A 56,475-nucleotide genomic window follows, 5' to 3' on the forward strand; every position below is an offset into this window, starting at 1 on the left:
TCGCTCACCCTGTTGCTGGGGTTGCTGCCGACGGCCTTCCTGCTGCCCCGTTCGACCTCGGGGCCGCTGGTGTGGGTGGCCCTCGGCCTGGTGGTGTACCCGGTGATGTGGCTCGTGGCCCGCTGGTACGTGAACCGGGCGGAGCGCAACGAGGCCGACTTCACCGGTCTGGTGACCGACCCGGCCGACGGGCCCGACGGACCCGACGGGCCCGACGCACCCGATGCGCCCGGCCCGACGGCGCCCGCGGGCCGGTAGCCCGCGTGGCCCCGCTCGGCCCCGGTGACCCCCGTGACCCTCTGGGTCGCGGAGCCTCAGAACAGGTGCATCGCCAGGTGCCCCAGCGGCAGGCCGAGTTGCCAGGCCGGGGTCCAGACGCGCGCGTTCTCGTCCACACCGGGCGGGGTGACCCCGTGGCCCTGCCGGCCCGGGTCGAGGTTCGTCGCGAACAGCTCGGTGTGGTCCAGCCACCGCCAGGCGGCGCGGGCCAGTTCGAGGTCCGGGTCCTCGCCCCGGCCGCGTTCGCGGGCCTCCTCGCCCAGGGCGAGGAAGCGGGTGTGGACCCAGTCGCGCCAGGGGTGTCCGTACGCCGTCAGGGACAGCCACTCGTCGAGCTGCGACACCACCCGGATCCCGGAGAGCTCGCCGGCCGAGTCCGAGAGGTAGATCGTCAGCGCGAGCGTGTCGCGCCCGGCCCGGAACTCCACCGTGCCGGCCGGGATCAGCCGGCCGGTGCGCAGCAGCTCGTCCGCGATGTACTCCGCGTAGAGCCATGCCATGGGCACGGCAAGTCCACCGTCGCTGGTGCCGTACGAACCCTCGGGCTGCACCGCTGCCACCTTCTCCCGCGTGTCGAGCTTCCCGTCGTCACCCCGAGCCTTCACCGAGCGCCTCGCGGAGCGGGGGATGTTTACTCAAGTTGCACGCTCTGATGCCGATATCGATGCGTTCTGTGTCCGATTCCTGTGCATCCAGGGCGTTTCTTGAGCGGTCCTCCAGTGATACCGGAGCGGCGTCGACGCGCGGCGGCCGTCGGTCAGGCTCCGAGCCCGTACCCCTGGAGGCCCTTGCGGAGCGCGCGCAGGGCGTAGTACGTGCGGGACTTGACCGTACCCGCCGGGATGCCCAGCTCGGCCGCCGCCTCGGCAACCGAACGGTCCTGGAAGTAGACCTGGACGAGCACGTCCCGGTGTTCGCGGCCCAGGCTGCCCATGGCCCGGCGGACGTCGATCGCGGTGACCGATCCCGCCACCGCGTCCCGGGGCGCGGGCGCCTGCTCCAACCCGTCCGGGTCGACCTCCTGGGGGCGTGACAGGCGGGCCCTGCGGGCGTCGATCGCGAGCCGCCGCGCGACGGTGAACAGCCAGGGCCGCATCGACTCGTGCCCGCTCGACAGCACCTCGGGGTGCTGCCAGACCCGTACCAGGGTCTCCTGCACCAGGTCCTCGGCGCGCTGCGCGTCGCCCGCCGTGAGGCCGAGGAGGAATCCGAACAGGGCTCGCCCGTGTTCGCGCTGGAGTTCGGCGAGCGCCTCGGGTTCCGCGCGCCGGCGGGTGGGGGAGAGCGGCACGAGTGGCTCCTTCCGGGGTCCGCTTGGGGGGTTCGGGGGCCGCTGGGGGCCCGACGCACTCACCCTGACCTGCGGGGAGCCGCCCCGGGAACCGTTCGAGGCCGCCGTTGCGCCCAAGCACCCGCGTCGTCCGGTGGGCGGGCGCGAGGGGCGACGAACGGTCGAACGGCGCGGCGAACGGCCCCTCGGCGCGCCCCGTCGCCCCGGCGTCCGCCGTGGGCCATCGCGGTGAGCGGGGGCCGGACGCGCGGCCCGGTTCCTTGACGAACGACCCCTTCTCCTATGGATTTCAAGTGATCCGATAGTCATATGAAGGGGAGCCGGGAAAGATGGCCCACCGCACCCACCGCACCCACCGCACCGGCCGCGCCCCGCGCACCCGGCGCGCCCTCGCCCTGCTGTCGGCCACCCTCCTGGCCGCGACGGCCGCCGCCTGCTCCGCCCACGGCGACCGGTCGCCCGCCCGGCTCGGCTCCAGCGCGGCCGGGGCGCCGGCAGGCACCCCCGGCGTCGGCACGGCGCCGCCCGCCCGGGGCTTCACCCTGGTCGCGAGCGGCGACGTCCTGCCGCACGACTCGGTCATCGCACGCGCGGCCCGCGACGCGGACGGCGACGGGCACGACTTCCGCCCCATGTTCTCCGGCGTCAAGCCCGTGGTCTCGGCGGCCGACCTGGCCCTGTGCCACATGGAGACCATCTACGGCGAGGACGACGGCCCGTTCAGCGGCTACCCGGCCTTCGTCTCCCCGCCCGCGATCGCCGACGCCCTCAAGGACACCGGCTACGACGGCTGCTCGACGGCCTCCAACCACACCCTCGACGACGGCGCGGACGGCATCGACCGCACCCTCGGCCGCTTCGACAAGGTCGGCCTGGGCCACGCCGGCTCCGCGCGGACCGCGGCCGAGGCGGCCCGCCCCGCCCTCTACACGGCCGGCTCGGCCAAGGTGGCCCACCTCGCCTACACCTACGGCACCAACGGCTACCCGATGCCCGAGGGCCGCCCCTGGGCGGTCAACCTGACCCGGCAGGAGAAGATCGTCGCCGACGCCCGGGCCGCCCGGAAGGCCGGGGCCGACGTGGTGCTCGTCAGCCTGCACTGGGGCACCGAGTGGCAGACCGAACCGGACGGGACCCAACTCGAACTCGGCCGGGCCCTGACCGCCTCGCGCAGCGGGGACCGCCCGGACGTCGACATGATCCTCGGCACGCACGCCCACGTCCCCCAGGCCTACGAGAAGGTCAACGGCACCTGGATCGTCTACGGAATGGGCGACCAGGTCGCCGGGGAGATGTTCGACCACTCCGGCGCCCGCGACCCGAGGGGCAACCACGGATCCCTCGGCCGGTTCACCTTCGAGCCGCCCGCCGCGCCGGGACAGCGCTGGCGGGTCACCAAGGCCGAGTTCGTCCCGCAGATGATGGACCTCGACATCGGCAGGGTGATCAACCTCCCCGCCGCACTGGACGCCGACCCCGACAACGCCGAGTACGAGAGCGCCCGCGACGGCGTCGCGGAGGCCGTCCTCGGCCGCGGCGCCGCCGGGGACGGCCTGACCATGGGCCGCTGAACGCCGCGCGGACCGGCTACGGGACGACCGTGACCGGCCAGCGCCCCGCCTTCACCAGCCGCACCGCCACCGACCCGACGATCCGGTGCCCCGCCTGCTCGGAGGCACCGACCACCACCGCGTCCGCCCGCAGTTCCTCGGCGGCGCTCACCAGGCCCGCGTAAGGGTCGCCGCGGAAGGTGTGGAACTGCCAGCGGACCTCGAAGACGCCCTTGAGTCGCTCCGCCGCCTCCCGGATCTCCCGGACGATCCCCTCCGCGATCTCCCCGGTGGTGTCGCCGACCGGCGCGCCGAGCGAGGCCCCGGCCGCCAGGACCGGTTGGACGTACACCAGCGCCAGCAGGGCGTTCTGGCGCCGGGCGAGCCCCGCCGCGTAGGCGGCGGCCCGCAGTGAGGACTGCGATCCGTCAACCCCGGCGAGGATCACCTTGGGGCCGTCCGTACCGCGCTCGAATCCCGTGTTCACGTGCTCAGTCACGGGTCCGAGGCTAGTCGGCTCGCCGCGCGGACCGGCGCCGCCCTCCCTACAGTGCCAAGCATGAGTGTCACCGTGGAGGAGACCCGAGGGACCCGCAACCGGTTCCTCAACCGCGTCCCGGACGCCTTCGGCGCGTTCTTCGGAGCGCTCGGTCTGCTGTGCGCGCTGCTGGCGCTCTCCCCGACACTGCGCAGGTTGCTGCGCCCCGTGGTGCGCTTCCTCGACGCCGTCGTGGTGCCGGTCAGCGAGAACCTCGCCTACGCCGTGTTCCTCTTCCTGCTGGCCGCCGCCCTCGGCATGCGCAAGAAGATCGCCTGGTGGATCGTCGTCACCTATCTGGCCCTGCTGATCCTCGTCGACGTCCTGATCCTCGCCGACGGGGACTTCTGGATCGGCGGCCCCTCGCTGGTCATCTCGGTGGTGGCCCTCGGGGTGCTCGTCGCCGCCCGCGCGGAGTTCTACGCCGCCTCCCGCCCCGGCGCCGTGTGGCGCGCCATGCTGGTCCTCGGGCTCGGCCTGCTCGCCGCGGTCTTCCTCGGCTGGGGACTCGTCGCCCTGTTCCCCGGGTCCCTGCCCAAGGGGCAGTGGCTCGACTGGGCCGCCAAGCAGGTCTTCGGCGGCCTCTTCTCCGCGCGCCAGTTCGACGGCCACCCGCCGCGCCCCCTGTACTTCCTGCTCGGCCTCTTCGGGGCCCTCGCCCTGCTGAACGCCGCCGCCACCCTCTTCCGCTCCCAGCGCCTGACGGCCGCCCTGCACGGCGACGAGGAACCCCGCATCAGGGCGCTGCTCGGCGCCTACGGCCGCAACGACTCCCTCGGCTACTTCGCCACCCGACGGGACAAGGCCGTCGTCTTCGCCCCCAACGGCAAGGCCGCCGTCACCTACCGCGTCGAGGCCGGCGTCTGCCTGGCCAGCGGCGATCCCGTGGGCGACCCGGCCGCCTGGAGCCCCGCCGTCGACGCCTGGCTCGCCGTGGCCCGCCGCCACGGCTGGCAGCCGGCCGTCATGGGCGCCTCCGAGGACGGGGCGACGGCGTACGCCCGCTCGGGCCTGAGCGCCCTCCAGCTCGGTGACGAGGCCATCCTGCACGTGGCCCACTTCGACCTCGACGGCCGGGACATGCGCGTCACCCGGCAGGCCGTCAACCGGGTCCGGCGCGCGGGCGCCACCACCCTCATCCGCCGCCACTCGGCCCTGTCCGAGGACGAGATGCAGACCATCGTGGACCGGGCCGACCGCTGGCGCGACACCGAGACCGAACGCGGCTTCTCCATGGCCCTGGACCGGCTCGGCGACCGCGCCGACGGCGACTGCCTGCTGGTCGAGGCCTTCGACGCGGACGGCGAACTGATCGCGCTGCTCTCCTTCGTCCCCTGGGGCAAGGACGGCATCTCCCTCGACCTCATGCGCCGCGACCGCGCCGCCCCCAACGGGGTCATGGAGTTCATGGTCGCCGAACTGTGCGCCGCCGCCCCCGGCCTGGGCGTACGCCGGATCTCCCTCAACTTCGCCGTGTTCCGTTCGGCCTTCGAGGAGGGCGGCCGGATCGGCGCCGGCCCGGTGCTGAAGATGTGGCGCAGGCTGCTGCTGTTCTTCTCCCGCTGGTGGCAACTGGAGGCGCTGTACCGGTCCAACGTGAAGTACGGCCCCGAGTGGTACCCGCGGTTCCTCTGCTACCAGGACGCCGGCTCCCTCGCCCGCGTCAGTCTCGCCTCGGGCATCGCGGAGGGCTTCGTCTCCGTCCCGAGCCTGCGCACCCTGTGGGGCAACGGCCACCCCAAGGGCCTGACCGCCCCCGCCAACACCGCCGGGCTCCCCTCCATCGACTCCCTGGGGCTGGACCTCGTGGGCGACGACGGGGCCCCCGGCCCGACGGCCGAACGGCTCCCCGAACAGGTACGGGTGCGCCACGCGAAGCTGGACCGGATCCGGGCCTCCGGCACCGACCCCTACCCCGTCGGCATCCGACAGCGCACCCACACCGCGGCCCGGTTGAAGGCCGAGCACCCCGGATACCCGCCCGGCACCCGTACCGGGGAGCAGGTCACCCTCGCCGGACGGGTGATGGTCGTGCGCGACCTCGGGGGCGTGGTCTTCGCCGTGCTCCGGGACTGGACCGGCGACGCCCAGCTGATGTTCACCCGCGACGAGAGCGGCGCCGACGTCCTGGACGCGTTCACCACCCAGGTCGACTTCGGCGACCACGTCGTGGCGAGCGGAGAGGTCGGCAGCAGCCGCACCGGCGCCCTGTCGGTCCTCGTCGACTCCTGGCAGCTCACCGGCAAGTGCCTGCGCCCCCTGCCCGACAAGCGCAAGGGCCTCGCCGACCCCGAGGCCCGGGTCCGGCGCCGCTACCTCGACCTCGTCGCCAGCCCCGAGGCGCGGGACGTCGTACGGGCCCGGTCGAGCGCCATCCAGGCCCTGCGCCAGGGCCTGCTCGACCGGGGCTACCTGGAGGTCGAGACCCCGATGCTCCAGCAGATCCACGGCGGGGCCAACGCCCGGCCCTTCCGCACCCACATCAACGCCTACGACCTCGACCTCTACCTGCGCATCGCCCCCGAGCTGTACCTCAAGCGGCTGTGCGTCGGCGGGATGGAGAAGGTCTTCGAGATGGGCCGCACCTTCCGCAACGAGGGCGTCTCCTACAAGCACAATCCCGAGTTCACGATGCTGGAGGCCTACCAGGCGTTCGCCGACTACGACGTGATGCTCGACCTCACCCGCGAACTCATCCAGAGCGCCGCCACCGCCGCCTTCGGCTCGCCGATCGCGCACAAGGCCGGCCCCGACGGCAGGCTCGTCGTCCACGACATCTCCGGACCCTGGCCCGTCAAGACCATGTACGGGGCCATCAGCGAGGCCCTCGGCGAGGTCGTCGACGCCGACACCGAGGAGCACGTGCTGCGCGCGCTGTGCGACCGCGCCGGTGTCCCGCACGCCCCCGAGGACACCCGGGGCGACGTGGCCCTGGAGATGTACGAGCGCCTCGTCGAGGAGCGCACGAAACTGCCCACCTTCTACAAGGACTTCCCGACCGACGTCTCCCCGCTCACCCGCCAGCACCGCAAGGACCCGCGGCTGGCCGAACGCTGGGACCTGGTGGCCTTCGGCACCGAACTCGGCACCGCCTACTCGGAACTGACCGACCCCGTGGAGCAGCGCCGCCGGCTGACGGCCCAGTCCCTCCTGGCGGCCGGCGGCGACCCCGAGGCGATGGAGCTGGACAACGACTTCCTGGACGCCCTGGAGTACGCCATGCCCCCCACGGGCGGACTGGGCATCGGCGTCGACCGCCTCGTCATGTTCCTCACGGGTCTGACGATCCGCGAGACGCTGCCGTTCCCGCTGGTGCGGCGGGGCTGAGCGGCGGGGCCGAGCCCCGGGGCCGATCGGCGCGGCCGCTGATCGGTGGGGCCGCTGATCGGTGGGGCCGTTGGCCCGTCCGGGTGGGGGGAGCGGGGAGCGTCCGCGCCTCTCGACATCTTCGACGATGTCGTTGATACGTAGTAATAATGACAAATGACGAGCAGACAGTAGGGCGACGCATGCTCCTGCGTACCGCCGTCTTCCTCGGAATCGCCACCGCCTCCGCCCTCGTCTCCGGCGGCGAGGCCGGCACGCCCGCCGGGACCGGCGCCCCGGGCGCACCGGGATCCGTCGGCGCCGGCGGAGCGCCCGGGCTGCGCCCCGCCGGACCGCCGGAGAAGTCCTACCGCCTGCGCCCCATGACCGCCGAGGCCCCCGCGCGACCGCCCACCGTCAAGCCCGCGGTCCGCAACCGCCCCATCCTGGAACTGCCGGCCGACGCCGCCCACGCCTCCGCGATGGTGCTCACCTTCGACGACGGCCCCGACCCGCGCTACACCCCCGCCATCCTGGACACCCTCGCCCGCCACGGGGTCCGCGCGATGTTCTTCGTCTGCGGGGAGATGGCCACCGAGAACCGTGACCTGCTGCGCCGCATGGTCGCCGAGGGCCACGTCATCGGCAACCACACCTGGACGCACCCGCTCATCCCCACCCTGGGCCGGTCCGCCCTCGAAGCCGAGATCGGCCGCACCAGCGAGGTCGTCCGACAGAGCGTGGGGGAGGCCCCGCTGTGGTTCCGGGCCCCCTACGGGGCGTGGAACCGCGCCGCGTTCGAGATCGGGGCCGACCTCGGTATGGAACCCCTGGCGTGGACCGTGGACACCCTCGACTGGAAGGAGCCGGGGACCACGACCATCGTCTCCCGGGTCATGGCCGGCGCCGGCCCCGGGGTGATCGTGCTGAACCACGACGCGGGCGGCGACCGGACGCAGAGCGTCCACGCGCTGGCCACCTACCTTCCCCAACTCCTGGCCCGCGGCTACCGCATGACGCTCCCCACCCTCCCGCCCCGCTGAAACCGCCCCCCTCCTCCGTCTCCCCCGCCCCGCGGCGGTGCCGGGGGAGGGGAACGGGGGAAGGGGGCGAGGGGGCGAGGGTCAGCGGGCCGCGACCATGCGGGCGAAGACCACCACGTTGCCGTCGTAGCCCTTGGCCTTCGAGTAGCCGCCGCCGCAGGTGATCACGCGCAGTTCGGCGTGGCCCGTGTCCCCGTACACGCGGGAGCCCGGGAAGGACTCCTTGGAGAACACCTCCACCCCGTACACCTCGAACACCGCCGTGCGCCCGTCGTAGCGCTCCACCTCGATGCGGTGACCCGGCTTGAGCGATCCGAGGCCGTAGAAGACCGCCGGGCCCTGCGCGTTGTCCACGTGCCCGACGATCACCGACGATCCCCGCTGGCCCGGCGAGATGCCGTTCAGGTACCAGCCCGCCAGGTTCCTCTCCTCGGGCGGTGGCGCGTCGATCCAACCCTGCGCGTCCAGCCCGACCGTCATCACCGGCGCGTCCACGTTGATCGTCGGAATCCGGACGCGCTGCACCGACGAGTGGTCCAGCACCTCCATGTCCGCCGCCGGCGTGGGTGGATTGGCCGGCAGCTGGTCCGCGCGCACGGCGACGGCCGCCGCGGCCGTCGGCTGCGGCGGCCCGTCCTCGGCATCGGCCCCGTTCCGCATCATGGCGAGGCCGGTGAGCATGACCATCGCGAGTACGCCCCAGGGGGAGCGTCTCCTCGGTCGCTGCTCACACTCGTCCTCGGTCATGGCTCTCCCTTCCCGACGCGGGGGTCCCGACCCGCGTTCCAGTCCCTCCCCGGTACGCCCTTCTCCCCGCACGCTAAGGCCGCTCGCGCGGGACGGCGATCGGGGAAGGGCGAACGGGTGGTGGAGGGCCGGCGGGCGGGCGGTGCGGCCGTAAGGGATGCACCCATCCAGGTAATCGTCACATAAATGCCTGACGGCTCGTGACCTGCGGATCCGTCAGATGATCAGTCCGCGCGTCGGCGTGTCGCTCAACCGGGCGGCCCAAAGGTGGACATGCGCCGGATGCGCGGCGCCCCGAGGGTTCGTGATGGGAGGCGTTCTCGTCGATCTGCCCGGGCCACCGCTCCGGGGCGCTTCCCGCTGGAGGTTCCACCATGCGTGCTTTCCGCGCTCTCACCGTGACCGCGGCCGCCTGCGCCGCGATCGGGCTCAGTGCCACGTTCGCCGCCGCGAACCCCCCGCAGGGCGGCGGGAACGGGCCCAGCAACGTCACGGTCAATCCCTACTCCGTGCACCAGGGCGCCAGGATGCAGGTCAGCGCCGCGGGCTGCGGCCACGGCGGCGTCGTCTGGTCGCACGGAAACTTCCCGCAGACGAACCTGTCGGCCGGCTCCATCGGTTTCGCGAGCGTGCGGATCTTCAACCACGCCTCGCCCGGCCACCACACCCTGTCGGTCAAGTGCAACGACAACAACCTGGTCGCCACCCACCGCTTCACGATCCTGCACGGCAACGGCGCGCAGGGCGGCATCGGCGGCTCGTTCGGTCCCTCCACGGCGGAGACGGCCATCGGTTCCGGCCTGGTCGGCGCCGCGGCCCTGGGCGCGGGCGTGCACGTGATCCGCCGTCGCCGCACGGTGGGCAGCCGGGTCTGACGGGGTGCGGCCACGCGGTCTCGCACCGCGTCGCCGTTCCGCGTCCGAGGGTCGCCGCGCGCCCGCCGGCGCGCGCTCCCGTTGCCCCGCCCGTTCACCCGCCCGCCCGTTTCGGCCGCCGGTTCGCCCGCCCGCCCGGGCGCTCGGCACCGCTCGACGGCCTCGCCTTCCTCCTCTCCCGACTCCGATTCCTCCCGTCCTTCGACCCTCCGCCCCCGCGTTCGTGGTGCGCCCGGCACTCGTGTCCCGCCGTACGTTCCTCCCGGCCCCGGCCGGTCGCCTTCCGCTCCGGATCCCGCTGGGGACCCGGAGCGGACGGCGGTCGCCGGGGGCTCGCCGCGGGGGGAGTCGGTCAGTGGCCGCGGGCCGAGCCGCGCCGGCGCAGGGCGAAGGCGGTCGCGCCGGCGGCGGTGAGGAAGAGGCCCGCTCCCGCACCCAGTTCCACGGGGTCCATGCCCGCGACGCTGCCCCCGAGTCCGCCGCGCACCCCGAGGGTCGCGCGCGGGGACGTGCCGGCGGTGGTGCCGGTGGTGGTGGTGCCGGTGACGGTGCCGGTGGTGCTGCGGGGGGCCGTGCCGGTGGTCGTCCCCGTGCCGGTCCCGGTGCCCGTTCCCGTGCTTGTTCCCGCGCTCGTGGTGCCGGTGGTGCTTCGGGGGGTGGCGGGGGCGGTCGTCCGGGCCCTGGCGCCGGTCGTGGAACTGGTGCTGGGCAGCGACGCGGTGCCGCCCGCCACGGTGAGGTCGGCGGATCCGTTCTCCCCGTCGCAGGTGAAGGTGACGGAGTACTGGGCGCCGCGCCGCGCGTCGCGGTCCACGGTGACCCGTGCGGTCTGCCCCCGCGCGATGCTCACGGTGTCGAAGACCCCGGAGGAGGCGGTGGCGAAGGCGGCGTCGCAACCGGTCACCGACAGCACGGCCTGGCCGCCGGGAGCCACCGTCGAGGGGGTGATGGCGAAGCCGAAGGAGGTGACGGGCGCCGCGTCGGCCGCGCCGGCGGAGGGCATGGCGAAGGCGCCGAGCGCGAGGGCGATGGCCGTGGCGCCGGCGACCGGCAGGGCTGTGGCGGAGCTGCGTATCGCACCCATGGTCGGTTCTCCGGATCCCCGAGGAGCAATCGCGCAGCGTTTCCGCACGTGGGGGGAGTGCGCCTCGATGTCCGTCACGCTAGGCGCGGGTGCGGTGACCCGCGATCAGGAACGGGCGAATGGGGCACGGGCGTAGGCCGAACCGGGGACGGGAGGCCCGTCCCCGGTTTGCCGGGCCGGCGGGTGGGGCGTGGCTCAGTCGTCCAGTCCCAGGTGCCCGAACTGGGCGAGGAAGGGTTCGGCGGTCGCAGAGATGCCCCGTCCGAAGGGGGCGTCGAAGTCCCAGATCAGGAACAGCAGGAAGGCGATCAGCGCGCTGAAGAGGCCCGCGAGGAGCATCTCGCGGAACGAACGGCGGATCTGCAGGGTGAAGATCAGACCCACCGTCACCAGGGCGCCGGCGATCAGCCCGAACCACACCACCCCGGGCATCGTGGCGCCGGCGCTCTGGCCGCGCGCGTTGCGGGCGTCGTCGACGAGCGCGACCTGGTCGACCAGCGGTTGGTAGGCCTGGCCCTCGTGGTCGGTCTGCGGTTCGTAGTCGGTCACGTCACGGCGGATACGTTCCAGCAGCTCCGCGCTGCGGTCCGTCAGCGTCCCCTCGTCCGCCATCTGCCGCCACTCGGTGTCGACGACGTGGGTCACGTAGGCGTCGACGTCGGCGCGGATCTTCTTGCGGACCTCGGCCGGGTAGACCTCGGAGCGGACGCTGATCTCGTGCAGGGCCTGCGCCTCCTGGCGCACGTACTCCTGGGCGGCGCCGCGGCCCTCCCAGACGCCCGCGATCGCCAGACCCAGCACGATCGCGTAGATCACCCCGATCATCATCGTCATGTACTCGATGACGTCCGGGGTCTCGTTCGGATCGTCGTCCTCGCCGATCCTGCGGTGGTTGAAGAAGGCGATGGACAGCACCACGGCGCACGCCGCGGCCATCGCGAGGGACAGGACGAGCCATTCCGACAAGATGACTCCCATATGTAGACAAGTGATCAGAAGGTGCGGGGGAAGGGGGCGGCCCGCGGTCGAGGGCCGGCCATCAGGGGTCCGCGGTCAGGGGTCCGCGGTCAGGGGTCGCTGGTCAGGGGGCGCGCTCAGCGCGGGCGCAGCGCGACGATCGCGAGCACGGCGGGGGCCGCCGTCATGAGCGTGAACGTGACCGGCGAGATGTGGTGCTCCTGAGGCTTGCGGGTCGCCGCGTGGTACGCGGGACGAGCGACGGGCTTCATCTTCACCGGCGGGGGCGCCGGTGGAGGAGGGGTGGTCGAGGGCGCGGGGGGCTCGGGCGCCGGCGGTGGAGGCGGGGCCGGGACCGCCTTGAGGACCGGTCGCGCGGGCGGTGGGGGTGGAGTCGGCGTCGGCTTGGGCGGGGCCGGGGTCGGTCGGGGGGCCGGCGGCGGTGGTGGAGGAGGCGGTGGCGGGGTCGGCTTCGGTGGTGGCGGGGTCGGCTTCGGTGGTGGCGGTGTGGGGGTCGGCGTCGGCGTCGGTGTCGGCGTGGGGGTGGGGGTGGGCTTGGGCGGGGTGGGCTTGGGGGGACACGGCGGGGGAGGGGGCGGCGGGCAGTGATGGCCGTGGCCGTGGCCGTGGCCATGCCCGTGCCCGTGACCATGGCCGTTCCCGTGGCCCTTCCCCTTGCCCCCTCCGTGATGTCCGCCACCCCGACCGGCGACGGAGTGGGCGCCTCCGGCGGTCGCGAAGGCCTGGAGGAGGGGTGTGCCGTCCTCGGTGTCGATCGTCGCGTAGGCGCGGCTATCGGCCATGGCCGGTGTGGCGGCCAGGGCCGCCCACAGCAGGACAGGGACCACCAGCAGGCGCCTGGCACAGGGTCTGTTCACCCGGGGAGCATGGGGTCGCGCGCGCCCGCGCACGTGAGGGCCGGGCAGGGTTCGCCTGATCGGGCGGAGTTGGGACCCTAGAGGTTTGAGCCATGTTTTGGTCGGATCGGATCGCCCGGAGGGCAATTCTCAAAAGGTATTTGTCGGTTTCTCGCCCCTGGGTGGCCGGACCCGCACCTGCCTTTGGTGTGTGACCAAGAACGGACCGCCAATTTCCGCTTTTGCTCGCCCTGTTGGGCAATGATCAGTACATTCGGCTCGGACAGCAGTCCGAGCCCCGTCCCACCTCCTGGACGGACGGCGAAGGACCACGGTACGACCAAGGCTTGGAGACCCCGATGGAGCGCCCCGCCTGGGCCCCGCCAGGCATCGACATATCGGTGCCGAGCGTGTCCCGCATCTACGATTACTACCTGGGCGGCTCGCACAATTTCGAGGTCGACCGACAGGCGGCCCGCCGGGCCATGGAATTCATGCCGGGACTCCCCAAGATCATGCAGGCGAACCGGGCGTTCATGCGCCGGGCCGTCCGCCACGCCGTCGCCGAGGGCGTCACCCAGTTCCTCGACATCGGCTCCGGCATCCCCACCTTCGGCAACGTCCACGAGATCGCGCACGCCGCGAGCCCCGACGCGCGCGTGGTCTACGTGGACCACGACCCGGTGGCGGTGGCCCACAGCCAGGCCGTCCTGGCCGGCGACGACCGCACCGACGTGATCGCCGCGGACCTGCGCAAGCCGCAGGAGATCCTCGATGCCCCCGCCCTCACGCGCCTGCTGGACCTCGACCGGCCGGTCGCCCTGCTGCTGGTCGCCGTCCTGCACTTCCTGGAGGACTCCGACGACCCGTACGCGGCCGTCGCCGCCCTGCGCGACGCCCTGGCCCCCGGCAGCATGCTGATCCTCACGCACGCCTCCTACGAGGGCATCCCGCTCAGCGAAGAGGTCGCGAGCGGCACCGTCGGCGTCTACCGGGACATCCGCAACCCGCTCGTCATGCGCAGCGGCGAGGAGATCAAGGGCTTCTTCGACGGGTTCGAGCTGCTGGAGCCGGGCGTCGTCTCCATGCCGGACTGGAGACCCGACCGCACCGGGCCGCTCGCCGAGGGCGAGACCCCCGAGGATCCGTACGCCTTCTCGGGCTTCGCCGGAGTGGGACGCAAGGCGTGAGACTCCCCGCTCCCACCCCGCCCCCGGCCACCCCCGGCCAGGCCCCCGGGGAACCGGACCCCTCCCCCCGACGGGAGTCGCGCCCGGCCCCCGGGGCCGCCGGGTCGACCACCGCCCGGACCGGAAGGCAGCCGGCGACCCCCCGCAAGGGCCCCCGCGCGGGCGCGCGGGCGGGTGCGGAGGCAGGAACCGGGCCCGACGGGGCGGGAGCCCCCGGCCGGGCGCCGCTGCGCGAGCTGCGCAGCGGTCTGGAGGACCGGATCGCGCGGTTCGCCACGATCTGGGGGCGGGCCATCTTCCCCGTCACGGCGACCTCGCTCACCCGACCCGAGTTCGAACAGCACCTCGTCCCGCTCACCCGCACCCTCACCGAGGCCCTGCACGCCCGCCCCTTCGACGCCGGCGTCGCCCAGCGCGTGGGCGCCGAACTCGTGGCCGTGCACTGCACCGACCCCGAGGCCCTCGCGGGCACCCTCGGCGTGGTCGAGTCCTATCTCGTCCTGTACTGCGGACCCGACGGCTCCGGGACCGAGGGCACCGAGGAGTACCGCTCGCGCTGCGCCCGACTCCAGCACGGCATCGCCGCCGGCTTCGCCCGGGCCCTGCGCGAGCGGACCCTCAAGGAGCAGGAGGCCATCGCGCGCTCCGCGCTGACCGCGCGCAGCGACGCCCAGCAGGCCCTGCACGCGAGCGAGGAACGCTTCCGGGCGGTCTTCGAGGGCGCCGCCATCGGCATCGGCATCGCCGACCTCCAGGGCAACGTCCTGGAGGTCAACGACACCCTGCTCCAGATGTTCGGCGGCCTGGAGGGGCACGTGCGGGGCCGCAACGTCAGCGAGTGGGGCCACCCCGACGACACCCCCCACGTGTGGCGGATGTACGGCGAGCTGGTCCGCGGCGAGCGTGAGCACTACCGCGTGGAGAAGCCGTACTACCGGCACGACGGCACCGTGTTGTGGACCAACCTGACGGTGTCGCTGCTGCGCGACGCGGACGGCGTCCCGCAGTACCAGCTGGCGCTGATGGAGGACACCACCGAACGCCGGCTGCTCAACCTGCGGCTGCGCTACGAGGCCACCCACGACGCGCTGACCGGCCTCCCCAACCGGACGCTGTTCTTCGAACGGCTGGAGAAGGCCCTGGGCGGCCCGGCCGGCAACCGCTTCGGCCTGTGCTACCTGGACCTCGACGGGTTCAAGACGGTCAACGACAGCCTCGGCCACTCGGCCGGGGACCGGCTGCTCGTGGAGGTCGCCGACCGGCTCCAGAGCTGCGCCACCGGCCCGGGCGAGGTGGTGGCCCGCCTCGGCGGCGACGAGTTCGTGGCCCTGACCACCGGACCGGCCGCCGACACCGAGGAGAAGATCACCGACCTGGCGGTGCGCATCCTCTCGGCCCTGTCCACCCCGATCCGGCTGGAGGGCCGGGAACTGACGGTGCGGGGCAGCATCGGCATCGTCGAGGGCCGGGCCGGCGAACGCACCCCGGCGGAGGTGCTGCGCAGCGCCGACATCACCATGTACCGGGCCAAGGCGGCCGGCGGCAACCGCTTCGAGTTCGCCGACGCCGAGGCCGACGCCCGCGCCATCACCCGGCACGGCCTGACCAACGCCCTGCCCGCCGCCCTGGAGCGCGGCGAGTTCTTCATCGAGTACCAGCCCCTGGTGCACATGAACGACGGCAGCGTGCGCGGCGCGGAGGCGCTGGTGCGCTGGTCGCACCCGCAGTACGGGGTGCTCGGCCCGGACCGGTTCATCCCGCTCGCCGAGCGGACCGGGCTGATCGTGCCGCTCGGCCGGTGGGTGCTGGAGGAATCGGTGCGCCAGGCCCGCAACTGGCAGCGCGAACACGGCGGCACCCCGCTGCGCGTCAACGTCAACCTCTCGCCGACCCAGTTGCACCACCCCGGGCTGGTCGCCGACACCCTGCGGGTGTTGGAGAGCTCCGGGCTGGCTCCCGGCGCGCTCTGCCTGGAGGTCACCGAGTCCGCCCTGATCGGGGCCGACGACGAGCTCCTGGAGCCGCTGCGGCGGCTCGCGGCCATGGGCGTGGACATCGCGCTGGACGACTTCGGCACCGGCTACTCGAACCTGGCCAACCTGCGCCGCCTGCCGGTCAGCGTCCTGAAACTGGACCGCTCCTTCACCCGGGGGATGCAGCAGCAGCCCGCCGATCCCGTGGACGTCAAGATCGTGGAGGGCATCGTCGCCCTGGCCCACAGCCTCGAACTGGCCGTGACGGTCGAGGGCGTGGAGACCGGGGCGCAGGCCGCCCAGCTGCGAGCCCTCGGCTGCGACACCGCACAGGGCTGGTACTACGCCCGGCCGGGTGCCCCGGACCGGATCCACGCCCTGTCCCTGTCGGACGCCGTCCCCACCCCCTGACCCGCCCGGCCGGCGGCGGACCCCGGGGCGGGGGCGCGGGGCGCCGCGGGGCCGGATCGGGTCAGGCCCGGTCGGGTCGGTCGAGCCCGGCCTCCGTCCCCCGACCCGGCTCGCGCACGGCGGCCAGGACCCGCTCGTGCCGCTCGACGGTGTCGGCCAGCAGGGCCGCCGCGGCCGGCAGCCGCTCGGACTCGTAGGCGTCGAGCCCGGCCCCCGCCGCGATCGTCCCCGCCGCGATACCCTCCGGAGGCCCGGCGAGGACGCCGGCCAGGGTCCGCCCGAGGGCGGCGGCGTCCTGGATGCCGGTGTTCATGCCGAGCCCGCCGGCTATCGGATGGACGTGCGCGGCGTCACCGGCGAGGAAGACCCGGCCCTCGCGCATCCGCGCGGCCCTGCGCACGTTGACCCGCCAGGTGGAGAGCCAGGTGACGTCGCGCAGCCGGATCCCCTCCATGCGGGCGTGCCGGTCGAAGAGCCGTTGGATTCCCTCCGGGCCGGGCGGCAGCGCCCGTCCCCGGTCGTCGGTCTCCGGCGAGGCCTGGAGCTGGAAGGCGTCCGTCCCCGGCATCGGGCAGAGCATGATCCCGCCGCCCTCCGAGGTGAACCACTGGTGCCAGAACTCCCGGCTCAACCCGGGGGCCCGCACGTCCGCGATCACCATCGTGGGGTTCTCCTCGGTGTACCCCTCGAAGGGGATCCCGAGGAGGCCGCGGATCGTGCTGCGGCCGCCGTCGCAGCCGGCCGCGTACGCGGCGCGGACGACGCGGCCGTCGGCCTGCCGCGCGGTGACGCCGCTCCCGTCCTGGTCGAGTGCGGTGACCTCGGCCCCGTACTCGACGCGCGTGCCCAGGTCCGCGAGCCGCTCGCGCAGCGCCTCCTCCACCTGCCACTGGCAGATCAGCAGCCCGCCGGAGGTCGGCGTGTCCGTGACGGGCGCGCCGTCGAAGTACTTGCGCAACGTCAGGTCCCGGGTGCCGAGAGCCGACAGCCGCTCCGCGACGCCGAGCCGCTCGAAGACCTCCAGGCTGCTCTGGTGCAGGCCCTTGCCGCGCGACTCGCGGTGCGGGCCGTCGCGCCGGTCCAGGACGCGGACGCAGACGCCCCGCAGGGCCAGGTCACAGGCCAGGGTGAGCCCGGTGGGGCCGGCCCCCACGATCAGTACCTCGACCGCCCCGTCCGCCGTGCCCCCGGTCGAGTCGCCCGTGCCCTCCAGGCCGCCCGTGCCACCCATGCCGTTCGCACCGCTCACGCCGCCCATGCCGCTCTTGTCCCCGCTGTTCGTCATCGGACCGCCCCTCTCGTCGTCGCCCTGTGCTCGCCGAATCGCTCGCTGAATCAAGAGAAGCGCCCGAAGAAGAAAAAAGCAACCCGGTCACAAAATTAACCGGGTCATTTTTTCGTGCTACGCTGTGCGTCATGGAGAACACGACGGGTCTGCGCGAGAGCAAGAAGTTGCGTACGCGCCGCCGACTGGCGGCCACGGCGCTGGAGCTGTTCCTGGAGAGAGGGTTCGACGCCGTCTCGGTCGCCGACGTGGCCGCGGCGGCCGAGGTCTCCAAACCCACCCTGTTCCGGTACTTCCCCACCAAGGAGGACCTGGTGCTCGACCGGTTCGCCGACCATCAGGACGAGGTGGCGCGCGTCGTCCGCGAGCGCGCCGCGGGCCTCGGCCCGGTGGCGGCGGTCCACGGGCACTTCCTGACGGCCCTCGCCGAGCGGGATCCCATCACCGGGCTCTGCGACCACCCGAACGTGCTCGCCTTCCAGGGGCTGCTGTACTCCACCGAGGGCCTGGGGGCGCGGCTGGCGCGCTACACCGCGCGTGAGGTGGAACTGCTCGCCGAGGCCCTGGAGGCCGAATCCGCCGAGCCGCTGCCCGCCAGGCTCGCGGCGCTGCACCTGGTGACGGTCCGGCACGAGCTGGGCCGGGAGAACTGGCGGCGGATCGCGGCCGGACGCAGCGCGGACGAGGTCCATCCGGGCGCCGTCGCCGACGCGGACCGGGCCTTCGCCATGCTGGCCGAGGGGTTCGACCGGGGATGGCCCAGACCCGCGGCCTGACATCCCCGCCGGCCGGTCAGGAGCCCACGAGCATCCGCTTCAGTTCGCGGGCCGCGCGCGGCGGAGCCACGTCCGTGCGGTGCGCGAGGGCGATCGTGCGCCGCAGCGGCGAGCCCGCCAGACCGGTGGCGCGCAGTCCCGGCCCGCCGTCGCCGACGACCATGGCGGGGACGACCGCCAGACCGAGGCCCGCGCGCACGAAGCCCAGCACCGCGTCCATCTCCCCGCCCTCCACCGTGAAGGAGGGTTCGAAGCCCGCCGCCCGACAGGCCGCCACCGTCAGGTCCCGCAGGTCGTAGCCGTGCCGGAACATCACCATCGGCTCGTCGCGCAGATCGGCGATGGTGAGCTCCCCGCCGCCCCCGGGCGGCGGGAGACCGGCCGAGGAGACCACCACCAGGTCCTCGGTCAGCAGCTCCACCGTGGTCAGCGCCGGAGCCGACGGCGGCAGCGGCAGCGCGATCAGCGCCAGGTCCAGCACCCCGCGCGCGAGTTCCCGTACGAGGTCGAGCGAACCGCTCTCCTCGATCAGCAGCTCGATCCCCGGATGCGCCGCGTGGAAGTCGCGCAGCACGGCCGGCAGCAGGCCCGTGCACACACTGGGCGTGGCCCCCAGCCGGACCCGTCCCCGCCGCAGCTGCGCCAGCTCCTGCACCTCCAGCCGCGCCGTGTCGGCGTCCGCGAGGATCCGCCGCGCCAACGGCAGCAGGGCCTCGCCCGCGTCGGTGAGCGTGATGTTCCCGCGGACCCGGCTGAACAGTTCGGCGCCCAACTCCCGCTCCAGGGACTTGATCTGCTGCGACAGCGACGGCTGGGCCACGTGCTCCCGCTCGGCGGCGCGGGTGAAGTGGCGGGTCTCGGCCACGGCCACGAAGTAGACCAGCTGCTGGAACTGCATGCCCCCACGCTAACCCGCGACGATAGGCACCGCCTATCGCGATCAGCTCCACGATGTCTTGGACCTTTCGGGACCTTGGTCCTTACCGTCGATGACATGGCTCTGGCAACGCGGACGGATCGACGGCCGTCCATCACGCGCACGCTCTGGGAATCCACCGTCGGCAAGAAGTCCGTGATGGCCGTGTCCGGCCTGATCATGCTCGGCTACCTCGTCGTGCACATGCTCGGCAACCTCAAGATCTTCTTCGGGGCGGACGAGTTCAACGGATACGCCCACTGGCTGCGCACCCTCGGTTCCCCCTTCCTGCACTACGAGTGGGCCCTGTGGATCGTCCGCGTGGTCCTCGTCGCGGCCGTCGTCGCGCACGCCGTCTGCGCCTACCAGCTCAGCCGCCGCGACATCAGGGCCCGCCCGGTGAAGTACGCCCACAAGCGCCGCCGCGCGAGCTACGCCACCCGCACCATGCGCTGGGGCGGGATCATCCTCGCCCTCTTCATCGTCTGGCACCTGCTCGACCTGACCACCCTCACGGTCAACGAGCGCGCCTGGGCCGGCCACCCCTACGAGAACGTCCTCGCCACCTTCTCCACCTGGTACGGCAACACGATCTACCTCGTCGCGATGGCCGCCGTCGGCCTGCACGTCCGCCACGGGTTCTGGAGCGCCGCCCAGACCCTCGGCGCCGGCAACGCCCGGCGCGAGCGGACGCTGAAGTTCCTGGCCAACGCCCTGGCCCTCGTCCTCTTCGCGGGCTTCGTGTCCGTGCCCGTCGCCGTCATGACCGGAGTGGTGAGCTGACATGAGTCCCGCCCCCGCCCACACCGCCTCCCACGACCCCTCCCACGACTACGCCGACTACACCACCGGCGAACCGATCGCCGACACCAAGGCGCCCGCCGGCCCGATCGCCGAGCGCTGGGACCGCCGCCGTTTCGAGGCCAGGCTCGTCAACCCGGCCAACCGCCGCAAGCACCGCGTCATCGTCGTCGGCACCGGCCTCGCCGGCGGATCGGCCGGCGCCACCCTCGCCGAGCAGGGCTACCACGTCGTCCAGTTCTGCTTCTCCGACTCCCCGCGCCGCGCGCACTCCATCGCGGCCCAGGGCGGGATCAACGCCGCCAAGAACTACCGCAACGACGGCGACTCCGTACACCGCCTCTTCTACGACACCGTCAAGGGCGGCGATTTCCGCGCCCGCGAGTCCAACGTGCACCGCCTCGCCCAGATCTCCGTCGAGATCATCGACCAGTGCGTGGCCCAGGGCGTCCCCTTCGCCCGCGAGTACGGCGGCCTCCTCGACACCCGGTCCTTCGGCGGCGTGCAGGTCTCCCGCACCTTCTACGCCCGCGGTCAGACGGGCCAGCAACTGCTGCTCGGCGCCTACCAGGCCCTGTCCCGACAGATCGCCGCCGGCAACGTCGAGATGCACGCCCGCACCGAGATGCTCGATCTCGTCACCGTCGACGGCGTCGCCCGCGGCATCGTCGCCCGCGACCTGATCACCGGCGAGATCTCCACCCACTACGCGGACGCCGTGGTCCTCGCCACCGGCGGCTACGGCAACGTCTTCTACCTCTCCACCAACGCGATGAACTCCAACGCCACCGCCGTGTGGCGGGCCCACCGGCGCGGCGCGTACTTCGCCAACCCCTGCTTCACCCAGATCCACCCCACCTGCATCCCGCGCACCGGGGACCACCAGTCCAAGCTCACCCTCATGAGCGAGTCCCTGCGCAACGACGGCCGGATCTGGGTCCCCAAGGCCCAGGGCGACACCCGCCCCGCCGCCGACATCCCCGAGGACGAGCGCGACTACTACCTGGAGCGGATCTACCCCTCCTTCGGCAACCTCGTCCCCCGCGACATCGCCTCCCGCGCCGCCAAGAACGTCTGCGACGAGGGCCGCGGCGTGGGCCCCGGCGGCCAGGGCGTCTACCTCGACTTCGCCGACGCCATCCGCCGCATGGGTCGGGACAAGGTCGCCGAGAAGTACGGCAACCTCTTCGAGATGTACGAGCGGATCACGGCGGAGGACCCGTACGAGGTCCCCATGCGGATCTACCCCGCCGTCCACTACACGATGGGCGGGCTGTGGGTCGACTACGACCTCCAGACCACCGTCCCCGGACTCTTCGCGATCGGCGAGGCGAACTTCTCCGACCACGGAGCCAACCGCCTCGGAGCCTCCGCGCTCATGCAGGGCCTCGGCGACGGCTACTTCGTCCTCCCCTCCACCATCAACGACTACCTCGCCCGCCACCCGCACCGCGAGGAGATCGACGACAGCCACCCCGAAGCCGCCGCGGCCGTCCGCGAGACCCGCGACTGCCTCGCCAAACTCCTCGCCGTCGACGGTGACCGCACCCCCGACTCCTTCCACCGCGAGATCGGTGAACTCATGTGGGAGTACTGCGGCATGGCCCGCACCGAACAGGGCCTGCGCAAGGCCCTGGCCCGCATCCCCGAGATCCGCGCGGAGTTCTGGACGCGGATCAAGGTCCCCGGCAGCGGCGACGAGTTCAACCAGTCGCTGGAGAAGGCCAACCGCGTCGTCGACTACCTCGAACTCGCCGAGCTGATGTGCCTCGACGCCCTCCACCGCGCCGAATCCTGCGGCGGCCACTTCCGCGAGGAATCCCAGACCCCCGACGGCGAAGCGGCCCGCCGCGACGAGGAGTTCGGCTACGCCGCCGCCTGGGAGTACCGGGGAACCGGCTCCGCACCCGTCCTGCACAAGGAAGACCTCGTCTTCGAGTACGTCCACCCCACCCAGCGGAGCTACGCATGAAGCTCACCCTGCGCGTCTGGCGCCAGCGAAACGCCGACGCCCCCGGCGCCATGGCCTCCTACGAGGTCGACGGCATCTCGAAGGACATGTCCTTCCTGGAGATGCTCGACACCCTCAACGAGGAACTCATCCTGCGCGGCGAGGACCCGGTCGCCTTCGACCACGACTGCCGCGAAGGCATCTGCGGCGCGTGCAGCCTCGTCATCAACGGCGACGCCCACGGCCCCGAGCGCACCACCACCTGCCAGCTCCACATGCGCTCCTTCGACGACGGCGACACCATCGACGTCGAGCCCTGGCGGGCCTCGGCCTTCCCCGTCGTCAAGGACCTCGTCGTCGACCGCGGCGCCTTCGACCGGATCATCCAGGCCGGCGGCTACATCACGGCCCCCACCGGATCCGCCCCCGAGGCGCACGCCACGGCCGTCCCCAAGCCCGACGCCGACTCGGCGTTCGAACACGCCGAGTGCATCGGCTGCGGCGCCTGCGTCGCCGCCTGCCCCAACGGCTCCGCGATGCTCTTCACCTCGGCCAAGATCAACCACCTCAACGTGCTCCCGCAAGGCTCCCCCGAACGCGAGACACGGGTCCTCGACATGGTGGCCCGCATGGACGAGGAGGGATTCGGCGGCTGCACCCTCACCGGCGAATGCGCCACGGCCTGCCCCAAGGGCATACCGCTGCCCTCCATCGCCGCCATGAACAAGGAGTGGCTGCGGGCCCTGCGCAAGCGCTGACCTCCGACACCCGCCGACCCCCGTACGGGCGCGCCGCGGCCCCCGCGGCCTGGGCCGACCGGCTGATCCGATCCGCCGACCGGGCGCTCGTACGGGCCGTACGCCGCGCCGCGCGGCGGCCCTCCACCGGGCGTGGGGTTCAGTGGACCCCATGCCACACACCGCCGCCGCTTCGGGACCGGGCCGCCGTACCGTACTGGCCGCCGCCCTCGCCGCCGTGGCGGCGGCGGGCTGCACGCAGCGGGAGGAGCCGGCCCGCCCGGCCGCCGGCCCCGGCGCGGTCCCCAAGGACGCCCTCGTGATGGTGATCCGGCACGCCGAGCAGCCCTACGCGGGCGCCCCCGGCGAGGACGACGACGGCAACGACGACCCCGGCTCCCTCGCCGGGCGGGGCCGCCGCCGCGCCCACGAGCTGCCCCGGCTCTTCGTCCCGGCCCCCGCCGCCCGACTGCCCCGGCCCGCCGCGCTGTTCGCGACCGGCGGCCCGGCGACCTCCCCCGCCCGGTGCCGGCAGACCCTGGCGCCCCTGGCCACCGCCCTGAAGACCCCCGTACGCGCCGAGTTCGCCCTCGGCGCGGAAACGGCCCTGGCCCGCGCCGTCCTGGCCGGCCACACCCCCGCCCTGGTCTGCTGGGAACACACCGGCATCCCCCGCCTCGTACGGGCCCTCGGAGCCGCGGACGTCCTCGGGATCCCGGCGGCCTGGCCCGACCGCCACGACCTGCTGTGGAGCCTCACCCGCACCCAGGGCACCTGGACCTTCCGGGAGTTCCCGCAGGCCCTCCTCTCCGCGGACGCCCGCCCCGCCGGCTGATCGGCGCCGGCCCGGACGCCTCCCACCTGCCCGTCCCGTACGGACTCGGTGCGCCGGCCGGATTGCCGCTACTCTGCTGCCTCCCGCGTCGAAACGAGTACGGGGGCAACGTGGCACAGAGCAACCAATCGGGGAAACGACTACCGGGCGGCCGTTACCGCCTGGTGAGCGTCCTGGGGGCCGGCGGCTTCGGCCGGGTCTGGCGGGCACGCGACGAGACACTCCAGACCGACGTCGCGGTCAAGGAGTTGCTGCTGCCGGACGGACTGGGCACGGCCGAACGCGACGAGCGACTGCGCCGGGCCGAACGCGAGGCGCGCAACGCGGCGAAACTGCGCGACCACCCGCACATCGTCAGCGTCCACGACGTCGTCCTCGTGGACGGGGCCCCGTGGATCGTGATGCAACTGGTCCGGGGCGGCACCCTCCAGGAACTCCTGCGGACCAGGCGGCGCCTGACCGTCCCCACCGCGACCAGACTCGCCCGGGCCATGCTGGAGGCGCTCGACGCGGCTCACCGGCAGGGGATCGTCCACCGGGACGTGAAGCCCGCCAACGTCATGCACATCGCGCAGAGCCACTTCCTGCTCACGGACTTCGGGATCGCGGTCAACGAGAGCGACCCGGGGTTGACCGTCTCCGGACAGGTCATCGGCTCACCCGCCTACCTCGCGCCGGAACGGGCCCACGGCCGGCGGGCGGTCGCCGCCAGCGACCTCTTCTCCCTCGGCGCCACCCTGTACGAGGCGCTGGAGGGCGCCGGTCCCTTCCACCGGGACAGCCCGGCGGCGTCCCTGCACGCGCTGACCCACGACGAGCCCTCGCCCATGCGCCACGCGGCAGCGCTGGAACCGCTGGTCACCGCCCTGCTGGCGAAGGAGCCCGGCAGCCGGCCGACCATCCCCGAGGCCCTGCGGATGCTCACCGCCGGGAGGGGACAGCCACCACGACCGCAGCGCCGCACCCCGCCACCGGCCGGGCCCGCCCCGGCGCAGCGCCCGGCCCAGAGCGCGCGACCGGCCCAGGCACCCCGCCCCGCCCCGAGCGCCCGCCCCGCCCCCTCCCCGCGGCCCGCCCGAAGCGCCCGCCCGTCACCGACCCCGCGCCGCGACCCGACCCCGCGCCGCGACTCCGGCGCGCGTCACGACCAGCCGCCGCGCCGCGACCCGAGCCCCCGGTCCGGGCCGCGCACGCGGCCCGGACCCTCGTACGCGGCGCCGCCGAGGGAGAGGATCCCGACCCGCGCACCGATCGGCCGGACCACCGCGCCGCCGCCCCGGACCCGCCCGCTGTCCTCGACCCCGGTGGCGCGGCGCGGCGGATCCGCCCCCGGGGGCTCGTACCGGGGCACCTTCGTCCTGCTCGGGTTGTGCCTCGTCGTGGGGCTCCTGGTCGCCACGTACGCGCGGGACGAGTCCCTCGCCAACTGGGTCAGCATGAAGCTGAACGGCCCCCTCGAGCGGGCCGGGACCGGTGACTGCGTCCACTACGTCGACGCCTACCGGAGCGGCGATGAGGCCCTGCCCGGCGAATGGGTCGAGGTCCCGTGCTGGTCCGCCGCCACCAAGTACGCCGTGCGGGCCCGGACGGCGGCCACCCGGAGCGCCTCCGGCCAGGGCGCCGCCTCGGGCCAAGGCGCCGGAAACCAGGGTGCCGGAAACCAGGGTGCCGCCGGCCAGGGGGCGGGCCGCTCGACCGCCCGCGGCGCCTGCGCCGGCATCGCGGCGTCCTCCCCGACCACCGGGGGCGCCGCGGGCACGAAGACGATCACCGTCCGCGGCGCGGACGCCGCGAGCTGGCAGCTCTGCGTCGTTCCCTACGGAGCCGGTTGAACCCCGGCCGCCCCCTCACCACCCCGCGCCGCGTCCAGCGCGCGGGCCAGGTAGGGGGCGGTCCGGCCGTCGGAGCGGGCGGCGACCACCGCCGGCGTTCCGGCGGCCGTGATCCGGCCGCCGTCCGCGCCGCCGCCGGGCCCGAGGTCGATCACCCAGTCCGCGCCCGCGACCACCTCCATGTCGTGCTCCACGACCACCACCGAATGCCCCGCGTCCACCAGGCCGTGCAACTGCCCTGACAGCACCCGCACATCGGCCGGGTGCAACCCCGTCGTCGGCTCGTCCAACAGGTAGAGGGTGTGATCGCGGCGCGAGCGCTGGAGCTCCGTCGCCAGCTTCACGCGCTGCGCCTCGCCACCCGACAGCTCCGTCGCCGGTTGACCCAGCCGCAGGTAGCCCAGGCCGATGTCCTCCAGGGCGCGCAGACTGCGGGCCGCCGCCGGCACCTGCGCGAAGAACCCTGACGCGGCCTCCACCGTCAGGGCGAGGACCTCCGCGATGTTCAGCCCGGCGTGCCGCACCTCCAGGGTCTCGGCGTTGTACCGGGCCCCGGCGCACTGCGGGCACGGGGCGTACGTACTGGGCAGGAACATCAGTTCCACCGACACGAAGCCCTCGCCCTGGCAGGTCTCGCAGCGGCCGCCCGGCACGTTGAAGGAGAACCGGCCGGCCTTCCAGCCGCGCGCCCGCGCCTCGGGGGCGGCCGTGAAGAGCCTGCGCACCACGTCGAACAACCCGGTGTACGTCGCCAGGTTGGAGCGCGGCGTACGTCCGATCGGCCTCTGGTCCACCTCCACCAGCCGCCGCACCGGGAAGTCCGCCTCCCCGAGCCGGGCGCCCACCTCCCCGGCGAGTACCTCCCCGACCAGCGTGGACTTCCCCGAACCGGAGACGCCCGTGACCGCCGTGAACACCCCGAGCGGGAAGTCCACCGTCACGTCCCGCAGGTTGTGCCGGTCGACACCGGCCAGCCGGATCCGACCCGACGCCGTCCGCACCGCTCGCCCCCCGGACCGGGGCCCCCGATCCGCCGCCGGGAACAGGTGCCGCGCCGTCGCCGACTCCGCCACCCCGGCCAGGGCCCCGGGCGGCCCGCTGTACAGGACCCGGCCCCCGTGTTCCCCGGCCAGCGGACCCACGTCCACGAGCCAGTCGGCGCCGCGCACCACGTCGAGGTGGTGTTCCACCACGAAGACCGTGTTGCCGGCAGCCTTGAGCCGCTGGAGGACGCCGAGCAGCGCCTCGGTGTCCGCCGGGTGCAGCCCCGCCGAGGGCTCGTCCAGCACGTACACGACCCCGAACAGGCCGGAGCGCAACTGGGTGGCCAGGCGCAGCCGTTGCAGCTCGCCCGCGGACAGGGTGGGCGCGGTCCGGTCCAGGCTCAGGTAGCCGAGTCCCAGCTCGACCACGGGCGCGATCCGGGACCGCAGGTCCTCGGTGAGCACCCGCGCCGCCGGCCCGGCCGGGCCGTCCGCGGGCGCGTCCGCGAGGACACCGTCCAACTCGGTCAGCGCGAGTCCCGCCAGCTCGGCGATGGTCCGGCCCGCGAAGGTCACGGCGAGGGCCTCCGGGCGCAGCCGCCGCCCCGCGCACGAGGTGCACGGGGCGTCCGTGAGGAACTTCTCGGCCCGCGCCCGCAGGGTGGCGCTCCTGGTGTCGGAGAAGGTCTTCATCACGTAGCGGTGGGCGCTCGTGTACGTGCCCTGGTAGGGGCGTTGGATGCGGTCCGCGTCCCGAACCGGGTGCACGGTGACCACCGGTTGTTCCTCGGTGAACAGGATCCAGGCGCGGTCCTCGGCGGGCAACTCCCGCCAGGGCCGGTCCACATCGTGTCCCAGCGCTTCGAGGATGTCGCGGAGGTTCTTGCCCTGCCAGGCTCCCGGCCAGGCGGCGACCGCCCCCTGACGGATAGACAGCCCCGGGTCGGGGACGAGGAGTTCCTCGCTGGTGTGGTGCACGCGCCCGAGGCCGTGGCAGGAAGGGCAGGCGCCGGCGGCGGTGTTGGGGGAGAAGGCGTCGGAGTCCAGGCGCGGCGCCCCGGGCGGGTAGGAGCCGGCCCGCGAGAACAGCATCCGCAGCGAATTGGACAGCAGGGTCACCGTGCCCACCGAGGAGCGCGAGCCGGGTGCGGAGCGGCGCTGCTCCAGCGAGACGGCCGGCGGCAGACCGGTCACCGAGTCCACCCGGGGGGCGCCGATCTGGTGGATCAGCCGCCGGGCGTACGGGGCGACGGACTCGAAGTACCGCCGCTGGGCCTCGGCGTAGAGCGTCCCGAAGGCCAGGGAGCTCTTGCCGGAACCGGAGACGCCCGTGAAGACGGTCAGGGTGTCGCGCGGGATGTCCACGTCGACCCCGCGCAGGTTGTGCTCGCGGGCGCCCCGTACGCGCACCCAGGGGTCGAGGGGTTCCGGTCGGAAGGCGGCGGGCAGATCGGTGGAACGGTGCATTCGCCCCAGTTTAGGGCCGCCGGTGCGGTGAGGTGCCGGCCGCGCCGGGCCGCGCCGCGCCGGGCCGCGCCGGGCCGTGTCGGCGCGAGGCCGCCCGGGGCGCGCGGTCGCGCCGTGCCCCGCGCGGCCGTCACGCGATGCGCGCCAGCCTGGCGAAGCAGTCCAGCAGGGCGGTCCGGTCGTACGTGGAGGTGGTGACCAGCAGCTCGTCGGCGCCCGTCGCCTCGAAGACCCGGTCCAGCTCCGCAGCGACCCGCTCCTCGGTGCCGACGATGTGGCCGGTGAGGGCTTCCTCGTACAGCTGCCGCTCCTTGGCCGTCATGGCCGACGGGTCCACCTCCTCGGCCGGGCGGAGCGGGGGGAAGCTGCCCCGGGTGCGGGAGTACGCCGACGACCAGGCTTCCGGGACCAGGATCCGGCGCGCGTCCTCCTCGGTGGCGGCGACCGCGACCGTCCCGGAGATCACCACGTACGGCTCGGGGCTCAGGGCGGAGGGCCGGAACTCCTTGCGGTACGTCTCGATGACCTCCCCGACCTTGGTCCGGGTCCGCAGGTCGCCGACCACCATCGGCAGCCCGGCCCGGGCCGCGACCTTCGCCCCCTCGCCGGTGGCCAGGACGAACGGCGGGATGGGCAGTCCCTCGGCGGGCCGTGCGTGCACCTCGGGGTGCGCCGACTGGGTGCCGTCGATCCAGCCCAGCAGCTCGATCAGCTGCTCCTCGAAGCGGTCGGCCTCCTCCAGTTCCCGCCCGAGGGCCCGCCGGATGCCGTTGGTGAAGCCGACCGAACGGCCCAGCCCCATGTCGATCCGGCCGGGGAAGAGGGCCTCCAGGACGCCGAACTGCTCGGCGACCACCAGCGGCTGGTGGTTGGGCAGCATCACCCCGCCGGTGCCGACGCGGATCCGCCGGGTGGCCGCGGCGACGGCCGCGGCCAGCACGGTGGGCGCGGAGCCCGCCACCCCGGGGACGCTGTGGTGCTCGGACACCCAGAAGCGGTGGTAGCCCAGCTCCTCCGCCGCGCGGGCCAGCTCCACGGTGTCGCGCAGGGCCTGCGGGGCGGGGTGGCCCTCACGGGTACGGGACCGGTCGAGTATCGAGATTCTACGGATCACACAGGTCTCAACGCGTGGCGCCGGTCAGGATTCCCCGGGGCCCCGCCCCCTGACGTGCGGGCCGAGCGCCCCGCGAGCCGGAGTCCACCGCGGCCGGCGGGGCCGCCCGGCGGGGCGGCGCTGTCCGGGGCCTGCCTAGGCTTCCCCCATGACAGAGAGCGCTCCCCGTAGGCCGTTGGCCGTCTTCGACATCGACAACACCCTGGCCGACACGGCCCACCGGCAGCACTTCCTGGAGGGCCGGCCCCGCGACTGGGCGGGGTTCTTCGGCGCCGCCCCCGCCGACCCGCCGCTCGCGCGCGGCGTGGCGCTGGCGGCGCGGAGCGCGGCGGACTGCGAGGTGGTCTACCTGACGGGCCGCCCCGAGCGGTGCCGGGCGGACACGGAGGAGTGGCTGGCCCGGCACGGGCTGCCCGAGGGGCGGGTGTGGATGCGCGGCGACCGGGACCGGCGGCCGGCCCGGCTGACGAAGCTGGAGGTGCTCCGTCGGATCGCCCGGGGCCGTGAGGTGCGCGTCCTCGTCGACGACGACGAACTGGTCTGCCGGGAGGCGCGCGCGGCCGGGTTCCGGGTGCTCCTGGCCGACTGGGCGGCGGACGCCCCGGCCCTCAAGTACGCGCAGGAGGGCGAGGGGCGCACCTGACAGGAGGGCGAGGGGCGCACCTGAGAGGAGCGCGAGGGGGGCACCCGACCGCGACCTCCGCGGCGGTCGGGCGGCGGGGGTCGGGTCGACCGGTACCGGCCGCCCCGGCGATCCGCGCGCCCCGGTCACTCCTCGCCGTCGAGGCGGAAGCCCACCTTCAGCCCCACCTGATAGTGCGCGACCTGCCCGTTCTCGATGTGCCCGCGCATCTGGGTGACCTCGAACCAGTCCAGGTTGCGCAGGGTCTGTCCCGCCCGAGCGAGCCCGTTCCGGATGGCTTGATCAATACCCTCGTTCGAGGTGCCGACGATCTCGGTCACCCGGTACGTGTGGTTGGACATGGGGTCTCCCGCCAGTCGTCGCTGTTGCCTTGTTCCACGGTGCCCCAGTAAGGCCGGCTCCGCGAACTTTGTCCGAAGAGTCCCGGGCGAAAGGGTCTTGACCCACCCATTGGTCTATGCCAATTTCAAGCCATCTGAGATCAATCCCCAGAAGGTGACCCTCGTGAAGATGCGCTTCCTCGCCGTGTGTACGGCCCTCGTGGCCGTGACCGCCCTGTCAGGCTGCGGCCAGTCGGCCGAATCGGGCGGCGGGTCCGAGAAGGTCACCCTCTGGCTGATGAAGGGCAGCGCCTCCGACGACTTCATCACCCGGTTCACCGCCGATTTCGAGAAGCAGCACCCCGGGATCGATCTGGACGTCAAGATCCAGGAGTGGACGGGCATCGGCGACAAGGTCAACGCCGTCCTCGCCGGCACCGCCAAGGAGGGCGCCGACGTCATCGAGGTCGGCAACACGCAGGTCGCCCAGTACGTCGAGACCGGAGGCCTCTCCGAACTCACCCTCGAAGGCCTGCGCTCCTGGGGCAGCAAGGACTGGCTCAGGGGCCTGTCCGAGCCCGGCAGCGTCAACGGCGCCCAGTACGGCGTCCCGTGGTACGCCGCCAACCGGGTGGTGATCTACAACAAGGACCTCTTCGCGAACGCCGGCATCAAGTCCGAGCCCAAGACCCGCCAGGAGTGGCTCGCCGCCACCCAGAAGCTGGACAAGGGCGACCAGCAGGGCATATACCTCCCCGGCCAGAACTGGTACGTCCTCGCGGGCTTCATCTGGGACGAGGGCGGCGAACTCGCCGTGGAGAGCGGCGGCCAGTGGGTCGGCGCCCTCGACGACGAGAAGGCACTGGCCGGCATGGACTTCTACAAGCAGCTCCAGGGCCTCGGCGACGGCCCCAAGGACGCCGACGAGGAGACGCCCCCGCAGTCCGGGGTCTTCGCCCGCGGCCAGACCGCCCAGATCATCGCCCCGCCCAGCCAGGCCGCCCAGATCGAGGCCGCCAACCCCGCGCTCAAGGGCAAGATCGGCTTCTTCCCCATCCCCGGCAAGAGCGCCGACAAGGCCGGTTCCGTCTTCACCGGCGGCTCCGACCTGATCATCCCCGAGAAGACGCGGCAGCGCGGCCGGGCCGTGGAGGTCATCACGGCGCTGGTCAGCGAGAAGTGGCAGACCGAACTCGCCCGGACCATGAGCTACGTGCCCAACAAGACCACCCTCGCCCACGTCGTCCAGGGCAACGAGGGCGCCACCGCGATGACCGTCGGCGCCGCCCAGGGCCGCGCCACCCCGAAGTCCGCCCGCTGGGCCGAGGTCGAGGCGAAGAACCCCATCAAGCCGTTCATGACCGCCGTGCTGAGCGGGCAGGACCCCCGCCAGGCGGCCAAGACGGCATCGGACACGGTGAGCAAGGTGCTCAGCTCGGACCGCTGAGTTCAGCCTCCGCACATCCGAGGGCCGCCGAGCGGTCATGCCGAATCCAGCCGGTCACGGAAGAAACGAAGGAGCCAGGCCCGCCGCCCGCGGCCCGGCTCCCCGTGCCCGGATCAGGAGCAGCCATGACCCTCGCCCCCCTGTCCCCGTCCCCCCTCGCACCCCTCGCACCCCTCACGCCTCCCGCGCCGGCCGTCGGCACCGCCCCGGCCGCCGCATCCGCCCCCGCCCCGGTCGCCACCCCGCGCCCGACCCCCGGCCCGACCCCCGGCCCGGCCGGCGACCCGACCCCCGCCCCGGCGCCCCACTACACCGTCCGCCTCGCCCGCGACGAGGACGAGGTCCGCGCCGCCCAGCGCCTGCGCCACCAGGTCTTCGCCGGGGAACTCGGAGCCCGCCTGGAGGGACCCGAGCCGGGCCTGGACATCGACCCCTTCGACGCCCACTGCGACCACCTCCTGGTCCTCGAAGAGGAGACCGGCCAGGTCGTCGGCACCTACCGGCTGCTGCCCCCGGAGCGCGCCGCCGTCGCCGGACGCCTCTACTCCGAGGGCGAGTTCGACCTCTCCGCGCTGGCCCCGATCCGCCCCGACCTGGTCGAGGTCGGCCGCTCCTGCGTCCACCCCGACCACCGCAACGGCGCCGTCATCGCCCTCATCTGGGCCGGCCTCGCCCGCTACATGGACCGCTCGGGCCACAACTGGCTCGCCGGATGCTGCTCGATCCCGCTGGCCGACGGCGGGGTGCTGTCCGCCGCCACCCGCGAGACCGTCCTGGCCCGCAACCTCGCCCCGCGCGAGTACCGCGTCACCCCGCACCGCCCCTGGAGCCCCGAGGGCATCGTCGTCCCCGGCCGCACGGAGCTGCCGCCCCTGCTGCGCGGCTACCTGCGCCTGGGCGCCTGGGTGTGCGGGGAGCCCGCCTACGACGCCGCGTTCGGCTGCGCCGACCTGTACGTGCTGCTGTCCCTGCGCCGGACCAACCCGCGCTACCTGAACCACTTCCTCGCACTGGCCCCGGACGCATGAGCGCCTGGCTGCCCACCGCACCCTGCACCCCGGGTGCCTGCGCCGCCCACACCGGGCGGTTCGCGAGCGTCGCGCGCGCCGTGCTCCGCCTCGCCGGAGCCCTCGCCCTGGTCCTGCTCGCCGTCGCGGTCGCCGCGCCCGTGCGCCTGCTGCCCGTACGCCCCCGGCACTCCCTGATCAGGACCTGGGCGGCCGCGCTCGTCCGGTCCCTGGGGGTACGGATCACCGTGCGCGGGGCGCCCGGCCCGGACGGGGGCCGCCTCGTCGTCGCCAACCACATCTCCTGGCTGGACGTCCCGCTCGTCGCCGCCGCCCTGCCCTCCCGGATGCTCGCCAAGAGCGAGATCGGAACCTGGCCCGTGCTCGGCCGGCTCGCCGCCCGCGCCGGCACCCTGTTCATCGAACGCGACCGGATCCGCGCCCTGCCCGACACCGTCCACACCCTGACCCGCGCCCTGCTGGCCGGCGACCGGGTCACCGTCTTCCCCGAGGGCTCCACCTGGTGCGGCCGCGCCCAGGGCACCTTCCGGCGCGCCGCCTTCCAGTCGGCCCTGGACGCGCGGGTCCCCGTACAGCCCGTACGGATCTCCTACCGGCTGGCGGACGGGGACCTCGCCGGGGCGCCCGCCTTCGTCGGGGACGATCCGCTGACGACCTCCCTGTGGCGGATCGCCCGATCGCACGGCCTACGGGCCGAGCTGCGGCTGCTCCCGCGCATCCCGCCCGGCCGGCACCCCGACCGGCGCGAACTGGCGGCCGCCGCGCGGGCCGCCGTGGTCGGGCCGCCGGAGCGGGCGCCGCTGCTGCCGGGCGTACCCGTACAGCGGCGACACCGCGCCCCTTCGGCCCCGACGGGGGAGGGGGATCAGCGCGCGACGCCGTCCGCCACCGACAGGGACAGCGCGAAGCGCCCGGCGGAATCCGTCCACCAATGGGTCAACTCCAGGCCAGCCGAGGACAGTTCCTCGCGGACCCCGTCCTGACGGAACTTCGCCGAGACCTCCGTCAGGATCTCCTCACCCGCCTCGAACGGCACCACCAGGTCCAGCGCCCGGACCTTCACGGTGACCGCCGACCGCGCCCGAAGACGCATCTCGATCCACTCCCGATCCCGGTTCCACACCGCCACGTGGGCGAAGTCGGCGGTGTGGAAGTCCGCGCCCAACTCCCGGTCGATCACGGCCAGTACGTTCTTGTTGAACTCCGCCGTGACCCCCTGCGCGTCGTCGTACGCCGCCACCAGCACGGCCTCGTCCTTCACCAGGTCCGTCCCGAGCAGCAACGCGTCCCCGGGCGACAGCATCGCCCGTACGGACGCCAGGAACGCGGCGCGCTCCGGCGGCAGCAGGTTGCCGATCGTGCCGCCCAGGAACACCACGAGCCGGGGCTCGCGCGTGGCCGGCAGGTGCAGCGGCTTCGTGAAGTCCGCCACCAGGGCGTGCACCCGCAACCCCGGGTGCGCCGCGAGCAGGGCCTCGGCGGCGCCCGTCAGCGCGCTCTCGCTCACGTCCACCGGCACGTACGTCTCCAGCGCGGGCATCGCCTCGATCAGGTGACGGGTCTTCTCCGAGGAGCCCGAGCCCAGCTCCACGAGGGTGCGCGCCCCGCTGACGGCCGCGATCTCCTGGGCCCGCTCCAGCAGGATCTCCCGCTCGGCGCGCGTCGGGTAGTACTCCGGCAACCGGGTGATCTCCTCGAACAGTTCACTGCCCCGCGCGTCGTAGAACCACTTGGGCGGCAACTCCTTCGGCGTGCGCGTCAGACCGCTCAGCACGTCCGAGGCCAACGCCTTCTCGGCGGCGTCCTCGTCGAGGGTCCGGGTCAACTGGAAGTCGTTCACGGGGAGATCTCCTTGAGGGGGGTCAGGGCGACGCGCGTACGGCCGGCGACGAGCAGGGTCCGCTCGGGCACTTCGCACCAGAGGGGATCGTCGTCGTAGGGCTCCGAGGCCACGACCACCCGGCCGGAGGCCGTACCACCGGAGGCCGTACCGCCGGGTGCTGTGCGACCGGGTGCCGTGCGACCGGTGGCCGTACCGCCGGGGGCCGTGCGACCGTCCGCGAGGTACCACAGCGAGTCGCCCCAGGCGGTCGCCGCGATGCTCCTGCCGTCGGTCAGCAACAGGTTCAGCCGGGAACCGGGCGCGGCGACCGCCACCTCGCGGACGGTCTCGGCGAGCGCCGTCCCCAGGTCGTCGCCCCGCCGCAACCGGTGCAGGACCAGCGCCCACACCAGCGCCGAGTCGGTGCGCGCCGCGAGCCGGAGCAGTTCCGCGGGGGGCAGGCCGGAGGCCAGGGCCGCCAGTGCCTCCGGCCAGTCCCGCACCGCCCCGTTGTGGCTGAACAGCCAGGGCCCCGACGCGAACGGAGCCGCCGCCGCCTCCCCGTCCGCCCCGGCCAGGGTGGCATCGCGCACGGCGGCCAGGACGGCCCCGCTGCGCACCACCCGCGCCAGGTCCGTGAAGGTCAGGTCCCCCCAGACGGGCCCGGCCCGGCGGTAGCGGGCCGGCACCGGATCCTCCTCGGCGTACCAGCCGACGCCGAAGCCGTCCGCGTTGATCGTGCCGGAGCGCTGGCGGCGGGGCTCCCAGGCCTGCCGCACCAGGGAGTGCACCGGCTCGCTCAGTATCCGCCCCAGGGCCACTTCCGGCCCCAGGTACGCGAGGTGACGGCACATCAGGCATCCCTCGCGGTGCGGAACCCGGAGAAGATCTGCCGCCGCACGGGCAGGTCCCAGTTGCGGAAGGTGCCCCGGCAGGCCACCGGGTCCACCGCGAAGGAACCGCCGCGCAGCACCTTGTGTTCCGGCCCGAAGAACACCTCCGAGTACTCCCGGTACGGGAAGGCCCGGAAGCCGGGGTACGGCAGGAAGTCCGAGGACGTCCACTCCCACACGTCCCCGATCAGCTGGCGGACGCCGAGCGGGGAGGCCCCCCGCGGGTAGCCGCCCGCGGGGGAGGGGCGCAGGTGGCGCTGGCCCAGGTTGGCGCGGGTCGGCGTCGGGTCGGCGTCGCCCCACGGGTAGCGGCGGGAGCGCCCCGAGACCGGGTCGTGGCGGGCGGCCTTCTCCCACTCCGCCTCGGTGGGCAGCCTGCGCCCCGCCCAGCGGGCGTACGCGTCCGCCTCGTACCAGCTGACGTGCAGCACCGGCTCGTCGTCGGGTACCTGCTCGACCACACCGAACCGGCGGCGCAGCCACTGCCCGCCCTCCCGGTGCCAGAACAGCGGGGCCCCGATGTCGTGCGAGCGGATCTGGTCCCAGCCCTCGGCCGCCCACCAGCGGGGTTCGCGGTAGCCTCCGTCCGCCATGAACGCGCGGTACGCGCCGTTCGTCACCGGCGCCGTGTCGATGTGGAAGGCGGGCAGGTCGCGCACGTGCGCGGGCCGCTCGTTGTCCAGCGACCAGGGTTCGGTGGAGGTGCCCATGGTGAACGGGCCCGCCTCCACCAGGACTTCCGCCGCCGCGGGTGGCGGCCCGGAGGGCGGCGCGGGGTCGGGAGCGGTCAACACCGGTGCTCCGACCCGCAGCTGATGGGTGATCAACATCGTCTCGTCGTGCTGCTGTTCATGCTGCGCGATCATGCCGAAGACGTATCCCCGGTCCAGCAGTGACGTTCCCTCCAGTGGGGTGCGCTCCAGCAGGTCGAACACCCGCCCGCGGACCTCGGCCGCGTACCGCCGTGCCTCGTCCGGTCCCAGCAGCGGCAGCTTCGGCCGTTCGGCGCGCGGGTGCTCGAACGCGTCGTACAGCGGATCGATCTCCGGGTGCATGGACTCGTGGCCGGCGACGTTCCGCAGCAGCCAGAGTTCCTCCATGTTCCCGATGTGCGCCAGGTCCCACACGAGCGGGGACATCAGCGGCGAGTGCTGCGCCGTGAGGTCCACGTCGCTCACGGGATCGGTGAGCGCGGCGGTGCGGGCCCGGGCGGCGGTCAGGGCCTTCGCGGCCCGCTCGCGCAGCCGCTCGGGATGGTTCTCGGCCTCGGCGGCGGCCTCGGCGGCGCCCGCGGTCCCGGACTCGGTCCCGGACTCGGTCTCGGACGCGGAGTGGATCTCGGTGCTCACGGACGGTGCCCCTTCCCGGCGGGCTGCCGCCAGAGGTCGTGTTCCCCGCTGTCGTCGGCCGGGCAACGGCCGCGTCGTACGTAGCGCTCCGCGAAGGCGCCCACCGCGTCGCGGACCTCCGTGCCCGCCCCGAGCCGGGGCAGGGCCTCGGCGGCGGCCGCGAAGCAGGCCTCGGCGGCGGTGCGCAGCTCACGGTCGGCCAGGCCGACGCGGGCCGCGGAGCGCCACAGCGGGTTGCGCGGGGCGGGCTCGGGCCCGTACGCGTCCGCCAGGGCCTTCAGCACCCGGTAGGCCGTCTCGGCGGCCTCGGGGTCGTCGAACAGCGCGTGCGTGACGGCCACCGGGACCAGCCAGCCGTCGTCGCCCGGCTGCGCGTCGATCATGCGCAGCTCCAGGTGGCCGCGCGGGCGGACCGGGGGGAACAGCGTGGTGAGGTGGTACTCCAGATCCTCGGCGGTGGGGGCCCGCCCGACGGTGCCGGTGCCGCCTCCCGGGCCGGTGGCGGCGTCAGCGCCGGTGGGGGCGTCCACACCGGTCGGGGCGTCCGCGCCGGCGCGGAGCCAGGAGCGGAAGCTGAGCCCGCGCGGCGCCGTCCAGGGGCCGTCGTCGTCGGCCCGTACGCACATCACCTCGGTGTCGAGGGCCTGGCGGACCCAGCCGGCGCGGGGCGCCGCCTCCAGCGGCGGGGCGAGCGCGCGCCGGGTGTCCAGGTCGTTCCAGATGCCCTGCCGCGCGCACCTCCAGCCCCGGTACGGGCCCTCGCGGGCCGGGGAGTTCGCGAACGCGGCCACCAGGACCGCGCCCAGCAGGTGCGCCATGCGCCAGCGGCGGCCGTGGCCGAGCGGGCCGGGCTCCTCGTGGCCGGCGTCCACGCAGACCTGGACGGAGGCCGAGGTGCGCATCATGGCGCGGCCGGCGGGCCCGGTGCGGTCGAAGTAGCGTTCCATCGCCTCGTAGCGCGGGCTGTCCAGCAGGCGGCGCGGGGCCCGGCGCGGGTCGCGGCCCAGGCCCCGCAGGACCAGGCCCCGCTCGCGCAGGACGGTGCGTACGGCGCGGAGATCCGTCTGGAGGCCGTCCACGCAGGCGGTGAGGGAGGCGGCGGGTGCGGAGCTGAGTTCCAGCTGACCGCCGGGTTCCACGGTGAACCGGGAGTTCAGGGGCAGGGCGCGGGCGGCGTCGTGGGCCTCGGACAGCCGTTCGGGCGACAGTGGCAGCCAGGGCCGCTCGGCGTCCACCACCAGCCATTCGAGTTCGGCGCCGAGGAGGCGGGGCGGGCCGGTCTTGAAACAGATGCCGTGGACGAGGTCCTCGGCGGCCGCCTCGGTCAGCGGGTCGTGATCGTGGTTCCGAACGATGAAGGGAGCGGGCGGGTCCTCGGGCATGGCCGGGTCCTCGTCTCCTGTGATCGGCGGTGATGTCACCCGTGCCTACCCGTCCTCGGCGTTCTAATTCCTTTGCTCCGCTCGACATCGGCGTTCGAGGATGGCGGCGTGAGCAGCAGATTGCGCGAGATCGCGCGGGAGAACGCGACGATCCTGGCGGCCGGTGGGTACCGGACGCGGTCGGGACGGCGGATCCCGCTCGCCGCCGACCTGGCGGAAGCCAAGGCCAACACCAGAATATATGGGCCAAACCAGGTCATTCCAGACGAACAACCTCTCGGTAGGCACGGTCCGACGGTCTACGAGGTCACCGGGGAGAGCAGCACCGTCGCCGCGCGTCGCCTCGTCGAGGACCCCGGCGGGCCCTCCTCCGTCGCCGTCCTGAACTTCGCCTCGGCGCGCAATCCCGGGGGCGGCTACGTCCGCGGGGCCAAGGCGCAGGAGGAGGCGCTGTGCCGCGCCTCGGCGCTCCACGAGACCCTGCTGGAGGCCCGCGCCTACTACGAGGAGCACCGCGCGACCGCGAGCACCTTCTACACCGACCGGGTGATTCACTCCCCGGGGGTGCCCGTCTTCCGCGACGACCGGGGCGAACTGCTGGAGGCGCCCTTCCGGGTCGCATTCCTCACCTCCCCGGCACCGAACGCGGGCACGATCCGCCGCCAGGAGCCGGAGCGCGCGCACGAGATCCCGGCCGCGCTGGCCCGCAGGGCCGGACGGGTCCTGGAGGTCGCCGCGCTGCACGGCCACCGGGGGCTGGTGCTGGGGGCGTGGGGGTGCGGGGTGTTCCGCAACGATCCCGCGCAGGTGGCGGAGGCCTTCCGGGGGCACCTGACCGGCCGCTTCGACGGCGTGTTCGAACGCGTGGTCTTCGCCGTACTGGACCGCGACCCCGGCCCCCGCGAGGCCTTCGCCCGCGCCTTCGCGCCCGCGACCTGACCTACCTGCCCTGACCTGACCGACCTGCCCCCGGCCCTCGGCGCCGCAGACGTCGAGCGGGCCGAGGGCGCGGGGAGGCCGGGGATTCGGGGATCGGGGGCGGCCGGGGATCGGGGGCGGCCGGGGACCCCCCGCGGATCAGAAGGGCTTCGCCGCTTCGAGGAGCAGCGCGGGCAGGTAGGGGGAATCGACCAGGATCCGCCAACCGCGCCGCCGGGCGTGGCACACCAGGGCCAGGATCTCCAGGTTGACGGCCGCGTCGGCGGTGTCCGGGCGGGCGCCGACCGAGTGGTACGCGCGGTGCTCCTCCAGCGCGTCGGCCAGCGCCAGGTTGAAGCTCTCCTCGTCCCCCTCGACCAGCTGCGACAGGAGGACCGCCGGCGGTGGGGCGAAGCCCCACTCCGCGATCCTGACGAGGTCGCCCACCGCCCGGTCCGTGGCCGGCTCCGGATCGTCACCCCGCAGGTACGCGTGCAGCGCCGCGCGGTACGAGGCGTACGCCGAACGGTCCTCCTCCCGCGCCGCGGGACCCCCGAGGACCAGCGGGGCGAGGTCCGCGCGGTTGCCGGTGATCAGAGCCTTCGTGACCCGCTCGCCCCACGCGCCGGGCGACGGCGCCAGGCCGCTGGACCGCGGCCGCTCCCCGGCGTCCCCGTCCGCCGCGCCGATCCGCTCGTACAGCTTCCGCACCCAGTACTCCGCGCCCGCCACGGCCTCCGGCATCTCGGGCCGCTCCACGCACAGGGCGCCGGCGGCCAGCGCCGCGACCGCGTCCGGACGCCGCTCGCGCCCGTACGGCCCGACGCGGGGCGCCGGAGCCTCGAAACCGGTCACCAGGGCCCGCGGCAGGTAGCCCGATTCCACCGCAGGCGCCCACCCCTCGCGCCGGTACGCGAGCGCGGCCAACGCCAACGGGAGCAGGGGCAGCAGCGTGCGCGGCCGGGCGTCCACGTCGTCCAGGCCGGCCCGCGCCAGGAGCAGCGCGCTCAACTCGGCGTCGAAGCCCGCCCGGTCCCGCGCGGCGAGGGCGCGCAACGCCCGCAGGGCGCCGAGGTGAACGCGGTGGGCGTCGCCCGCTCCGGCGCCGGACGCGGTGTCCCGTACCCGGTCGAGGGCGGCGTCGAGGGCGGCGAGCTTCGCCTCGCGGGACGGCGGGTACTCCCGCGCGTCGTCCCCGAGGTCCCCGGCGACGTACGCCCTCAGGCCGTTGACCAGTTCGCCCTCCGACGGCCCGGCCCCGGCCCCGTCGCCGCGCGAGGGGTGGGTCCGGGCGAAGCGGAAGGCCTCGCCGTGCCGTTCGGCCCGGTCCGCGAGGAGCACCAGGCAGAACGCGTCGATCCAGTCGGCCACGGCGATCGAATCGGGGGTCCCGTCGGCCTCGGGCTCGTAGTCGCGGCCGAAGTCGACGTAGGGGAGGAAGACGTGGAAGAAGGAGGTGGGGTGGTAGGCGGCGTACGACACGGCGGCGGCCGCCGACTCGGCGGCGTCGAAGAGGATCGCCTTGGCCTCCGGCGCGTCCAGATCGGGGATCTCGACCGAGAGGGCGCCCAGCCCGTCGAGGAGCTCCCGGGTGATCCGCAACCAGTCCCAGGCGTCGATCCGCCCGCCCCGGGCCATCGAGTGGACCTCCGAACCGATCCGGTTCGCGAAGTCCTCGCGGGCCGCCGCCACGGCGGCCCCGTCCACCCGGTGTCGTTCTATTCGCACTGCCGCTCCCGCTACCGCTGTCCTCGTACGCGTACCGGAGCCAGCGTAGGGCGCGCGGGACGCCATGCCGGACGCCGTACCGGACGCCGTACCGGACGCCGTGCCGAACACGGGCGATGCGCGGCTCACCGCCAGCCGTAGCGCTCCCGGAGCCGGTCCACGACAAGGTCGAAGCGCCCGCGGTCGAGCGCGCACGCCTCGCGGCGCATTCCCGCCTCGTGCACCCGCAACACCCGGTCCAGGTCCACCCAGGACTCCCGCCCCGCGCCGTCCCAGGGCCCCGATCCGATCGCCACCCATTCGCGGTCGGCATCGTGGCGCTTGCTGGACAACTGGACGGCCAGGAGCGTGTGTCCGCCCGCCTCCCGCGCCACCACCAGGACCGGCCGGTCCTTGCCCCGGCCGTCGTTCTCCTCGTAGGGGACCCAGGTCCAGACGATCTCGCCGGGATCCGGATCCCCGTCCTTGTCGGGCGCGTACTCGGTGCGCACCGCGCCGATGGCGCGCGGATCGGCCTCGGTGGTGGCGGTGGACCCGTCCCGGCCGGGCTGCTCGACGTGGTCGTTGCGGTGGTGCGAAAGTGCCGTCATTCGGGCGAGGGTAGTGGTTCGGGGTGTGCCGTGCGCGGCAGGACGTCCGGCGCGTCAGGGCGTCAGGGCGTCAGGGCGTCCGGCGCGTCGAGTCGGGGGAGGCGGCGGGTGATTCGGGGGAGGCGTACGGGGGCGGCGTGTGCGCGGACCAGTTCTCGGCCGCCTCCAACTGTGCCGCCAGGGAGAGCAGTCGGGGCTCCGAGGCCTCGGGGCCCAGGAGTTGGGCGCCGAGCGGCAGACCGTCGGCGGTGAAGCCCGCCGGTACGTTGACACCCGGCCAGCCCAGCACGTTCCACGTCCAGGCGTACGGACACGCGGCGATCATCGCCCGATCCGTGGCCAGCGCCCCCAACCCGGCGAGGGCGCCGACGCGCAACGGCGGAGTGGCCGTCGTCGGCGTCAGCACCACGTCGAACCGGCCGAAGATCTCACCGACCCGGCGGCGCAGCGCGCCCTCCGCCCGCCGGGAGACCCGCAGCACGGCCCCGCCCAGCAGTCGCCCCGTACGCATGGCCTCACGAGTGCGCGGGTCCAACAGCGCCGGATCCGGGACCAGTTCGGCCAACCGTCGGACACCGGAGGTCGCGCGCGGTACGAAGGTCAGGCCGATGGCTCCGTAGCGCGGATCCTCCGGCACCACCTCGTGACCCAGTTCCTCCAGCCGCCCCGCGAGCCGCTCCACCGCCGCGCGCACCACGGGGTCGAGGGATTTGGGGGTGGCGGTGAAGGCCATCCCGTACGACAGCGCGATCCGCAGCCGGCCGGGCGGACGGTTCACCGCGTCGGTGGCACGGACGCGGGCGGGCCGGTGCAGGTCGCCGGGGGCCGGACCGGCGGCGGCGTCCAGCAGCAGCGCCGCGTCGGCGACCGTCCGGGCGAGGACGCCGTTGACCGTCAGACCGTGGAAGGACTCGGGCTCCGGCCAGGTGGAGACGCGCCCGCGCTGGGGCTTGACCCCCACCAGGTGCGTCCAGGCCGCGGGGATGCGCACGGAACCCGCCCCGTCCGAACCGAGGGCCGCCGGCACCAACCCGGCGGCGACGGCGGCGGCCGAACCGCCGGAGGAACCTCCGGGCGTGTAGGCCTGGTTCCACGGGTTGCGGGTCGCGCCGAAGCCGTGGCCCTCGGTGAAGGGCCACTGGCCCAGCTCCGGCGTCTGCGTCTTGCCGACGATCACCGCCCCGGCCGCGCGCAGGCGACGTACCGCCTCGCCGTCGGCCCGCACGGGCGGGAAGACCCCCGCACAGCCGAAGGCGGTCGGCTCCCCCGCCACGTCCATGTCGTCCTTGACGGCGAGCGGCACGCCGAGCAGGGGCAGCCGCTCCCCGGCCGCCAACCGCCGGTCCGCCGACTCCGCTTCGGCGAGCGCGGCCTCGGCCCGGACGATCCGGAAGGCGTTGAGGGAGGACTGCGAGGCGGCGATCCGCTCCAGTGAGCGTTCGGTCAACCGGCGCGCGGACACCGCGCCTTCGGCGAGCGCGGCCACCAATTCCAGCAGGGTGGGGGGCAACTCCCGCGCGCCCGCGGGCCCCGACTCCCTTGCCGCGTACGAGGAAACAGACACCGGAACTCCCCCTTACCCATCGGTAGCACGACGGTACGGGGGAGGGGTCGCGGGTGACTAGATCCTGCGGGGTGCGATGAGGGGGGAGGGCGTCGGGGAGGGGCATCGGGGGAGGGCATCGGGGGAGGAGCGCCGGGGGAGGCGTACCGGGGGTCAGATCCAGCCCTCCAGGGAGGCCATGAAACCGTCGAAGTCGTCGCGGTGGATGGTGTGTCCGGCCCCGGCGACCGAGCGGACCTCGAAACCGCGCTCCCGGAGCAGCGCCGCCCGCTCCGGCGAGATGAGGAAGCTGGGGTCGGCCAGTTGCACGAGGGAGGGCACCACCGGCGCGGCCGGGAGGAGGTCCTGATCGACGAGCGGAGCCAGGGCCGGCGCCGTGGCCTCGTCCCAGAGCGCGAGCGTCGCCAGCTCGATGTCCACGTCCGCCTCCTCCCAGAGGGGGGTTCAGCAGACGCACCTGCTCCCGGCCCGCCCGCTTGAATCGGGAGAACAGCGACGGGTCGAAGTCCAGGCCGGGGAGGCTCAGGTTCCAGGCCGGGTCCGAGAACACGGCCCGCGCGGGGCGCAACCGCTCCACCGCCAGGGCCAGGGTCAGGCCGCCGAGCGAATGGCCGATGGCGAGGTCGGCGCCGGCCGGCAGGGTCTCGACGACGTCGTCGGCGTAGTGGGCCGGGGTGTACGCGCCGCGCCCGCTGGCGCCGTGGCCGCGCAGGTCGACCGCGAGGACGCGGTAGCCGAGGTCGGCGAGGGCGGGGCCGACGCGGCGCCAGGTGCGGTGGTCGGACATGATGCCGTGGATCAGGACGGCGAGGCGGTCGCCCTCGCCCCAACTCTCGGTGTGCAGCTGCACGGTGGTGCCTTTCTGTGCGCGGCCCGGATGCCGGGATGCCGGGATGCCGGGATTGCCGGATCCAGGCCGCAGGTGCGGGGGTGGGGTCGTACGGATGGGTGGTTACACGAGTTACGAGGGTGGCTTCATCCGAAGTCAAGGCGAGGAACGGCGGGAGGTGTCACGTATTGGCCGGATCCGGTCAGCGCACCCCGCGGATCGGCCGCACCGCGAGGGCGCCGGCCACCGCCAGAACGGCGGCTACCACGAACAGCGCGGTGTAGCCCCCGCTCAGTGACACGATCACCGAGGCGATGAAGGGGGCGACGATCTGCGGTCCGGCGTTCGCGATGTTGAGTACGCCCATGTCGCGGGCCGCGTCCTGCGCCCTGGGCAGGACCATCGTCACGAGTGCGGTGTCGACCGCCATGTAGCAACCGAACGCGAGCCCGTTGACCGCCGCGAAGGCCAGCATCGCGGTCCAGCTCGCCGACAGCGCCGGGATCACGAGGGCGACCGCCGACAACAGCGCGGAGGCGCCGACGAACAGCTTGCGCCGGTCGAACCGGTCGGACAGGTAGCCACCCAACACGGTGGAGACGACCATGGCCACGCTGGTCAGCGGCATCAGGACCGCCACCGCCGCCTCCGGCTCCATCCCCTCGGGCAGGACGGTGTGGTCCTGGAGCACGTACAGCTGGTACCCGCTCACCGCGAAGTACCCGAGCACGAGCAACGCCCGTCCGATGAAGGCCCAACGGAAGTCGTGGTGGCGCAGCGCGCTCGCGAACGCGGCCGACTGCGCCCTGAGCGGCAGCGACGGGCGGGCGGGAAGGCGCCGCTCCCGGGCGCCGGCGGTGAACAGGACGGCCGTCCCCGCGACGATCGCCCCGAAGACGAGGTAGCCGGTGCGGTAGTCCTCCGAGAAGGCGGCGCCGATGAGCGCGCCGACGGTCGAGCCGACGGGCAGGCCCAGGCCGACCGCGGCCGAGGCCTTGCCGCGCGCCGTCATCGGCACCCGGTCGGGAACGACGGAGGTGAGGGCGGCCTGGTAGACGTTCATGACCGCCTGGCCGAGGCACCAGGCGATGGTGACCAGCAGGATCGTGTCGGCGAAGCCGAGCAGGACCATCGCGGGAACGGCCGCGAGCCCACCGCCGAGGATCCAGGGGTTGCGCCGTCCGCTGCGGTCGGACAGGGCGCCGGCGACGGGGTTGAAGACGGTCGCGAAGATCGCGGAGACCCCCGCGATCAGGCCGAAGTTGGCCACCTTGTTCGCGGGGTCGATGTGTTCGACCTGGAGCGCGAGGAGGATTCCGGCGACACCGACGTACAGGGTGTACATCGCGCTGTTGCCGAGGAGGAGCAGCGGGAGCAGACCGCGCGAGGGTACGGGGGCGGCGGACGGGTCGGGGGTGGCGGCGGCGTTGCCGGTGCCGGGGGAGGAAAGGGCCACGGTGCCCTCCTGGGCAGCGAATTCGAGCGGATGAGGGTGGTGCGCGCCGCCCCGGCGCGGTGGCGGGGTCGGATGGAGTGCGACGGGGCGGCGGCACGGCGCGACACGTGGCGGACACACCCGTGGTGCGGGAGGGAGGCGGGTGTGGTTACACGTGTCAATGAATCGTGTAACCACTGTGTAGCATCCGATTCAGGCCATCCGCTAGACCCCGGCCGTCGCCGGTCTGGAAAGATGCCACGGCAATGTCTCACTCATCGAAACCGCCGCACTCGTCGAAGGCACCGCACCCTTCGCACCCGACGGCCCCGCACGGGGCGGAGCCGTCATCCGACCCCGCACCGAACCCCTCACCGACCCCTCCGCCGCAGCCCTCGCCGTCCGTCCCGGTGGCCGTGTCCGCCCCGGTGCCGACCAGTGCCGACGTGGCACGCCTGGCGGGGGTTTCACGTGCAACCGTCTCCTACGTCCTCAACAACGCCGAAGCCGTGCGCATCAGCGAGCCGACACGGCGCAAGGTCCGCGCCGCCGCGGAGGAGCTGGGCTACGTCCCGCACGCCGCGGCCCGCAGCCTCCGCGCCGGGCACACCCGGATCGTGCTGATGCCGACTTCACACGTGCCGGCCGGCCCCCTCTACAGCACCTTCCTCAACGAACTCCAATGGGCCCTGCGCCGCCTGGACTACACCGTCGTCCAGTACGGCAGCCTCGGCCTGAGCGGCGACGAGGCCGCCCGCGCCTGGGCGGAACTGCGCCCCGTCGCGGTGATCTCCCTCGGGGAGATCACGCTCGGCCCGCGCAACGTCGCCACCCTCAAGCGCGCCGGCGCCCGCGCGGTGATCACGCTCGGGCCCGGCGGGGTACCGGGGGCGCACGCGCTCGTGATGGACCAGCGCGAGGTGGGCGCCCGGGCGGCGGAGCACCTCGTCGCGCGCGGCCGACGCCGCGTCGGGGTCGTCGTACCGGCCGAACCCGGACTGGAACTGTTCTCCGGGCCCCGGCTCGAAGGGGCCCGATCCGTGGAAGGGGCCCACGTCGAGGCCCTGCCCATGGCCTACACCGAGGAATCGGCGGCGGCGCTGGCCGCCCGCTGGGGCTCGCTCGGCCTCGACGCGGTGTTCGCGTACAACGACGAGTACGCGATGCTGCTGATGCGGGCCCTCCAGGACGCGGGCCTGCGGGTTCCCCAGGACGTGGCCGTCATGGGCGCCGACGACCTGCTCATCGGGCGGCTGCTGCGGCCGCGCCTGAGCACGGTGCAGATCGAACTGCCCACGGGGGACCACCTGGCCTCCCTGGTCGACCGCGTCGTGCGGGAACCCTCCGAACACACGGAACGGCACGACCTGATGGCGGCGGTGGCGATCCACCGCGAGTCCACCTGACACCAAGCGGCCGGGCGGGGGCGGCGGCGACCGCCCCCGCCCCACCCGCCACGCCCCGGTTGCGCGTGTCGCCCTGCGAAGGCGGTACGGGCGCCCGTACCGCGAGCCCGTGTCGCCCCGGTGTCCACGGGCCTTCGGTTGGGGCTCCGGGCCCGCGTGTCCCGGTGGAGCGCCACTGACGCCGGGGTGATCACTCGTGTCTCGGCCTCGGCCTCGGCTCCGGGGTCCGGGGTCCGGGATGATCACGCGTGTTGCCTCCTGCCCTCCGGCTGGCTGCCGGTCGAGTCGAGCGCAAGCCGGGCCGTGGTGCTTACTCGTGACTCCTCACCCACGACCACCTCCGTGCGGCCGCAACCGGGCCGTGGTGCCTACTCGTGTTGCCTCCCATAGCCGGCTGCCGGTCGAGCGCGACCAGGCGGACTTGCCTGCTTGTGTTGCCTTCCGCCCCGACTGCTGATGGAGAGACCGGGGGAGTGCTGATACGTGTTGCTCCCGGATTCCCGCGCTGCGGCGGCGCGAGAACGGGGCGAAGTGCTTACACGTGTTGCCCTCGGCAACCCGCCCCGGCCGCCCCGCGCCCCCCCGCGGCTTCGGTCCACCCCACCGCCACGACGCCCGGAGGGCCGTTGACAGGGGGTGACGCCGCGGCGGAGACTGCGGGCGCGCGCCCCACCGGGCGCGCCGCCCCGGCCGCGCGTCGCCGTGCCCACTCGGCACCGGCGCGGCGCCGCCCGTACGGATCCGCCCAGGAGAGCCGCCATGAGCATCCGCACCGACCGCACCGACCGCACGGTGCGTGACGTCTACGTCGTCGACGCCGTCCGCACCCCGATCGGGAAGTTCGGCGGGGCCTACGCGGGCGTCCGGCCGGACGACCTCGCCGCCCACGTGGTGCGCGCCCTGGTGGACCGTACGCCCGACCTCGATCCGTCGCGGATCGACGACGTCGTCTTCGGCGACGCCAACGGCGCCGGCGAGGACAACCGCGACGTCGCACGTATGGCGGTGCTGCTGGCCGGGCTGCCGGTGTCCGTACCGGGTGTCACGGTCAACCGGCTCTGCGGTTCCGGTCTCGAAGCGGTGATCCAGGCGGCACGTGCCATCGCAGTCGGTGACGCCTCCGTGGCCATCGCGGGCGGTGTCGAATCGATGAGCCGCGCCCCCTGGGTGGTCCAGAAGCCCGAGCGGGCCTTCCCGGCCGGCCACCAGCAGATGTGGTCGACCACCCTCGGCTGGCGGATGACCAACCCGCGGATGCCCGCCGAGTGGACCGTTTCCCTGGGCGAGGGCGCCGAGTTGATCGCCGACAAGCACGGCATCAGCCGCGAGGCGCAGGACGCGTTCGCCCTGGCGAGCCACCGCAACGCCGCCGCGGCCTGGGCCGAGGGGCTCTACGGCGACGAGGTCGTGCCCTACCCGGGTGTGGACCTCGTACGCGACGAGTGCATCCGCGAGGGGTCCACGCCGGAGGCCCTGGCGCGGCTCAAGCCGGCTTTCCGGACCGACGGTTCGGGCACGGTGACGGCGGCCAACGCCTCCCCGTTGAACGACGGGGCCGCCGCCCTGCTCCTGACCGACGAGGCCGGTCTCGCCGCGACCGGCCGCGAACCGCTGGCCCGCATCAGCGCCTCCGCCGTCACCGGCATCGAGCCGCAACTGTTCGGTCTCGGGCCCGTCGACGCCGTCCAGCGGGCCCTGTCCAAGGCGGGCCGGAGCCTGCCCGAGCTGACGACGTTCGAACTCAACGAGGCTTTCGCCGCCCAGGCGTTGGGCTGTCTCGCGGCCTGGCCCGAGCTGGACCCGGCTGTGGTCAACCCGCGCGGCGGGGCCATCGCCATCGGTCACCCGCTCGGTGCCTCCGGGGCCCGGCTCGCCGGCTCGGTGGCCCACCAGCTGGCGGCGGCGGGTTCCGGCACCGGTATGGCGGCGCTGTGCATCGGCGTCGGGCAGGGCATCGCGCTCGTACTGGAACGCTGACCCGCACCGACCCGCACCGACCCGCACCGACCCGCACCGACCCGGACCGACCCGGACCGACCGGGACCGACCCGGACCGACCGGGACCGTCCCGGACCGACCGGGACCGTCCCGGACCGACCGGGACCGTCCCGGACCGACCGGGACCGTCCCGGACCGAGCGGGGGCGCCCGGCGGCCGGCCCGCGCCCCGTGGGTCCGCCCTCCGGAGCCCTACGGCGGTCGGGCCACCGCCCGGTTCGCGATCCCGTCCTTCCCGCCGGGTCCGCGGCCCCGGCCTCCTCGCCGCCCGGCGGCCCCGCCGCGCCGTCCGTCCCGGGCTCGGCCGGCCTCCGGCGTCGATCGTTTCCGGTCACCGCGGCGCCCCAACTGCCTTATAACTGAACAGAAGTGGTGCCGCAGGGTCTGGCACGATGGCGCGTGCTGCCGCCCCCCGCTCCGCCCATCTCCCGGAGGCCCCGCGCCATGCCGCTCCTCGACCCGACGCTCTGGCAGGACGGACCCACCCTCACCGGAGGTACGGCACCCGTCGTCGAACCCGCGACCGGCCGTACCCTCGCCACCCTCGACCTCGCCTCGCCCGCCGACGTCGCCGAGGCCGCGGTGCGGGCCCGGGCCGCGCAGCACGAGTGGGCCGGCACCACCCATACGGAGCGGGCGGCCGTGCTGCGCCGCGCCGGAGACCTGTTCGCGGAGCACGCGGACGAGCTGCGGGAGTGGCTCGTGCGCGAGTCGGGCTCCATACCCGGCAAGGCGGACTTCGAACTGCACGTCGCCGCCCAGGAGTGCCACGAGGCCGCCGCCCTGGCCTCGCGGCCCAGCGGACACGTGTTGCCCAGCGAGGCGCCCCGGCTCTCCTTCACCCGCCGGGTCCCGGCCGGGCTGGTCGGGGTCGTCGCGCCCTTCAACGCGCCGCTGATCCTCTCCATCCGTTCCGTGGCGCCCGCCCTCGCCCTCGGCAACGCCGTCCTCCTCAAGCCGGACCACCGTACGGCCGTCTGCGGCGGTCTCGCGCTCGCCGCCGTGTTCGCGGCCGCCGGACTCCCGGCCGGCTCGTTACACGTGTTGCCCGGCGGATCCGAGGTCGGCACGGCCCTGGTCACCGACCCCCGCGTCCGCGTCGTGTCGTTCACCGGATCCACGGCCGTCGGCCGCGAGGTGGGCGAGCTGGCCGGCCGCCACCTCAAGCGCGCCCACCTGGAGCTCGGCGGCAACTCCGCCCTCGTCGTCCTCGCCGACGCCGACGTCGAGGCGGCCGTCGCCCAGGCCTCCTGGGGCTCCTTCTTCCACCAGGGCCAGATCTGCATGACCGCCGGCCGCCACCTCGTGCACGCCTCCCTGTACGACGAGTACGTCGAACGCCTCGCCGCCCGCGCCGAGGCCCTCGTCGTCGGCGATCCGCACCGCGAGCGCGTGCACCTGGGCCCGCTGCTCGACCGGGGCCAGCTGCGCCGCGTGCACGGCCTCGTGGAGGCCAGCGTCGACCAGGGCGCCAAACTCGTCGCCGGCGGCACCCACCAGGACCTCTTCTACCGGCCGACCGTCCTCGCGGCCGTGGCGGACGACACCCCCGCCTACGCCGAGGAGGTCTTCGGCCCGGTGGCCCCCGTACGCTCCTTCGCGACGGAGGACGAGGCCGTCGCCCTGGCCTCGGCCGGCCCCTACGGCCTCTCGCTGGGCATCGTCACCCGTGACGCGGCGCACGGCCTGGAGCTGGCCGACCGCATCCCCACCGGCATCGCGCACGTCAACGACCAGACCGTGAACGACGAGGCGGTGGCCCCGTTCGGCGGCGTCGGCGTCTCCGGCACGGGCGCCCGCTTCGGCGGGGAGGCGAACCTGGACGCCTTCACCGAACTGCGCTGGACCACCCTGCGCGCCACCGCACCCGGCCACCCCTTCTGACCGCGCCGGCGCACGGCCCGAGCACCACCCGGCGGAACGCCACGCCACGCGACGGAATTCGACGGCCGGGTCGATCGTTCACCCACCACACGCCGCAATCAGGAGGTCAGGACACCGTGGCTACAGTCGAGCTCACCAAGGAGAACTTCGACCGGACGGTCAGCGAGAACCCGTTCGTGCTGATCGACTTCTGGGCGGGCTGGTGCCGGCCCTGCCTCCAGTTCGCCCCGGTCTACGAGAAGGCGGCGGAGGCCAATCCCGACCTCCTCTTCGCCAAGGTCGACACCGAGGCCCAGCAGGAGCTGGCCGCCGCCTTCCAGATCACCTCGATCCCGACCCTGATGATCGTCCGGGACCAGGTGGCCGTGTTCGCGCAGCCCGGGGCCCTCCCCGAGGCGGCGCTGACCGACCTCATCGGGCAGGCCCGCGCGCTGGACATGGACGAGGTCCGCGCGAAGATCGCCGCGTCCCGACCGCAGGAGGGAGAAGCCTCCGCGCAGACCCGGGAGGCGGGGGAGACCCCCGGCGCGCCGGAGGCCTGACATTGCCGGACGCCGCCCCGGCCGTGCGGTGACACTGGATCGCATGACCGAAGCGGTGGAGTACGACGTCGTGGTGCTCGGTGGGGGCCCGGCCGGCGAGAACGCAGCCGACCGGACCCGCGCCGCCGGGCTCAGCACGGCGCTGGTGGAGAGCGAACTCGTCGGCGGGGAGTGCTCGTACTGGGCCTGCGTCCCCAGCAAGGCGTTGCTGCGCCCGGCCCTGGCCCGGGCCGAGGCCCGTCGGGTGCCCGGCCTGGCGGGCGCCGTCGGTGGCCCGCTCGACGCGGAGGCGGTGTTCGCGCACCGCGACTACTGGACGGGCGACTGGAAGGACGACGGGCAGGTCGACTGGCTCGACTCGATCGGCGCCGACCTCTACCGGGGCCACGGGCGGCTCTACGGGATGCGCAAGGTCGCCGTCACCAGCCCCGAGGGGGAGCACCACGTCCTGACCGCCCGGCACGCCGTCGTCGTCGCCACCGGCACCCGCGCCCTGGTCCCCGACGTGCCCGGGTTGGCGGACGCGAGGCCGTGGACCAGCCGGGAGGCCACCTCCGCGCGGCGGGTCCCCGACCGCCTGCTGGTGGTCGGCGGTTCGGTGGTGGCCGTCGAGATGGCCACGGCCTGGCAGGCCCTCGGCTCGCGCGTGACCGTGCTCGTGCGGGGTTCCGGGCTGTTGCCCCGGATGGAGCCCTTCGCCGGCGAGCTCGTCGCCGAGGCCCTGCGCGAGGCCGGGGCGGAGATCCGTACCGGGGTCGACGTCCAGGCGGTCGTGCGCGACGGCGAGACCGGCCCCGTCACGGTGGTGCTGGAGGGCGGCGAGACCCTGGAGGGCGACGAGCTGCTGATCGCCACGGGCCGTACGCCCGCGACCGACGACATCGGGTTGGAGACCGTCGGGTTGACCCCCGGCGGCTGGATCGACGTCGACGAGAGCTGCCGGGCGGTCGGGCACGACTGGCTGTACGCCGTCGGGGACGTCAACCACCGGGCGCTCCTCACCCACCAGGGCAAGTACCAGGCCCGGATCGCGGGCGCGGCCATCGCGGCCCGCGCGGCCGGTCACGCCCCGCCGGACACCGCGCGCTGGGGCGCCCACGCGGCGACCGCCGACACCGAGGCCCTGCCCCAGGCCGTGTTCACCGACCCCGAGGCGGCCGCCGTCGGCCTCACCCTGGCGCAGGCCGAGCGTGCGGGCCACCGGGTGCGCGCCGTCGATCACGACCTGGGGAAGGTGTCGGGCGCGGGGCTGTACGCGGAGGGCTACCGGGGACGTGCCCGGATGGTCGTCGACCTCGACCGGGAGGTGCTCCTGGGCGTCACCTTCGTCGGGGCGGGCGCGGCCGAGCTGCTGCACGCGGCGACGGTGGCGGTGGCCGGGGAGGTCCCGATCGGACGGTTGTGGCACGCGGTTCCGGCCTTCCCGACGATCAGCGAGGTCTGGCTGCGTCTGCTGGAGGCGTACCGGGACGGAGCGGACGACAGGCGCTAGGGAGCGCAGCCGCCCCGCCCGCTCGGTGTCCGAAGCGGGCGGGGCGGAAGGTGTGGAACCGGTCAGGGAGCCGAGAACCGGCCACACCCCGGGCGAGGGGTTCTGGGTTGATCCACATTAGGTTAGCCTTACCTAAGTCGATCGGTTCGTGATCGGCCAACACCCCTTTCCGGAAAGGCCTCTTCCCCATGCGTGCTGCCCTCCTGCCCCGCGCCGCCGTACGGCTCACCGCCCGCGCCGCCTTCGCCGCCACCGCCGCGGTGGCCCTCGCCCTCGGCGCGGCGGGAGCGGCCTCGGCCGCGACCTCGACCCGTACGGTGACGGACGGCGCGACGACCTACCAGCTGAGCGTCACCGCGCCCGGCACCGCCGCCGCGTCCGGGCAGAACATCACCGTCAGCGGGAGCGGCTTCAACACCGCCAAGGGCATATACGTCGGCCTCTGCGCGGTGAACGGCCCGCAGGGCGCGAACAAGCCCACCCCCTGTCTGGGCGGTTCGGACCAGGCCGGCACCACCGGCGCCTCGCACTGGGTGAACAACACCCTCGGCGGGACCCTGCCCAACACCTCCCGCTTCGGCACCGGCGGCACCTTCAACGTCACCATCCACGTCAAGGCGGACCTCGGCAACGGCCAGATCTGCGGCGAGACCGTCGAGTGCGCCGTCGTCACGCGCGCCGACCACTTCAACTCCTCCAACCGCAAGTACGACGTCCACGTCCCGGTGACCTTCAACCAGTGATGACACCCCGCCACCCCCTCACTCCCGGCAGGACGGGCGCCGCGGCCTCGGCGCTCGCGCTCGTCCTCGCCTCGGCAGCCGCGGTCGCCGCGGCGGTCCCGGCGGCGGCGACCGCGACGGAAGCCGGTGCCACCGGCGCGTCCGGCGCGGGCGGGACCGTCGGTGCCCCCGGCCCGCCGAGGACCGTACTGGGCGCGAACGGGCAGCGGCTGACCGTCTCCGCCGCCTCCGAACTCGATCCGCTCGGCCACACCGTCCGCGTCACCGGCGCCGGCTTCGATCAGGCCAAGGGCATCTACGTCGCCTTCTGCAAGGACAACGGGGACAACCGCGTCCCCGCCCCCTGCGTCGGCGGCGCGGACACCTCCGGCGACGCGCGGGCCTCCCGGTGGATCGTGCCCCGGGGCGACGCGCACGTCGGTGAACTGGCCACCGCCTACGGCGAGGGCGGCACCTTCGCGGTGGAGCTGCGGCTCGCGGCCCGCAACGAGGGCCTGGACTGCACCGTCGTCGCCTGCTCCGTCGTGACCCGCGTCGACCACCGCGGCGCCGGCGACCGCTCCCAGGACGTACGCGTCCCCGTCGCCTTCCGGGGCCAGACGCCCACCGGACCCGGCGGCGAGGGGGTCGACGGCCCCCAGGGGCGGGTCGCCTACCGGGCGGTGAAGGACTTCACGACGGCCGGCCGGCCGCGCGACCTCCTGCTCCACCCCGACTCGAAGAAGCTCTACGTCGGCTCGGAGGACCTTCCGGACACCGCCGACGCCGACGAGAGCGGCCTGCACGTCCTGAACCCGGCCGACGGCGCCGTGCGGAGCACCGTCAGCCGGGCCCCGGGCGCGAACGGCTCCCTCGACCGGCGGGCGGTGCGCAGGATCGTCGCCCCGCTGCCCGGCGACGGGGTGGTGTTCTCCTACCCGCTGCGCGGCCTCGGAACGGCCAAGGACGGCGACGCCGCCGCGGCGGGCGCGTGGGTGGCGGGTCGCACGGTGACCGACGCCGGGCCCGGGGTCACCCCCGGGACGGTGCTGGTGGCGCAGGGCAGCGTCCTTTCGGAGGTCGACACCGCCACGGCCGTGGTGAAACGATCCGTCACGCTGGAGGGCGGGGACGAGTTCGCGGTCGACACCGCGCGCGGCACCGTCTGGTTCACCGACTTCGGCAACCGGCGCGTCCACCGCGTCGACACCGCGACCTTCCGGGTCACGGCGACCGTGGAACTCCCCGCCGGGGAGGGCCTCGGCGGATTCACCGAGGTGGACCCGGAGACGGGCGCGCTCTGGGTGGGCCTCGACACCTCGGTCGTCGTCCACGACGCGACGGGCAGGCGGCTGCGCGTCCTGGAGGGCGCCGACCTGCCCCGGGCGGCGCGGTTCGACCCCGTCACCCACGAGGCGTTCGTCGTCCGGCAGGACGGAGGGGACCCCTCCCAGCCCGGCGACGACAACGACGGCTCGCTGACCGTGTACCGCACGGCGGACCTCCAGGCGGTCGCCGAGCCGGTGCGGCTGCCGGGCAACACCTCGCAGTTCGGCTTCGCCGCGCTCGCGGTCGAGCCGGGCGGCGGGGCGGTCTTCGTCTCCAACCCGGCGGAGGGGCGGATCACCCGGCTGGAGCGCTCGGTGTCCCCGCGGATCACCCAGGGGCCGACGGACCAGACGGTCGCACCGGGCGAGCGGGTCTCCCTCACGGCCCGGGCGGAGGGGCTCCCGGAGCCGGCCGCGGCCTGGCAGAGCAGTACGGACGGCGGGCGCACCTGGCAGCCGGTCGCGGGCGCGACCGCGCCGACGTACGCCTTCACGGCGGAGGCGGCGCACGACGGCCGCCGGTTCCGGGCGGAGTTCCGCAACGCGGCGGGCGCAAGTCGCACCGCGCCGATCACCCTCACGGTGAAGGCGACGCCCGACCCCACCGCCCCGGTGGACCCGACCCCCGGGCCGGGCACCGACGCGGGAACGACGACGGGCGGCACGGGCGGCACGGGAAGCACCGGCGGTACGGGTGGTACGGGCGCGGCGGGTGGCTCCGGCTCCGGCAGTGCCTCCGGGTCAGGGCCGGGATCGGGCTCGGCCTCCGGCGGTGTCGCGGGAGGCGGCGGCGCGGGCAGTGCGGGCGGTGCGGGCGGTGCCGCCGGCGGCCCGGGCGCCACGGGCGTCATCGGCGGAGGCGCACTCGCCTCCACCGGCGCCGGGGTGGCCGGACTGGCCGCCGGCGCGGCGGGCCTCACGGCGGTGGGCTGGGCGCTGGTCCGCCGCAGGCGGCCCGGCGATCCCGTCGCATAGGGTGAAGGGGTCGCCCCGGAACGGATCGTGACCGACCGTCACGTCCGCTCCGGGGCGGCTCCGTGCCGGCGATGAAGGAGCCACCACCCGTGATCGTGATCGCCCATCTCAGCGACGTCCACTTCGACGGCGAACCCCGCGCCGCCGAACGCGCCCGCACCGTGATGGCCTACCTGGACGCTCTCCCGTACGACCTCGACGCGGTCCTGATCAGCGGCGACATAGCCGACGACGGCGCCGCCCACGAGTACGCGCAGGCCCGCGCGACCCTGGTGTCCCGTCATCCGACGGTCGTCTGCCCGGGCAACCACGACGATCGACGCGCCTTCCGGCGCGGCCTGTTGGGCGAGGAGGAGCCTTCGGCGGCCCCGGTCGACGCCGTGGTGCGCGGCAGCGGCTTCGTCCTGGCCGTCTGCGATTCCTCCGTCCCCGGCGAACACCACGGTCGGCTGGAGGAGTCCACCCTCGCCTGGCTCGACGAGGTGCTGACGGACACCCCGCGGGAGGTTCCCGTCCTGGTCGCCTTCCACCATCCGCCGGTCGAACTGCACACCCCGTACGTCGACGGGATCAGGCAGTTCGGTGAGGAGCGCCTCGCGGCGCTGGCCGAACGCCACCCCCACCTGACGGCCTTCCTGTGCGGGCACGCCCACACGGCCGCGGCCACGACCTTCGCGGGGCGGCCGCTGCTCGTGGCGCCCGGGGTGGCGTCCACCCTCCGGCTCCCGTGGGAGCGGCAGGACGACCCGGAGCACCACGTCCACCTCGACGAGCCGCCCGCCGTCGCCTTCCACGTACTGGGCGACGGCGGGCGGCTGACGACCCACTACCGGGTGGTCGTCGACGCGCGGCGGTAACTGCGGCCGTCCCGGGTCCGGGTGAGCCGGCCCGAGGTGATCAGATAGCGCCGCAAGGCCGAGCAGTCCTCGTGCACGGTCCGCAGCGCGTCGTTCACCTCGGGCTCCGTGTACTCCACGCCCTCCTCGAAGAGGGTCTCGCAGAGGTGCGCGAGCAACTGCTCGCGCCGGGCCTCCTTACGCGGGATCGCGACGAGACGGCCGTCGGAGAAGAGGTCGGACACGTTCCTCGCGGACCGGCCCGCGGGCGGGTGTTCTTCGGTGCTCTGTGACATGCCCCGAAGCCTTCCCGGTCCGTCGGCCCCCGGCAACGCAATTAACCGTGCCGTGCCGGGGGCCGACGGGAACACCGCGCCCACGGGAACACCGGGCCTACGGGAACACCGGGCCCACGGGAACACCGGGCCTACGGGGCGACGGTGATCTGCTGCGTCGGGTCGGTGGTGTCGGAGACCTTGTACACCGCGTTGAAGGTGGACGAGGTGGCGCTGGTCGGGCAGCCGAAGCCGCCGGTGACCGTGACCGG

General features: G+C 74.1%; 48 protein-coding genes and 1 pseudogene (2 of these 49 cut by a window edge). 26 read left to right on the top strand and 23 right to left on the bottom strand.

Features of this window, described 5'->3' with window-relative positions; all coding sequences use genetic code 11:
• Positions 1–258, top strand: partial view of a hypothetical protein gene (locus ACZ6ZI_RS17415; protein WP_469521370.1) — the 3' portion only. The gene continues 189 nt to the left of window position 1, outside the view; only the last 258 of its 447 coding nucleotides appear in the window; its start codon lies beyond the left edge, outside the window; the stop codon is at positions 256–258.
• A 56-nt stretch (positions 259–314) separates the two neighbouring features.
• Here ACZ6ZI_RS17415 and ACZ6ZI_RS17420 read toward each other — a convergent pair whose 3' ends face one another.
• Together ACZ6ZI_RS17420 and ACZ6ZI_RS17425 are read right to left on the bottom strand one after the other, a co-directional pair.
• Positions 315–779 (bottom strand): hypothetical protein, encoded by a 465-nt coding sequence (locus ACZ6ZI_RS17420; RefSeq protein WP_363059151.1) that lies wholly within the window; start codon positions 777–779, stop codon positions 315–317.
• A gap of 257 nt (positions 780–1,036) precedes the next feature.
• Complete coding sequence (locus ACZ6ZI_RS17425; protein ID WP_363059069.1) at positions 1,037–1,570, bottom strand: sigma-70 family RNA polymerase sigma factor; 534 nt, start codon at positions 1,568–1,570, stop codon at positions 1,037–1,039.
• 329 nt (positions 1,571–1,899) lie between these two features.
• On the opposite strand from ACZ6ZI_RS17425, the gene ACZ6ZI_RS17430 reads away from it, so the two are divergent.
• Positions 1,900–3,141, top strand: coding sequence for a CapA family protein (locus tag ACZ6ZI_RS17430; protein ID WP_469521374.1), 1,242 nt, complete (start codon positions 1,900–1,902; stop codon positions 3,139–3,141).
• 16 nt (positions 3,142–3,157) lie between these two features.
• On the opposite strand, the gene ACZ6ZI_RS17435 is transcribed toward ACZ6ZI_RS17430, so the two are convergent.
• A complete protein-coding gene (locus tag ACZ6ZI_RS17435) occupies positions 3,158–3,619 on the bottom strand; it encodes a universal stress protein (protein WP_469521376.1) in 462 nt (153 codons plus the stop codon).
• A 60-nt stretch (positions 3,620–3,679) separates the two neighbouring features.
• Here ACZ6ZI_RS17435 and lysX point away from each other — a divergent pair, with 60 nt between their 5' ends.
• Both lysX and ACZ6ZI_RS17445 read left to right on the top strand, forming a co-directional pair.
• Positions 3,680–6,985: a bifunctional lysylphosphatidylglycerol synthetase/lysine--tRNA ligase LysX gene (lysX, locus tag ACZ6ZI_RS17440; RefSeq protein WP_469521378.1), complete on the top strand. Its 3,306-nt coding sequence runs from the start codon at positions 3,680–3,682 to the stop codon at positions 6,983–6,985.
• Between the two features lie 149 nt (positions 6,986–7,134).
• The gene (locus ACZ6ZI_RS17445) at positions 7,135–8,007 is read left to right on the top strand and encodes a polysaccharide deacetylase family protein (RefSeq protein ID WP_469521381.1); all 873 of its coding nucleotides are present in this window, start codon (positions 7,135–7,137) and stop codon (positions 8,005–8,007) included.
• An 81-nt stretch (positions 8,008–8,088) separates the two neighbouring features.
• Here ACZ6ZI_RS17445 and ACZ6ZI_RS17450 read toward each other — a convergent pair whose 3' ends face one another.
• Positions 8,089–8,754 (bottom strand): class F sortase, encoded by a 666-nt coding sequence (locus ACZ6ZI_RS17450; RefSeq protein WP_363059059.1) that lies wholly within the window; start codon positions 8,752–8,754, stop codon positions 8,089–8,091.
• Positions 8,755–9,128: 374 nt separating this feature from the next.
• On the opposite strand from ACZ6ZI_RS17450, the gene ACZ6ZI_RS17455 reads away from it, so the two are divergent.
• Positions 9,129–9,629 carry a hypothetical protein gene (locus tag ACZ6ZI_RS17455; protein WP_469521385.1) on the top strand — a complete coding sequence of 167 codons (501 nt, stop codon included), beginning with the start codon at positions 9,129–9,131 and terminating at the stop codon, positions 9,627–9,629.
• Between the two features lie 352 nt (positions 9,630–9,981).
• On the opposite strand, the gene ACZ6ZI_RS17460 is transcribed toward ACZ6ZI_RS17455, so the two are convergent.
• From ACZ6ZI_RS17460 to ACZ6ZI_RS17470, 3 genes are all read right to left on the bottom strand, one after another.
• Positions 9,982–10,713: a hypothetical protein gene (locus ACZ6ZI_RS17460; RefSeq protein ID WP_469521386.1), complete on the bottom strand. Its 732-nt coding sequence runs from the start codon at positions 10,711–10,713 to the stop codon at positions 9,982–9,984.
• A 195-nt stretch (positions 10,714–10,908) separates the two neighbouring features.
• Positions 10,909–11,679, bottom strand: coding sequence for a bestrophin-like domain (locus ACZ6ZI_RS17465; RefSeq protein ID WP_363059053.1), 771 nt, complete (start codon positions 11,677–11,679; stop codon positions 10,909–10,911).
• 128 nt (positions 11,680–11,807) lie between these two features.
• Positions 11,808–11,942, bottom strand: a complete 135-nt coding sequence (locus ACZ6ZI_RS17470) for a hypothetical protein (RefSeq protein ID WP_469521389.1) — start codon at positions 11,940–11,942, stop codon at positions 11,808–11,810.
• 944 nt (positions 11,943–12,886) lie between these two features.
• Between ACZ6ZI_RS17470 and ACZ6ZI_RS17475 the strand changes: the two genes are divergently transcribed.
• On the top strand, positions 12,887–13,717 hold the full coding sequence (locus tag ACZ6ZI_RS17475) for an SAM-dependent methyltransferase (RefSeq protein ID WP_363059149.1): 831 nt from the start codon (positions 12,887–12,889) through the stop codon (positions 13,715–13,717).
• Between the two features lie 227 nt (positions 13,718–13,944).
• Positions 13,945–16,101, top strand: a complete 2,157-nt coding sequence (locus tag ACZ6ZI_RS17480; RefSeq protein WP_363059147.1) for a putative bifunctional diguanylate cyclase/phosphodiesterase — start codon at positions 13,945–13,947, stop codon at positions 16,099–16,101.
• Positions 16,102–16,162: 61 nt separating this feature from the next.
• Here ACZ6ZI_RS17480 and ACZ6ZI_RS17485 read toward each other — a convergent pair whose 3' ends face one another.
• Positions 16,163–17,386 carry an FAD-dependent oxidoreductase gene (locus ACZ6ZI_RS17485; protein ID WP_469521392.1) on the bottom strand — a complete coding sequence of 408 codons (1,224 nt, stop codon included), beginning with the start codon at positions 17,384–17,386 and terminating at the stop codon, positions 16,163–16,165.
• Between the two features lie 131 nt (positions 17,387–17,517).
• On the opposite strand from ACZ6ZI_RS17485, the gene ACZ6ZI_RS17490 reads away from it, so the two are divergent.
• Positions 17,518–18,162, top strand: a complete 645-nt coding sequence (locus ACZ6ZI_RS17490; RefSeq protein ID WP_469521394.1) for a TetR family transcriptional regulator — start codon at positions 17,518–17,520, stop codon at positions 18,160–18,162.
• A gap of 16 nt (positions 18,163–18,178) precedes the next feature.
• On the opposite strand, the gene ACZ6ZI_RS17495 is transcribed toward ACZ6ZI_RS17490, so the two are convergent.
• Entirely contained in the window at positions 18,179–19,060 is an 882-nt protein-coding gene (locus ACZ6ZI_RS17495) for a LysR family transcriptional regulator (protein WP_469521397.1), read from the bottom strand.
• 96 nt (positions 19,061–19,156) lie between these two features.
• Between ACZ6ZI_RS17495 and ACZ6ZI_RS17500 the strand changes: the two genes are divergently transcribed.
• The 5 genes from ACZ6ZI_RS17500 to ACZ6ZI_RS17520 all read left to right on the top strand — a co-directional run bounded on the left by ACZ6ZI_RS17500 (position 19,157) and on the right by ACZ6ZI_RS17520 (position 25,234).
• Positions 19,157–19,861 carry a succinate dehydrogenase gene (locus ACZ6ZI_RS17500; protein WP_469521400.1) on the top strand — a complete coding sequence of 235 codons (705 nt, stop codon included), beginning with the start codon at positions 19,157–19,159 and terminating at the stop codon, positions 19,859–19,861.
• A 1-nt stretch (position 19,862) separates the two neighbouring features.
• Complete coding sequence (locus tag ACZ6ZI_RS17505; RefSeq protein WP_469521402.1) at positions 19,863–21,851, top strand: fumarate reductase/succinate dehydrogenase flavoprotein subunit; 1,989 nt, start codon at positions 19,863–19,865, stop codon at positions 21,849–21,851.
• Positions 21,848–22,588: a succinate dehydrogenase/fumarate reductase iron-sulfur subunit gene (locus ACZ6ZI_RS17510; RefSeq protein ID WP_363059041.1), complete on the top strand. Its 741-nt coding sequence runs from the start codon at positions 21,848–21,850 to the stop codon at positions 22,586–22,588. The genes ACZ6ZI_RS17505 and ACZ6ZI_RS17510 overlap by 4 nt, the downstream gene beginning before the upstream one ends.
• A gap of 151 nt (positions 22,589–22,739) precedes the next feature.
• Positions 22,740–23,402 (top strand): hypothetical protein, encoded by a 663-nt coding sequence (locus ACZ6ZI_RS17515; protein ID WP_469521406.1) that lies wholly within the window; start codon positions 22,740–22,742, stop codon positions 23,400–23,402.
• 110 nt (positions 23,403–23,512) lie between these two features.
• A complete protein-coding gene (locus ACZ6ZI_RS17520) occupies positions 23,513–25,234 on the top strand; it encodes a serine/threonine-protein kinase (RefSeq protein ID WP_469521409.1) in 1,722 nt (573 codons plus the stop codon).
• On the opposite strand, the gene ACZ6ZI_RS17525 is transcribed toward ACZ6ZI_RS17520, so the two are convergent.
• Positions 25,219–27,684, bottom strand: coding sequence for an excinuclease ABC subunit UvrA (locus ACZ6ZI_RS17525; protein ID WP_469521412.1), 2,466 nt, complete (start codon positions 27,682–27,684; stop codon positions 25,219–25,221). The genes ACZ6ZI_RS17520 and ACZ6ZI_RS17525 overlap by 16 nt on opposite strands.
• Before the next feature lie 130 nt (positions 27,685–27,814).
• Positions 27,815–28,798, bottom strand: coding sequence for an LLM class flavin-dependent oxidoreductase (locus tag ACZ6ZI_RS17530; RefSeq protein WP_469521416.1), 984 nt, complete (start codon positions 28,796–28,798; stop codon positions 27,815–27,817).
• A gap of 148 nt (positions 28,799–28,946) precedes the next feature.
• Between ACZ6ZI_RS17530 and ACZ6ZI_RS17535 the strand changes: the two genes are divergently transcribed.
• Positions 28,947–29,441 (top strand): phosphatase domain-containing protein, encoded by a 495-nt coding sequence (locus ACZ6ZI_RS17535; protein ID WP_469521418.1) that lies wholly within the window; start codon positions 28,947–28,949, stop codon positions 29,439–29,441.
• A 125-nt stretch (positions 29,442–29,566) separates the two neighbouring features.
• On the opposite strand, the gene ACZ6ZI_RS17540 is transcribed toward ACZ6ZI_RS17535, so the two are convergent.
• The gene (locus tag ACZ6ZI_RS17540; protein ID WP_363059029.1) at positions 29,567–29,782 is read right to left on the bottom strand and encodes a dodecin; all 216 of its coding nucleotides are present in this window, start codon (positions 29,780–29,782) and stop codon (positions 29,567–29,569) included.
• A gap of 163 nt (positions 29,783–29,945) precedes the next feature.
• On the opposite strand from ACZ6ZI_RS17540, the gene ACZ6ZI_RS17545 reads away from it, so the two are divergent.
• The 3 genes from ACZ6ZI_RS17545 (at position 29,946) to ACZ6ZI_RS17555 (ending at position 33,219) form a co-directional block, all read left to right on the top strand.
• On the top strand, positions 29,946–31,208 hold the full coding sequence (locus ACZ6ZI_RS17545) for an extracellular solute-binding protein (protein ID WP_469521421.1): 1,263 nt from the start codon (positions 29,946–29,948) through the stop codon (positions 31,206–31,208).
• A gap of 125 nt (positions 31,209–31,333) precedes the next feature.
• Positions 31,334–32,236, top strand: coding sequence for a GNAT family N-acetyltransferase (locus ACZ6ZI_RS17550; RefSeq protein ID WP_469521425.1), 903 nt, complete (start codon positions 31,334–31,336; stop codon positions 32,234–32,236).
• Positions 32,233–33,219 carry a lysophospholipid acyltransferase family protein gene (locus tag ACZ6ZI_RS17555; protein WP_469521427.1) on the top strand — a complete coding sequence of 329 codons (987 nt, stop codon included), beginning with the start codon at positions 32,233–32,235 and terminating at the stop codon, positions 33,217–33,219. Before ACZ6ZI_RS17550 ends, ACZ6ZI_RS17555 begins: the two co-directional genes overlap by 4 nt.
• On the opposite strand, the gene egtD is transcribed toward ACZ6ZI_RS17555, so the two are convergent.
• From egtD to ACZ6ZI_RS17575, 4 genes are all read right to left on the bottom strand, one after another.
• The gene (egtD, locus tag ACZ6ZI_RS17560) at positions 33,102–34,076 is read right to left on the bottom strand and encodes an L-histidine N(alpha)-methyltransferase (protein ID WP_469521429.1); all 975 of its coding nucleotides are present in this window, start codon (positions 34,074–34,076) and stop codon (positions 33,102–33,104) included. The two genes, ACZ6ZI_RS17555 and egtD, sit on opposite strands and share 118 nt — an antisense overlap.
• Positions 34,073–34,912 (bottom strand): ergothioneine biosynthesis protein EgtC, encoded by an 840-nt coding sequence (egtC, locus tag ACZ6ZI_RS17565; RefSeq protein WP_469521430.1) that lies wholly within the window; start codon positions 34,910–34,912, stop codon positions 34,073–34,075. The genes egtD and egtC overlap by 4 nt, the downstream gene beginning before the upstream one ends.
• Positions 34,912–36,195 carry an ergothioneine biosynthesis protein EgtB gene (gene egtB / locus ACZ6ZI_RS17570; RefSeq protein ID WP_469521663.1) on the bottom strand — a complete coding sequence of 428 codons (1,284 nt, stop codon included), beginning with the start codon at positions 36,193–36,195 and terminating at the stop codon, positions 34,912–34,914. The genes egtC and egtB overlap by 1 nt, the downstream gene beginning before the upstream one ends.
• 101 nt (positions 36,196–36,296) lie before the next feature.
• Positions 36,297–37,682, bottom strand: coding sequence for a glutamate-cysteine ligase family protein (locus ACZ6ZI_RS17575; RefSeq protein WP_469521434.1), 1,386 nt, complete (start codon positions 37,680–37,682; stop codon positions 36,297–36,299).
• Between the two features lie 108 nt (positions 37,683–37,790).
• Here ACZ6ZI_RS17575 and ACZ6ZI_RS17580 point away from each other — a divergent pair, with 108 nt between their 5' ends.
• Positions 37,791–38,621 carry a TIGR02452 family protein gene (locus ACZ6ZI_RS17580; protein ID WP_469521436.1) on the top strand — a complete coding sequence of 277 codons (831 nt, stop codon included), beginning with the start codon at positions 37,791–37,793 and terminating at the stop codon, positions 38,619–38,621.
• Between the two features lie 138 nt (positions 38,622–38,759).
• Here the strand turns inward: ACZ6ZI_RS17580 and ACZ6ZI_RS17585 are convergent, their stop codons facing one another.
• The 5 genes and pseudogenes from ACZ6ZI_RS17585 to ACZ6ZI_RS17605 form a co-directional block, all read right to left on the bottom strand.
• A complete protein-coding gene (locus ACZ6ZI_RS17585; RefSeq protein WP_469521439.1) occupies positions 38,760–40,328 on the bottom strand; it encodes an immunity 49 family protein in 1,569 nt (522 codons plus the stop codon).
• Between the two features lie 125 nt (positions 40,329–40,453).
• Positions 40,454–40,918 (bottom strand): type II toxin-antitoxin system PemK/MazF family toxin, encoded by a 465-nt coding sequence (locus ACZ6ZI_RS17590; RefSeq protein WP_469521444.1) that lies wholly within the window; start codon positions 40,916–40,918, stop codon positions 40,454–40,456.
• 70 nt (positions 40,919–40,988) lie between these two features.
• Positions 40,989–42,428: an amidase gene (locus ACZ6ZI_RS17595; protein ID WP_469521666.1), complete on the bottom strand. Its 1,440-nt coding sequence runs from the start codon at positions 42,426–42,428 to the stop codon at positions 40,989–40,991.
• Between the two features lie 207 nt (positions 42,429–42,635).
• Positions 42,636–43,332 (bottom strand): annotated as a pseudogene (locus tag ACZ6ZI_RS17600) (alpha/beta fold hydrolase).
• Positions 43,333–43,513: 181 nt separating this feature from the next.
• Complete coding sequence (locus ACZ6ZI_RS17605; RefSeq protein WP_469521446.1) at positions 43,514–44,767, bottom strand: MFS transporter; 1,254 nt, start codon at positions 44,765–44,767, stop codon at positions 43,514–43,516.
• Between the two features lie 407 nt (positions 44,768–45,174).
• On the opposite strand from ACZ6ZI_RS17605, the gene ACZ6ZI_RS17610 reads away from it, so the two are divergent.
• From ACZ6ZI_RS17610 to ACZ6ZI_RS17645, 8 genes are all read left to right on the top strand, one after another.
• Complete coding sequence (locus ACZ6ZI_RS17610) at positions 45,175–46,152, top strand: LacI family DNA-binding transcriptional regulator (protein ID WP_469521449.1); 978 nt, start codon at positions 45,175–45,177, stop codon at positions 46,150–46,152.
• A gap of 759 nt (positions 46,153–46,911) precedes the next feature.
• Entirely contained in the window at positions 46,912–48,129 is a 1,218-nt protein-coding gene (locus ACZ6ZI_RS17615) for a thiolase family protein (RefSeq protein WP_469521453.1), read from the top strand.
• Positions 48,130–48,593: 464 nt separating this feature from the next.
• A complete protein-coding gene (locus tag ACZ6ZI_RS17620) occupies positions 48,594–50,033 on the top strand; it encodes an aldehyde dehydrogenase family protein (RefSeq protein WP_469521455.1) in 1,440 nt (479 codons plus the stop codon).
• 116 nt (positions 50,034–50,149) lie between these two features.
• Positions 50,150–50,575, top strand: a complete 426-nt coding sequence (locus tag ACZ6ZI_RS17625) for a thioredoxin family protein (protein WP_469521458.1) — start codon at positions 50,150–50,152, stop codon at positions 50,573–50,575.
• Positions 50,576–50,618: 43 nt separating this feature from the next.
• Complete coding sequence (locus ACZ6ZI_RS17630) at positions 50,619–52,067, top strand: dihydrolipoyl dehydrogenase family protein (protein WP_469521461.1); 1,449 nt, start codon at positions 50,619–50,621, stop codon at positions 52,065–52,067.
• A gap of 188 nt (positions 52,068–52,255) precedes the next feature.
• Positions 52,256–52,810: a hypothetical protein gene (locus ACZ6ZI_RS17635; protein ID WP_363058997.1), complete on the top strand. Its 555-nt coding sequence runs from the start codon at positions 52,256–52,258 to the stop codon at positions 52,808–52,810.
• Positions 52,810–55,092, top strand: a complete 2,283-nt coding sequence (locus tag ACZ6ZI_RS17640) for a hypothetical protein (RefSeq protein ID WP_469521669.1) — start codon at positions 52,810–52,812, stop codon at positions 55,090–55,092. Before ACZ6ZI_RS17635 ends, ACZ6ZI_RS17640 begins: the two co-directional genes overlap by 1 nt.
• A gap of 89 nt (positions 55,093–55,181) precedes the next feature.
• Positions 55,182–55,949 carry a metallophosphoesterase gene (locus ACZ6ZI_RS17645; protein WP_469521463.1) on the top strand — a complete coding sequence of 256 codons (768 nt, stop codon included), beginning with the start codon at positions 55,182–55,184 and terminating at the stop codon, positions 55,947–55,949.
• On the opposite strand, the gene ACZ6ZI_RS17650 is transcribed toward ACZ6ZI_RS17645, so the two are convergent.
• Positions 55,919–56,224, bottom strand: coding sequence for a DUF2087 domain-containing protein (locus ACZ6ZI_RS17650; protein ID WP_469521466.1), 306 nt, complete (start codon positions 56,222–56,224; stop codon positions 55,919–55,921). The genes ACZ6ZI_RS17645 and ACZ6ZI_RS17650 overlap by 31 nt on opposite strands.
• A 131-nt stretch (positions 56,225–56,355) precedes the next feature.
• Positions 56,356–56,475: the end of a hypothetical protein gene (locus ACZ6ZI_RS17655; RefSeq protein ID WP_363058989.1), read on the bottom strand. The gene runs 531 nt beyond the window's last position; only the last 120 of its 651 coding nucleotides appear in the window; its start codon lies beyond the right edge, outside the window; its stop codon occupies positions 56,356–56,358.

The organism is Streptomyces sp. NPDC103540 (assembly GCF_055584445.1).

Bases quoted from the DNA above. Each gene is read 5' to 3' on its own strand.
- ACZ6ZI_RS17505 (WP_469521402.1), top strand. From the start codon at position 19,863: ATGAGTCCCGCCCCCGCCCACACCGCCTCCCACGACCCCTCCCACGAC.
- ACZ6ZI_RS17550 (WP_469521425.1), top strand. From the start codon at position 31,334: ATGACCCTCGCCCCCCTGTCCCCGTCCCCCCTCGCACCCCTCGCACCC.
- ACZ6ZI_RS17495 (WP_469521397.1), bottom strand. From the start codon at position 19,060: ATGCAGTTCCAGCAGCTGGTCTACTTCGTGGCCGTGGCCGAGACCCGC.
- lysX (WP_469521378.1), top strand. From the start codon at position 3,680: ATGAGTGTCACCGTGGAGGAGACCCGAGGGACCCGCAACCGGTTCCTC.
- ACZ6ZI_RS17640 (WP_469521669.1), top strand. From the start codon at position 52,810: ATGACACCCCGCCACCCCCTCACTCCCGGCAGGACGGGCGCCGCGGCC.
- ACZ6ZI_RS17445 (WP_469521381.1), top strand. From the start codon at position 7,135: ATGACAAATGACGAGCAGACAGTAGGGCGACGCATGCTCCTGCGTACC.
- ACZ6ZI_RS17515 (WP_469521406.1), top strand. From the start codon at position 22,740: ATGCCACACACCGCCGCCGCTTCGGGACCGGGCCGCCGTACCGTACTG.
- ACZ6ZI_RS17575 (WP_469521434.1), bottom strand. From the start codon at position 37,682: ATGCCCGAGGACCCGCCCGCTCCCTTCATCGTTCGGAACCACGATCAC.
- ACZ6ZI_RS17615 (WP_469521453.1), top strand. From the start codon at position 46,912: ATGAGCATCCGCACCGACCGCACCGACCGCACGGTGCGTGACGTCTAC.
- ACZ6ZI_RS17500 (WP_469521400.1), top strand. From the start codon at position 19,157: ATGGCTCTGGCAACGCGGACGGATCGACGGCCGTCCATCACGCGCACG.
- ACZ6ZI_RS17455 (WP_469521385.1), top strand. From the start codon at position 9,129: ATGCGTGCTTTCCGCGCTCTCACCGTGACCGCGGCCGCCTGCGCCGCG.
- ACZ6ZI_RS17420 (WP_363059151.1), bottom strand. From the start codon at position 779: ATGGCATGGCTCTACGCGGAGTACATCGCGGACGAGCTGCTGCGCACC.
- ACZ6ZI_RS17450 (WP_363059059.1), bottom strand. From the start codon at position 8,754: ATGACCGAGGACGAGTGTGAGCAGCGACCGAGGAGACGCTCCCCCTGG.
- ACZ6ZI_RS17620 (WP_469521455.1), top strand. From the start codon at position 48,594: ATGCCGCTCCTCGACCCGACGCTCTGGCAGGACGGACCCACCCTCACC.
- ACZ6ZI_RS17525 (WP_469521412.1), bottom strand. From the start codon at position 27,684: ATGCACCGTTCCACCGATCTGCCCGCCGCCTTCCGACCGGAACCCCTC.
- ACZ6ZI_RS17635 (WP_363058997.1), top strand. From the start codon at position 52,256: ATGCGTGCTGCCCTCCTGCCCCGCGCCGCCGTACGGCTCACCGCCCGC.
- ACZ6ZI_RS17475 (WP_363059149.1), top strand. From the start codon at position 12,887: ATGGAGCGCCCCGCCTGGGCCCCGCCAGGCATCGACATATCGGTGCCG.
- ACZ6ZI_RS17485 (WP_469521392.1), bottom strand. From the start codon at position 17,386: ATGACGAACAGCGGGGACAAGAGCGGCATGGGCGGCGTGAGCGGTGCG.
- ACZ6ZI_RS17510 (WP_363059041.1), top strand. From the start codon at position 21,848: ATGAAGCTCACCCTGCGCGTCTGGCGCCAGCGAAACGCCGACGCCCCC.
- ACZ6ZI_RS17470 (WP_469521389.1), bottom strand. From the start codon at position 11,942: ATGAAGCCCGTCGCTCGTCCCGCGTACCACGCGGCGACCCGCAAGCCT.
- ACZ6ZI_RS17490 (WP_469521394.1), top strand. From the start codon at position 17,518: ATGGAGAACACGACGGGTCTGCGCGAGAGCAAGAAGTTGCGTACGCGC.
- ACZ6ZI_RS17650 (WP_469521466.1), bottom strand. From the start codon at position 56,224: ATGTCACAGAGCACCGAAGAACACCCGCCCGCGGGCCGGTCCGCGAGG.
- ACZ6ZI_RS17590 (WP_469521444.1), bottom strand. From the start codon at position 40,918: ATGACGGCACTTTCGCACCACCGCAACGACCACGTCGAGCAGCCCGGC.
- ACZ6ZI_RS17430 (WP_469521374.1), top strand. From the start codon at position 1,900: ATGGCCCACCGCACCCACCGCACCCACCGCACCGGCCGCGCCCCGCGC.
- ACZ6ZI_RS17460 (WP_469521386.1), bottom strand. From the start codon at position 10,713: ATGGGTGCGATACGCAGCTCCGCCACAGCCCTGCCGGTCGCCGGCGCC.
- ACZ6ZI_RS17535 (WP_469521418.1), top strand. From the start codon at position 28,947: ATGACAGAGAGCGCTCCCCGTAGGCCGTTGGCCGTCTTCGACATCGAC.
- ACZ6ZI_RS17540 (WP_363059029.1), bottom strand. From the start codon at position 29,782: ATGTCCAACCACACGTACCGGGTGACCGAGATCGTCGGCACCTCGAAC.
- egtC (WP_469521430.1), bottom strand. From the start codon at position 34,912: ATGTGCCGTCACCTCGCGTACCTGGGGCCGGAAGTGGCCCTGGGGCGG.
- ACZ6ZI_RS17555 (WP_469521427.1), top strand. From the start codon at position 32,233: ATGAGCGCCTGGCTGCCCACCGCACCCTGCACCCCGGGTGCCTGCGCC.
- ACZ6ZI_RS17630 (WP_469521461.1), top strand. From the start codon at position 50,619: ATGACCGAAGCGGTGGAGTACGACGTCGTGGTGCTCGGTGGGGGCCCG.